Here is a 56,431-nt window from a genome sequence, read left to right on the forward strand (position 1 = left end):
GCCTGCCGCCCTCGAAGTCGTCGTCGGCCTCATCGGCACGCGGGCCCTGCTGACCACCCTGCTGGCCGCCCTGGCCGCCCTGACCGCCCTGGCGCTGCTGACGCTGGCCGCCCTGCTGGTCGTCGCCCTTGCCGCGACGGTCGCGCTGACGGTCACGGCGCTCGCCGCCGCGGTCGCCGCCGCGCTCACCACGCTCGCCGCGCTGGCCCCGGTCCTGGCGGTCGCGCCGGCCCTCGGCGGTGTCGGCGGCGGCCTCTGCCTTGGCATCCGGCTGAGCCTCCGTCTTGACGTCGACGGCCGTCTCGGTCCTGGCCTCGGCCTTGGCCTCGGTCTTGGTGTCCGGGCTGCCCGCCTGGGCGGTGGCCCGACGACGGCGGCGCTCACCGGCCGGCTGGTCGTCGCTGGCCGGCTGACCGGGAATGTCGATCTGCTGCTGGGCGACGGCCTTCTCGGCCTTGTCCGCCTTCACGGCAGCGGCCGTGGACTCGTCGCCCGTGCGCGCCTTGGAGGTGGCGCGCCGCTTCGGCTTGGTCTCGGCCTCGCCGGTGCCCGCCTCGGCGCTCTTCGGCGCGGACGAGCCCCCGCCCGCCTGCGCCTCCTTGATGACCTCGATCAGCTGGCTCTTGCGCATGCGCGCAGTGCCCCTGATCCCGAGGCCGGACGCGACCTGCTGCAGCTCGGCCAGGACCATGCCCTCGAGGCCGGTGCCGGAGCGGCGGCGCCGTGAGGTGGTGCCAGTGGCAGCACCTGCGGCGGGCGCGGCGGTGTCGACGTTGTTGTCGGCAGTCACGCCCATCAGATCGGTGGTGTCGCTCACGAAGGGTCCTTCCCTGGAGCGGACGTCGGCCTTCTGGCTCGGCGACCGGTTGTGCTGTCCGACGGCGGTCCTGGCTTGCGGACCGTGCCGGAGCGGTGGTCCCGCCGGCAATTAACGGCGGAGAGATATACGTGCAAAACCCGGCCCGAGGTTCCCCCTGCTCGGCCCACTCCTGGAAAAGCGAGGGGTTTCGTGCCGTTTCCGGAGCGTGCTCGAAGCTGCTCAGGCAGGCTGCTCAGGCAGTCGGGGAGGCTCCCGGAAGAATGTTGGTCCCGAATGGGGACGCTAAGCACCGCGCCACAAAAACGTCGGGTGCAGACTTGAGGTTAACACTACCGGCTCCAACAAACATTCCCCCTCTCCATCACCGGCAATCTTGGTGTCGCTACGGGGCGAGCGGCAGAACACTCGCTCCCGCGACGTCGAAGGTGAGCCGGTTGGCCGCCCACCCCTCGCCCGCCAGCCGTGCGACCTTGTCGGCCACACCGTCCTCGGTCAGCGCGAGCACCGTCGGGCCGGCGCCGGAGATGACTGCGGGGACGCCGTCGGCGCGCAGTCGGTTGACCAGTTCCACGCTCTGCGGCATCGCCGGGGCGCGGTACTCCTGGTGGAGCCGGTCCTCCGTAGCGGGCAGCAGCAGCTCGGGGCGCCTGGTCAGCGCCTCGACGAGCAGGGCGGCGCGGCCCGCGTTGGCGGCTGCGTCCACATGGGGGACGCTGCGCGGCAGCAGCCCGCGCGCCGTCTCGGTGAGCACCGGCTTGCCAGGGACGAAAACCACCGGAACGACGGAATCGGAAGGATCCATCCTGATGGCGCGCGCCGCTCCGCCGTCGGTCCAGGCGAGCGTGAAGCCGCCGAGCAGACACGCGGCGACATTGTCGGGATGCCCCTCGATCTCGGTGGCGAGCTCGAGCAGCGCCTCGTCGTCGAGCCTGGCGTCGCCGCCTATGGTCACCGCGCGGGCGGCGACGATGCCGGCGCAGATGGCTGCCGACGACGAGCCCAGACCGCGCCCGTGCGGGATGCGGTTGGCGCAGACGATCTCGAGGCCGCGCGGCTGCCCGCCGAGCAGGTCGAAGGCCGTACGCAGGGAACGTACGAGCAGATGGCTTTCGTCGCGGGGAAGCGTCGTGGCGCCCTCACCCGCGATGTCGATGTGCAGACCGGAGTCCGCGACCCGGACGACCACGTCGTCATACAGCCCAAGGGACAGCCCGAGGGCATCGAAGCCCGGGCCGAGATTGGCGCTGGTGGCGGGGACGCGCACTCGGACGGCGGCGGCGCGGAACGCTGGACCGGCCATCGCTCGATGACACTCCTTGGTTCTGACTGCGAGATTTTTCGAGAGTTACGAACACCCGTGGGCCGTAACGGCAACAACACCGCGGCATATGCGGCGGGGCGGGATCAGGTACAGCGTAGCGAAGGATGGCTGAGTGGCGACATAGGGCGCACGGGAGGCGCACGATGCGTGTCGTAAGCCTCCTGTGCCCCTACGTACACCGTTGTCCGGCTTGCCATGCTTTCTCAGGTGCGCCCCGGGAAGGCAGGGCGGGGCTCTGCGGCAAAGCCCTGTGCCAGACCTTTACCCAGAGCATTACCCGAGTACCCGGAGCTTTACCGCGACGTTCGCCCGGGGCTCCGGGCGGGGCTTCCCGCGCAGTGCCCACCACGCAGAGTCCTGCGCGGAGAACCCTGCGCGGAGGCCTTACGCAAGACCGAGCTGCTCCGCGGCCGCGGCCGCGTCGACCGGCACGGTGACCGGCTGGGGCGCTCCGGCGACCGCCCAGTCCGGGTCCTTGAGTCCGTTTCCGGTGACCGTGCAGACGATTCTCTGGCCCGGGTCGACCTTGCCCTGCTCGGTGGCCTTCAGCAGACCGGCCACCGAGGCGGCCGACGCGGGCTCCACGAAGACGCCCTCCTGCGAGGCCAACAGCCGGTAGGCGCGCAGGATCTCACGGTCCGTCACCTCGTCGATGAAACCGCCCGACTCGTCCCGCGCGGCGAGCGCGTACTGCCAGGAGGCCGGATTGCCGATCCGGATCGCGGTGGCGATGGTCGACGGGTCCTTGACGATCTCGCCGCGCACGATCGGCGCCGAACCGGAGGCCTGGAAGCCCCACATCCGGGGAGTGCGCGTGGACATCGTGTCCGCGGCGTACTCCTTGTACCCCTTCCAGTACGCGGTGATGTTGCCGGCGTTGCCGACGGGCAGCACGTGGATGTCCGGGGCGTCGCCGAGCGCGTCGACGATCTCGAACGACGCGGTCTTCTGGCCCTCGATACGGAATGGATTGACCGAATTGACCAACGCCACCGGGTAGTTCTCGGACAGGCCGCGCGCCAGGTTCAGGCAGTCGTCGAAGTTTCCGTCGACCTGCAGGATCCGCGAGCCGTAGACCAGCGCCTGCCCCATCTTGCCGAGGGCGATCTTGCCCTGGGGCACCAGGACGGCACAGACCATTCCGGCCCGTACGGCATAGGCGGCGGCCGAGGCGGAGGTGTTGCCGGTGGAGGCGCAGATGACCGCCTGCGCGCCCTCCTCCTTGGCCTTGGTGATGGCCATGGTCATACCGCGGTCCTTGAAGGACCCGGTGGGATTGGCGCCCTCGACCTTGAGGTACACCTCGCAGCCCGTGCGCTCGGAGAGGACCTGCGCCGGGACGAGCGGCGTGCCACCCTCGCCGAGCGTGACGACAGGCGTCGTGTCCGTCACCGGGAGACGCTCCCGGTACTCCTCGATGATGCCGCGCCACTGGTGGGTGCCGTTGGTCGTCATGGGTCCCTTACTCCCCTTCAACACGCATGATGCTGGCGACACCGCGCACGGTGTCGAGCTTGCGCAGCGCCTCGACGGTCCCCGAGAGGGCGGCGTCGGGCGCGCGGTGGGTGACGACGACGAGGTCGGCCTCGCCGTCCTTGCCCTGCTGACGGACCGTATCGATGGATACGCCGTGCTCGGCGAAGACCGTCGCCACCTGGGCGAGTACGCCAGGCTTGTCGGCCACGTCGAGGCTGATGTGGTACCGCGTCACCACCTCGCCCATGGGGCTCACGGGCAGCTGGGTGTACGCGGACTCGCCGGGACCGGTGGAGTCGGCGAGCTTGTTGCGGCAGACGGCAACGAGGTCGCCGAGCACCGCGGAGGCGGTCGGCGCGCCGCCGGCGCCCGGACCGTAGAACATCAGCTGCCCGGCCGCCTCGGCCTCGACGAAGACGGCGTTGTACGCCTCTCGGACGGAGGCGAGCGGGTGGCTGAGCGGAATCATCGCCGGGTGGACGCGGGCGGTGACGGACCGGCCGTCGGCCGCGCGCTCACAGATGGCGAGGAGCTTGACGGTGCAGCCCATCCGCTTGGCGGAGGCGATGTCGGCGGCGGTGACCTCGGTCAGGCCCTCGCGGTAGACGTCGTCGAGGCGTACGCGGGTGTGGAAGGCGATCCCGGCGAGGATGGCGGCCTTGGCGGCGGCGTCGAAGGCCTCGACGTCGGCGGTCGGGTCGGCCTCGGCGTACCCGAGGGCGGTGGCCTCGTCGAGCGCCTCGGAGTAGCCGGCGCCCGAGCTGTCCATCTTGTCGAGGATGAAGTTGGTCGTGCCGTTGACGATGCCGAGCACGCGGTTGACCTTGTCGCCCGCCAGGGACTCGCGCAGCGGCCTGATCAGCGGAATCGCACCCGCGACGGCGGCCTCGAAGTAGAGATCCCTGCCGTGCTCCTCGGCGGCGGCGTAGAGGGTCGCGCCGTCCTCGGCCAGCAGCGCCTTGTTGGCGGAGACGACGGACGCGCCGTGCTCGAACGCGGCCGTGATGAGGGAGCGCGCGGGCTCGATGCCGCCGATGACCTCGATGACGACGTCGATGTCTCCGCGTTTGACCAGGGCCGTCGCATCGGTGGTGATCAGCGCCGGGTCGATGCCCTCGCGCACTTTGGAGGGCCGGCGGACCGCCACACCCGCCAGTTCCACCGGAGCGCCGATGCGGGCCGCGAGGTCTTCGGCGTGCGTCGTCATGATGCGCGCCACCTCTGAGCCGACCACTCCGCAGCCCAGCAGCGCCACCTTCAGCGGACGCGTACGCATCATCCGACCTCGTTTCGTGTGCATCAACGGTGTGGACCAGTCTCACTCACCGGACGGGAGTTTCTATCCCCCGTCCGGCATGCGAGACATCTATCTCAACTAACCGACATCCAGACGCAGGAGATCTTCCTCCGTCTCACGCCGGACGATCACGCGCGCCTCGCCGTCCTTGACAGCGACGACGGGCGGGCGGAGTGCGTGGTTGTAGTTGCTGGCCATGGACCGGCAGTACGCGCCGGTGGCGGGCACGGCGATCAGATCACCGGGCGCGAGGTCGGCCGGGAGGAAGGCGTCCTTGACGACGATGTCGCCGCTCTCGCAGTGCTTGCCGACCACGCGGGCGAGCATCGGCTCCGCATCGGACGTCCTCGACACGAGCGCCACGCTGTACTCGGCGTCGTAGAGGGCCGTACGGATGTTGTCCGACATGCCGCCGTCGACGGAGACGTACGTGCGCAGCCCCTGGAGCGGCTTGACGGTGCCGACCTCGTACAGGGTGAAGGCGCTGGGCCCGACGATGGCGCGGCCCGGCTCGACGGAGATCCGGGGCGTGCGCAGCTTCGCCGCCTCGCACTCGCGGGTGACGATCTCGCTGAGGGCCTTGGCGATGTCGTGCGGCTCGCGCGGGTCGTCGTCGGACGTGTACGCGATGCCGAGACCGCCGCCGAGGTCGATCTCGGGCAGCTCGATGCCGTGCTCGTCCCGTACTTCGGCGAGCAGCCGCACGACGCGGCGCGCGGACACCTCGAAACCGGCCATGTCGAAGATCTGCGAGCCGATGTGCGAATGAATGCCGATGAGCTCGAGGCCGTCGAGCCTGAGGGCGCGCCGTACGGCTTCGGCGGCCTGCCCGTCGGCGAGGGCGATCCCGAACTTCTGGTCCTCGTGGGCGGTGGCGATGAACTCGTGCGTGTGCGCCTCGACGCCGACGGTGACACGGATCTGGACACGCTGGCGCTTGCCCTGGCGCTGCGCGATGTGCGCGACGCGGACGATCTCCTGGAAGGAGTCGAGGACGATGCGCCCGACACCGACGCGTACGGCCCTTTCGATCTCTTCCTCGGACTTGTTGTTGCCGTGGAAGGCGATGCGGTCGGCGGGCATGCCGGCGTCGAGGGCGGTGGTGAGCTCGCCGCCGGAGCAGACGTCGAGATTGAGGCCTTCCTCCGTGAGCCACCTGACGATGGCCCGTGACAGGAACGCCTTGCCCGCGTAGAACACATCGGCGTCCTTGCCGAAGGCGTCGGCCCAGGCACGGCAGCGGGCCCGGAAGTCGGACTCGTCGAGGAAGTAGGCGGGAGTACCGAACTCCTCGGCCAGCCGCGTCACTTCGATCCCGCCGACGGAGACGGCGCCGTCCTCGTTCCGGGTGACCGTCCTGGCCCAGACCTTCTCGTCGAGGACGTTGAGGTCGGTCGGCGGGGCGGTGTAGTGGCCCTCGGGGACGACATCCGCGTGGCGGGGCCCGGCGGGGTGTGCGGAACGGCTCATGGTGTCTCTTTCACAGATGTTCGGGTGCGCTGATGCCGAGCAGGGACAGGCCACCGGCGAGCACCGTCCCGGCGGCTTCGGCGAGCGCGAGCCGGGAACGGTGGGCGGCCAGGGGTTTTTCGTCGCCCATGGGCAGCACCGTGTGCTGGAAGGCGAGAAGGGCGTCGGCCGTGCCTTCCAGATACCGGGCGAGCCGGTCGGGGGCGCGGTGACGGGCGGCGCCGGCGAGTACGGCGGGGTAGTCGCCGATGGCGGTGGTGAGGGCGGCGGCGTCGACATGCGTTTCGGCGGCGCTGCCGAAGTCGAGTTGTGCGGCGTTACGGGTGAGGGCGCGGGCGCGGGAACAAGCGTACTGGATCTTGAACAGCGGGTTGCTCTCCTGCCGCGTCATCAGCTCGTCCCCGGCAAAGGGGTGATCGTGCCCGGCAGGTCGCAGCAGCGCCCAGCGCGCGGCATCCGGCCCGAGCCGCCGGAGGAGTTCACGGGCGCTCTCCCCGGCGGGCACGGGGGTCACATCCGTGGGCAGGTAGCGGAGTCCCCCCTGCGCCTCGACGCGCACGCCCAGCTCGGCCCAGACCGGGTCGGCCGCCCCTTCGCAGCTGGTACGGACGAGGGTGCCCTGCGACACCAGGATCCGGCGCAGGGCATCGGCGGTGACGGCAGCACGCACCTCGGCACGGTAGCCGGGTTGCGCGACCGCCCCGGTCGGCGCGATCCACCCGTACCTGCTCCCCCGCTCCAGCACCTCCCGTACGAGCGCCTGCTGCGCGCCCGCGTCCAGGGTGATGTTGAGGAAGCCGGGCCCGGTGATCTCGATCCCGGCGATCCCGGGGACCTCGGCGATCCGGTGCCGCAGCATTTCGGCAACCGCGCGGGGCCGCTGCCCGGCCGGCCCCGCCAGCCGTAGGGCGACATTGGTGGCGTAGTCCCCGCAGCCACCGGGCCGGGGCCGCTCGACACTGACGCTCTCGGGCACGGGCACCCGCAGCGCACCGTCCTCCACCGCGCGGCACACGGCGTGCAGCACGGTTCGGGAGAGCTCGGCGGGGGTCACGGGACAAGCGTATGGGAGGGAGGGGGGCCCTTCGCGAACCGGTTTCGCGATGCGGTCAGCCGCGTGCGCTTCCCGCCCGCCCGGCGCCATGCCTGCCGTCGACGGACGGCGGGCCCTCCCTGTGCATCAACTGCCGTACGAGACGGACCAGCTCGGACGGCTCGAAGGGCTTCGCGAGAAAGGCGTCCACACCGGCGGCGAGCCCGTTCTCCACCTCGTACTGCGTACAGGCACTGATGATCGCGACAGGCAGATGCCTGGTCCGTGGATCGGCCCGCAGCCGGGCGGCGGTGCGCAGCCCGTCGAGGCGGGGCATCACGACATCAAGCGTGATCACATCGGGGCAGACGCGATGGACGACATCCAGACACTCGGCACCATCGGCCGCGGTCACGACCTCGAAGCCCTCCAGCTCGAGATTGACCCTGATCAGCTGCCGTATGACCCTGTTGTCGTCGACAACGAGCACCCGGCCGGACGCGCCTGACACAACTCGAGAGTAGGTCGGGGGGCAGGGCCGCGTCCGGGTTTTGCCGACTTCCACCCTGGCCGCGCGCCACGAGCGGGGCGCGGGACGAGGGCGAGGGGGGCGGCGCGGGGGCTGCCGCTGGGGGCGGAAATACCTGTTCACGGCGACCCTGTGGGAGCTGGTAGGGTTCTACCCGTCGCCGCAGAAGTGCGGCGGAACGCCCCCGTAGCTCAGGGGATAGAGCAACGGCCTCCGGAGCCGTGTGCGCAGGTTCGAATCCTGCCGGGGGCACTCGCCAAGCAGCCAGCAAGAATCAAGCGCTGAGCTGGGCGGATGCCGACATGAGAGAGCGGAAGTCAGTCTCACTGACTCCCGCTCTTTCTCGTTGTCTCTCAGTGTTCGCGACACACCTCCGACACACCCTGTCGGAGGGGCCCGCGGCAACGCCGACTCGCTGTTCGCCGGTCGCAGCTCAGGCCACCGCAAGTACCTCGACCAGGTCGCGTCCGGGCGTGCCAGCCATCACTCAAGGCGGAACCATGCTTGGCACCCGCCTGGGCGCGTACTGCCGAGTCTCGGAGCGCAGCTTCGCATGGCTCAACGACTCATGAATCGACAGAGATGCGCTGTACACCACACGCGGCATCACGCTGACCTGTACGGTATACGCCTGTCTTTTGAGAATTAGGGGCCCACGGTGTCGCGACGCATGTTGCGGGATACACATCCATCGTTCTTCGGGGAAATCTGTGCGGTTGAGCCGGCATCCGTAGATCCAGACTCACTGAGTACAGGTAGCGGGCGAGTTGTCCTATGGCAGTGCCGTGACTGCAATCATCGGTGGCGTACCCGAGTTGTCGATCGGACAAAGGGTGGCGGCCACGGATGCCCGTGCTGTTCGAAGGCCTCCAGGCACCAGACATGGAGGACTCCACCTTCCGGGATGTCCCTTAACGATCTCTTCCCCGATGTGGCATATGAGCTCATAACAGTGAACGGAGAAGAAGGTCACACCGCGGCCGACTTGCACGCCAAATCGAACAAGACATGCCTCTGGCAGTGCCGCCACTGCGGTAACCAGTGGAGAACTACTCCGAATTCAAGAACCAATAAGGGAAGCGGGTGCCCACACTGCGCCCGAACTCGCCGGCGACTAAATCGGGAACTAGCGATTGAGGAGTCGAAATCTCTCGCTGCTCATTATCCGAATATTGCTCAAGAGCTAGTCACAGTCATTGATAATAGCGAGGTAGGCCCCACTACCCTGAACCCTTCTTCCTCAAGCGAGTGCAAGTGGAAATGTTCAGTATGCGCCCATGAGTGGAATTGCGCCGTCAAGAAGCGCGCCTCTGGTGGCGCAGGTAGCGGATGCCCGCTATGCGGGCGCCTGCGCACTATCAATGCTCGCCGGATAGCCCGCGCCGGCGAGTCAGTAGCGGATACCTACCCGGAAATCGCGGCAGAGTTTATCGAAAACCTGGACAATGATCTGTCGATATCGCAGCTGAAGCCCAATAGCAACTACCGGTGCAGGTGGCGATGTCGCACCTGCAGTAATGAGTGGGCGGCAACTCCAAATAATCGCACAAGGGGCCAGACTGGTTGTCCCGCTTGCTTCAACGCTAGACGTGGCGAGTGGAGACGTCGACCTGACGGTTTTTCGCAAACCGCCCATGAAGCGCTCGGACACATTGCTGCTGAGTTCGTAAGAAATATGACCTCCCCAGGATTCGACTTGACCATGCTCCGATCGGGATCAAGCGATAAATGCACTTGGAGATGCTCGACGTGCGGCAATACGTGGATCGCATCAGTTAACTCACGTGTTTACTCTCACCGAAACCGAAATGGTTCGGGTTGCCGCAAGTGCTACGACCGCCGCATTGCTACCCATCGCAGGCAGCCAAAAGAGGGGATGTCCCTCGAAGAGCGCCACCCTCGGATTAGTCAATCCTTCGTCGAGAATTTGACTACACCGGGGGCAGGACCCGATCAGCTTAAAGCGGGAAGTAACGATCGGTGCCGATGGCGGTGCCCCAACGGACACGAGTGGGAGGCATTGGTTCTGACGCGAAGCTCTGGGTCCGAATGCCCAAAATGTGCTGCAGCAGGGAGGTCCCGATTCGAGCTCGAAGTGCGGTCCCTCCTGGAAGCGTCCTGCGACACGGAAGTACTGTGCGATTACGAGATCGAGCACATAAATGGGCTCTCGGGACGGCCACTCCGGGTTGATATTTTCGTGCCAGCCATTCAGCTCTATATCGACCTCGACCCGCTGTACACTCACAAGTCAGATCGGAATATCGAGAAAGATTCGAGAAAAAGTCTACTCCTGCGCCCTTTGGACTACGTGCGAGTACGGGCGGAAGGTCTACCGCACGTCGTCGGTCAGTCAATTATTGTCACCGATTCCACAAGGAATGGGATCGACCCTTGGACCTGGACGACAGCCATTCGGCCGTTGATGATTGCGCGTGGCCTTCAATTCGAGTCGTTGACTGAACTTGAGCAACTTGCGGCTCTCCGGGAAGCCGCTGACACATGGGCACAAATTAAGGGACAGGTAAGGTACACGTCCGTCGCCGATAAACACCCACATCTAGTTGGCGAGTTCCGACGGAATCTGACCAACGAGGCATTTGGCCTTCATCTGCGATCGCCCTCCTCAAGCGACCTAGTGGAATGGCAATGCCGCAAGTGTGGGCACGTATGGGAAACCGTAATTCGCAACAGAGCTAGCGGGTCGGGTTGCCATGCCTGCTACCGGAATGAGGGAAATGCTCGAAACACCTCGCGCTCAATGGCTCCCCCTGGCGAATCTCTCGCGGAACTTCGCCCGGCCGTTGCCGCTCGGTTCATCCGCTGTCTAAAAGATCCGAGCCGTAATCCGCAGAATCTTCGTTTGAAGAGCAACCTAAGGTGCGAGTGGTATTGCCAGACTGGCCGCCATATCTTTATCTCCGCTGTGTTTGCCGTGGCAGACGTCGCTGAACGACGATGCTGTAAATGAATAACCCGCGACCGCAGAGTGGCAATGTCTCAGCCAATAGAATTGAGTTGCCGGTGGCCGACCATGGGGATTTCGGGCGTTTCGCGTTACCACCAGCGAAGGGGACTCCGAGGTGGGGCCGCCCCTGCAAAGGGAAGGCCCCACCCCGTACTGCGCGCTCCTTATATCGCGTCTCCGTCCTCCTCTAGAGACTTGGAGATTTTCGCGTTGGCGGCTTCCTCATGGCCGTCGATGCAGCCGTGGTAGCGGCGATGGATCACCTCCGGCGAGTTCCCAACCCGGCGTGCCACTTCAGCGATGGGCACCCCGGCATTCAGCCACCGCGTGATGCAGGCGTGCCGCAGGTCGTACGGCCGCCCGGCGAGCGGCGATTCGACACGGTCCGGGGGCAGCGCGTACAGCCTCGCTTCCTCCCAAGCACGCCAGTACGTGGATGAGCCGACTACTCCCCCGCGCTCATTCCCAAACACCCGCCCCTCCTTGGCGGTCCCGAACTCCTTCAGGTGAGCCCGGAGGATGGTGACCAACACAGGAGGGATGGGGACTGGCCGGTCGGTCGCTGCCTCGCGCGCCTTCAGGCCCCGGCGGTCGTGCCGCTCCCCAGAGTCCGTCCACTGCTTGCCGGAGACGGGACGCGTCTCTTGCAGCGTCAGCGTGCCCCAACCCGTCTCCGGCAGGTGGCAGTCGGACAGCCGGAGACCGACCGCCTCAGCGGGTCTGAGCCCTGCGTAGTAGAGCACCGCGTAGAACGCCACCAGGCGCCGCCCACGGTTGCGGTCCCATGACCCGACATAGGAGACCGCGGTGAGCAACTGCCGCCCCTGTACGGCGTTCACGAGTACACGCCGGTCCACTACGTCGACAGAGCCCACACGCTTCTTGCGGGCCCGCTGAAGCGGGTTCTCGGGGAGTTCCCCGATGTCCACCGCGTGTTCGAGGGCGGTGTTCAGGCAGCGTCGGCGCCGCTTGTACGTCTCGCCTGCTGCGCGGGTGCCATCGAGCCGGTAGCCGAGGCGGTATTGAACGTCTTCAAACACCGCCACGTCGGCCAGGTCGACAACCGGCCGGTCAGACGTCGTCAGCCAGACGTACGCGGCCTTCAACTCCGCCGGCGGTTTCTCCCCCACGTTCGCGGGCACGATGCCCCACCGAAACGCGAGCCGGAGATCCGTGTCCTCGGGGACGCCCTCCCCTCGCTGCACCATGGCGAGCGCCACAGCGGCAAGCCCGTCCGCCATGCTCTCGCGCGACTTCGCTGCGCTGGTGCGCCACCGCCCGACGACGTACCTCCGGCAGAACTCGAACCACCGCAACGGCGGCTTGGCTTCAACAGCTTCGGCCGCCGCACGGACTTCGGGCTCAGGCAAGCCCGAGGCGATCTCGAACGCGTCCCCGCGCCTCATGGCTTGCCACAGCTCCGAGCGTCGACTGTCGGCGAGCGCAGACGTGGCGAAGGTGTCGCCGTGTACGCGACCGGCAACCACCCAACGCAGGCGGTAGGGACGGGACTTCCGGCCTGTCTTCGTGACCTTCCACAGCCGAATGTCGAGGGAGTACCCCGGCCGGGCCGACCCCCGAGTGCGCCCAGCCGGAGTTTCCTCTGTCGTGCTCACGCAGCTTCCTCCCGCTCCGCAAGCCATCGCTCGTACTCGGATCGCCGAATGCGCACGTCACCGTTCGGCAGCTTGATCGAGCGGGGCGCTTTGCCAAGTTGGCGCCAGCGGTAGAAGGTTGCCGGGGCAACCTTGAGATCAGTGATCACCTCTGCAATGGTCAACTTCTCGTCCATCGCGCGGACGCTCATGCCGCCGTCCTTTCGGGTCCGGTCGGGATGTCAGGGGGTTTGACCCCCTCCTCAGAAGTCCGCTACATCCGCTTCGCCGCTACGTCGCAGGTCAGCGGCGGGTTTCATGTAGCGGGATGTCGGGTGTAGCGGCTACAACGCGTTCCGGGTCCGGCTCGCGCGGGGCGTGCCGGACCCGGAATTGGTGTGCGTGTAGCCGCTACATCGGTGTCTTCCGCTACGCGGCCGTGCCCTCTGAGCTGGGCAGTAGCGGCTGGAGCGCATGTAGCGGACTTCCAGGCAAGCCCTCCGGAGGGGGTGCGCAGTAGCGCTGCCAGGCGTCGTAGAGGTCGGTGCTGTAGTAGCCCTTGAGGACCCCACCGGCCGTGCGGATGTTGCGGGAGGCGATGGGCTCCCCCTCGGCCGTCACGTACTCCCCGAGCATCCGGGAGAGGCGGCGGGAGTCGAGTGGCTTGCCGTGCAGGTCCGCCCATGGGGCGTCGTCGAGGGCGTTGAGCCGGTCCAGGACGGCGACGGTGGGCAGACGGTCGATGCCGACCATGACGTGGTCGCGCAGGTCGGTCAGCAGGCGCACGCCCAAGCTGCCCTTGTCGTTGGCCTGAGCCGCTTTCACCAGGATCACGCAGGCTTCACGCGCCCGGCGGGGCCACTCCCCGCCGACCGCGTCGGCGACGGCGAGGAGCGGTTCCCAGACGTCGGCGGGCCGGTCGGTGACACCCTCAGGCATCTCCGGCCACGCCCCCATGACTCGCTCTCGGACCTGTTCGGCCCATGCCGCGAGCCGGTCGCGCAGGGCATTGCCCTGCTGCTCGTGCAACCGGGCGCGGAAGGGCTCGACCTTCTCGTTCCTGGCCCGTCGGCGCATGCGGACGATGACGGAGCGGGTCAGGATCGTGTCAGGCAGTGAGCCGAGTCCCGCGACCGCCACGGCGGTGTAGGAGGGGAATTCCTGCACGGTCTGGTTGCCGCCGTCGCCGATGCACCGGTAGGTGACTCCGGAGCGGCGGTGGCCTGCGTTGAGGAAGCCGCGGAGTTCTTCGTTGTCTCCGGCCTTGGGTCCGAAGACAGTGTCGATCTCGTCGAAGAGGATCGTGGGGCGTCCGGCGGGGTCGGAGACTGACCGGAACAGGGCTGCTGCCCGGGCGTTCACTGCGAGCATGGGGCGCGGTACGAGGGTTTCGACGACTTCCAGGGCCCGGGACTTCCCCGACCCCGGTTCCGGGGACAGGAACGCGATACGGGGGGTGGAGTCGAAGCAGTCGAGCAGGTGGGCGTGCGCATCCCACAGCGCGACGGCAGCGTAGGCGGCCTCGGTGGGGAAGACGTTGAACCGGCGGTGGAAGGCTTCCACCTCGTCGAGCAGGGCGGCCCCGTCGACGGTGGCCGGGGTGCTGGTCTCTGCGGTCATGCTGCGGCCCTCCCTTCCTGGCGGATGCGGAGCGGGCATTCGTCGCGGTGGGCGGTGTGGTCGTCGATGAGGACCAGGACGTTGTGCCGGCCGACTGCGCTGCGGTCGTGTCCGCACACGCATTTGGAGGTGGCGGTGGGGATCGCGCCCTTGGGTGCGGCGATGTGCAGCCAAGCAACGGGATACCGTCCGTCGCCCTGGTACGGGTCAGGACGAGGAGCTGAAGGGACGCCCTGTCGGGCGGCGACCTTCGGCGCACCACTACCGGTCGGGGCGGGCACCGGTACGGCGACCGGCGGCACAGTCGACGCTGCGGGGAGGCTTTTCAGTGTCGTGGGACGCGGCGGGGTGCTCATGCCGCCTCCCGGGGCCTGGCAGTGCGGATGGACCAGTTCAGAGCGCTGCGCAGGGTCGAGCGGCACTCGTACGGCTTGAGTCCGGCCGACTCCCCCGCCGACTGAAAAGCCTGCTCGACCACGTGACGGGGGATGTCGCCCCACGCCACGAAGCGCCCCATGGCGCGCGCGGCTGTGAACAGGACCCGCTCCCGGTCACCTTCCACCGCAGCCTCGATGGCGGCCCGTTCACGCTCCAGCGCCACATCGGCGCGCCGGGTGGCGTCGCGTACCACTGGAGCAATGCGGACCGGTCCAGCCGGGCGGGGCGGGGGCGCGAGGGCATCCAGCAGCCACCCGGGAAGCGGAGCGACCCGAGTATCACTCACGACCTCATACGCACCGTCCGGGGTGGTGCTGCCAGGCGCCACGACTTGCCCGCCCCACGCCCGGGTGTCGACCAGCGGGGCGAGAGTGCCTGCCGTGCTGGAAAGCCGGACGCCGGACGGTGCGGCGAAATAGAGATGCCGCCCGCCACCGCTCGCAGTCCGGATCGTGCGGGTGGTGGGCACGGGCTGCCCGGCGCGCTCGCAGAGCGCATGGAAGGTCGTCACGCCGCTAGGCGTGTCCGCACTGCTGTTGTGCTTGGGCATGTCGAGGTCGACGACGACCAGCCCCGAAGGGCCGGTGGCGATACCGACGTTGAACGCTCCCGTGGCCCAGCAGCGTTCGATGGTCTCAGGGTCGGTGGTGGCGCGCTGCTCCCACTTCCGGTGCCCGCTCGAGCACTCGCCCCGGCGGGTGCAGCGACGCTCACCGTGCAGCGCGGGCGGCTTGTCGCCGGGCCGCAACGGGATGACGAACCAGCCGCGCTCGGCTGCGTTGAGCGCTGCGCGGAGCAGCGCGGTTCGGGCTTTATGGGTCATGCTAGATGTCTCCAGTTCTCTACGGATGTGCTGGATTGCCGGGGCGGCCCCGCTTCATTGGCGTGAGAGGGGGCCGCCCCGGCGTCATTGCTTGGGGCGGGTGAGCTTGAACGTGAGACCGCCGACGCCGATCGGTCCGGCAGTGCTGGCGATGAGGGTTGCGGTGTGGATGGCGAACTCGAACAGGGCGAGGATCGCGGCGACCGTGCCCGCCACCCCGATGGCGGTAGCGAGTCCGATGCCGAGTGGCACCAGGTAGGCGCGCGCGGTCCGGGGAGCAGGGGCGGCCTGGTGGACGATGATGATCGGTCGTCCCTCGCGTTCGGCCTGCCGGTAGAGGTGGGCGGGTATGTGCGGGGCGATGCTTCCCTCCGGCTCGGGGCCGGGCGGTTGGTGGGTCATGGTGGTGCCTCCGTTCGTCTCGCGATGGGTGGTGCGGGAACGGGGCGGGCCGGTCTCCACAGGGTGTGGAAACCGGCCCGGGGTACAGACCATCGTGGTCACGTGGCGTGACCGTAGTGGCTAGTGCCTAGTGGCTACTGGCAAGCACAAATGGCCCGGTGAGGGACCCCGGTGGCCAGTAGCGGAGCGTTTTACTGGCTAGTGGCAAGTTGTCACTAGCCAGTAATCGGTAGCCCTGTGTGAGCCCTCAGAAGTGGTCGGGATGGACGTAGACGGAGTGCGGTCCGTTGTCCCGGTAGATCAACTCACCCCGTTCTGCAGCCGCTTTGAGGGCGTCGCGCACGGCCTGCCGGCTGCGGCCCACGAGGTCCGCGACCGCGGAGGGCTTCATGCCCATGGGGCCCGCGAACTTGATGGCGGCGATCGCGTCCGCCAGCCATGCGGGGCCCGAGTCGCTGTCCTTGTCCCCACGCAGCGCGGACAGGTTCAGCCCCTGCGAGGGTTCCGCGGGCGGTTCCTCCTCGGTCGCCGCAGTGGTGGGTTCGGCGGTAGTGCCGAACTGTTCGTCGATCTCTGCCATGAACTGTGCTGCCAACGCATCCTCGTCCGGCTCGGCGCTCTCGCCGCGCAGGGCCGACAGGTTCAGTCCGCCACCGGCCTTGGCCGGGGTGGTCGTGGACTCGGTTCCGGCGTCGTCACTGCTGGGGGTAGCGTGCGTCCAGGCGATGCGGTCGCTGTACCAGCGGCGTGCGTAGGCCGATCCGGCCGCGGTCGCGGACGGCTGGTCGAGGGCGGGGTGGCGCTCGGAGGTGGCGGCGACGATGTCGCGGATCTGGTTGGGCAGGATGCGCCAGTTCTTGAACACCGCCACCGGCGATTCCGGGGTGCCCATGAACCCCGCGCCTTTGTAGGGGGCTTGGTCCGTCCTGAGTCCGCGGCTGCCGGAGAACATCTTGCCCAGGTCCATGCCCTCCGTCTCACCACCGGTCAGCGCGACGCGGACCTTGGCCTCACGCCGGATCATCAGGTTCCCGAGCACCGAGCCGGTTGCTCCCAGTGCGGTGAGGACGGTGCGTACGCCCATGGCGCGGGCGATGCGGATGACTTCCAGGATCTTCCTGGCCAGCTCCCGCATGGTCTTGTCACTGCTGGTCAGGATCTCCGCGCCCTCGTCGATGACCAGCATGATCTGCGGAATCTTCGCGCTCACCGGCAACAGGTCGGTGTTCGCACGGGACATCAGGTCCTGGTAGGCCATCTTGCGGTGCTTCGCGACCCTGACTGCCGTATCGAGCATCAGGAGTGCCTCCTCGTAGGAGGCTGCCAGCCAGTCCACACCGGGACGCAACGGCGCCTGTCCTTCTACACGCTGCTGGTTGAGGGCGGGCAGGACCCACGGGAGGCCGGCCGATCCGGCGTTCAGGTCGATCACCCACGTGAGGACGTCCTCCGCGCGGGCGAATCCGGCGAGGATGACGTGGACCATGTTGGTCTTGCCCGAGCCGGTCGGGCCGACCACCAGCGCGCACTGCTCGCGCAGATAGGTCAGGATCTCCTCGGCGTTGGTGCGGTAGCCCCACGGCAGACCGGTGTGGATCGAGAGCGGCCCGTACTCGTTCGGATAGGTCGTCTCGGTGACCAGGACGTTGGCGGTGGTCACGTCGATCAGCACGCGGCCCTGGTCGATGCCGGGGCCGGCCGCGGCGGTGCAGCCGTGCGGCAGGCGCGCATCGGCGGACAGCCGTCCGGACTCTTTCGCGATCCTGTCGTAGGTGGCACCGCCGGCCGGGAGTTCGGCATCGATGGTGAATCCGGTTCCGGTGGGCCACATCTCGACAGCCAGCACCTTGAGCGTGATGCCGCACACCCGCTGGATGCGGTCGACCCATTCGGCAGCGATTGCCCGCCGCTCCGCGGAGAGTTCGGCGGCGACGTGGCGTTCGGCTGCGGCGATAGCCTCCTCCTCGCGTGCCTCCTCATACAGGCTCATCGAGTGCGCGGCGGCGCCGATGCCGATGCCGATGGTGGCGAGCGAGCCGAGCGCGGCCCAGGTCAGCGGCCCGGTGGCCATGGCCCAGGTGGTCCATCCGGCGCCCACCAGCCAGGAGGCGGCGCGGGTGGCGATGGTGCGGCCGGCGTTGCGGGCGCGCAGTCCGGCGATGGCATGGCCCAGCGCGCCGGCGGTGCCGGCCGCGAGTGCCCAGCCCGGTGGCATGGAGGTGGCTGCTCCGGTGGTGGCCAGGGCGAATGCTCCGGTGGTGGCGGACAGAGCGCCGGTTACGGGTCCGTGACCGGCGCTCCAGTCCCACACCGGCCCAGTGTTGGCCCGTGTGTTGGTGGTCATGTCAGACGTTCCAGCCCTTCTCTGCCTCGGGACCGTTGCGGGGGTCTTCGTGCCGTGCGATGTCCTGCTCGTGCACCTGCCTAAACAGCGGGCCCAGGTCTTCGGCGGCGGACACGGCGTACATCAGGGCGTTGTAGATGTCGGTCAGACCGCCCGCGACTTCCTTCTCCATCGGGAACTCGGAGTCGGAGCGCTCCGCGAGGATCTGCATCGTGCGGGCGACGCTCAGCAGGGCTGCGGGCAGGCCCTCGACCATGGCCAGGATCTCCATGCAGCCGTCCGGCTCGTAGGAGTGGGCCGCGGACTCCATCTCCGCTGCGGTCTCTTCGAAGTTGAACCCAGACACGTGCGTCGCCTCCTCAGCGAACGTCGGGGAAGGTGCGGTGGGCACCAGGTGCGTCGGACGCTCCACCCGGTCTTTGATCTCGTTGAGGTCGCTCTCGGCTTCCGCGTCCGCGGCGGCCTCTTCGGCGTCCTGGGTCTGCCGGATCGCCGCGTCACGCTCGGCCTTCTCCAGCCGGGCCTGACCGAGCAACCTGCGGTAGAGGCGTCGCCCGGGGTACTGGAGCCAGCGAATGCCGAGCTTGCGGCCCAAAGGCGTGGTGAACAGGCCGACGACACCCAGCGCCCCGCCCAGCAGCGCAGCCACCAGCCGTCGGCCCTGCATCCGGGCCGCCGAGCGCCACAGCGCCCCGCGGGCCCGCTTCCGGGCCGGTGCCTTGCGCACCGCGGACCGCTTGCCCGCAACATCCTGCCCAGTGCGCTGATCCTTGGCCGCGCGCGCCTTGGCGACCAGCGCGCTACGGCCCGACGCCACCTTGCCCACACCACGGGCAAGGGCACGGCCCACACGGCCCCTTGTGGGTGCGTGAGTGCTGCGAGCGGCGGATTTCGCGGCCCGGCGGGCGTCGGCGACACCGCGGCGTGCCGCAGTGGTCTGCGCACGATTCGCGGCCCGCGTCGGGGCTGCATTCTGCTTGTCGGCGCGCAGTGCCCGCACCTGACCCACCCGGCCGGTGCTGCCAGGGCGGGAAGTCCCCCGCCGCTTCGCCGTGCCCGCGTCGTGGGCGGCCTGCCGGTGCCTGCCATGGCCGACAGGGCCACCGGCGTGCATGCCCGTGCCGGTGCGGGACTTGCTCCGGCCACGGCCCCTACTGGTGTCGGCGTTCCCGTTACTGCGCTGCGACGGCACCCCGCCGCGACGCTGCGAACGTGTTCCGCCCACGGCCGCTGAGCGCGATGTCGTACGTCCCGCTTGCCGCTTCCGTGGTGTGCGCCGGTCGTCCCGGCGCTTCGTTCGGGCCGCGGCTGCCGTGCCGAGGACGACCGCACCGGTCATGGCGATCGCCGCGGCGCCCGGCCCACCGGCCAGCGCGGCGGTGGCGACCATGCCAATGGTGCTGTTGGCTCCGGTCGTTGCCAGCGGCACGACCGGCCAACCGCCCGGCGTGTGGTCCAACTCGGGAGCCTGGGAGCAGGGTGTGGGTTCGGGTGTGGGTGGCGGGGTGGCCGGTTCTACCGCTACCGGCTCCGTACTGACGTCAGTCATGCTGCGAGCACTCCTTTGGGAGAAGAGGCCCGGCCGGGACTGTGGAGGTGACGGCCGGGCCTCGGTCATCGGGACGGGTCAAGCGGCGCGCTGTTCGTCGGGAGTCATGCGAGGTCAGAGCTGGTTGGGTGCGATCTCGAAGAACTGCACCGCGAGCTGGTCGATGCTCAGGCCCATCTCCCGCGCGACGACGGCACGAATCTGCTCGAACGCCTCGGCCCGGGTGCCGCCCTGCGGCCCGGTGGGCAGGTCGGCCGTGCCGCTGAAGGTGGCGAAGCGCCGTGCATCGCCGCTCGCGTGGACGGTCATGACGTAGTGGAAGGTCGTGGTCGTGGCAGCGGTGCTCACGGCGGATCTCCTAGCCAGGTAAAGGTGTTCAGGCGGCTTGCTGTGCGACGGGATAGGCGCAGGACACGCACATCCCAAGCGAGAGCGGGATGCAGTAGCCCGCATCGGTACGGCACTTGGGGCAGGTCCGGCGGGCTGCCATCGCCTTGGCGTGCGCGGCCCACATCGCTTTCGTCATCGGCCGTACCGGCTTGGCCCGGCAGATCTCGTAGAGGTAGGCGACCTGAACCCCGCCGCAACGGCGGCGGGCCCGGCGCATCACCTGCGCGGCAACCGGCTGCCCGCCGGGCCGCAGTCCGCGGGCCCGTAACTGCCGACGCGTCGCGTATCCGTCCGGCGCGAACCGCCACGGAAACGTAGGGACCCCATGCGTGCTGCCGGTGGGGTCGTAGCACTTGCCGAAAGCGAGGGACATCAGCCCTCACCGCCCACGGCCGTCAGGTGCGGACGGCCCTTGTCCTGCTCGCCCTCAAGTCGCTTGTAGACCTTGTGGACGTACGTGGTGGACCGGGTGGACTTCACCGCGGCCTGAGCGATGGTGTCGCCCATGACCCAGCACGTCCGGATGACGTTCAGCGCCTCGCCGGCGGGCAGCTTCTCCCCCGCAGTGGCCTCTTCCCCGTCCGGAGTGGACGAAGGGGGGACAGCGAGGGGATACACCTGCTGTCCACCACAGATGACCAGCCGCTTTACCGCGGGAGCCGACTCCTGCGGGGCGACCGGCTGCGCGGCTGGGGCCGGGGTGAATGCCGGGGTGGACGCGGGGTGAACAGGGATGCTGTCCCCCTCGTTCACCAGGGGACGCAATTCCGCGATCCTCGCGAGGATCGCGCGCCGGTAATGCGTGATCGCCTCGGCGAGAACGATCAGCAGCACCGGGGGAATCGAGTGGAGCACCAGCCCAGCCGGGTCCACCTCCCGCGGCACCCCGAACGGGGAGCCGTCCGGCCACAGCGCGGCCCAGCAGTTCATCAGCCAAGTGCCAAGCCCGGCGAACCAGCGCAGCGCGGTGGCCCATCCCGAGGGGTGCACACCGTGCTGCGACAGCAGTCCGTCGACGATCAGTACGGTGCCGAGGGCGACCGCGACCATCGGATCGAGCAGCCACGCGATCCACACTGAGATGTGATGGGTGATCGCGAACAAGGTCACGTTCGTTGCGGTGAAGGCGAGCGCCACGACCGCGATTGCCACCAGCACCCGCGTCAGGCGCGACTGGAGCAGGAGCAGCGCGGCGATCTGCTCGTCCGGGGATGCGGGCCGCTTCATGGCGACACTCCGACCGTGACCGGTTCCGCGACGCCCGGTCGGTTCGTCGCGGACGAGGGCGGCGTCACCGGTGCGTAGCCCACGAGATGGACCGTGGCGCTCCCGTGCTCGATCTCCGCTTCCAGGCACAAGGTTGTACCGTCGCCCTGCACGTGGCCAGTCACGGCGTCCGGGCTGATCGCAAGCGCCGCACGCCAAGCCTCGAACCCGGCAATGTCGTTGTGGAGCGAGAGTTCCAGCCGGTGCGGGTAGATCGGCGACACATGCACGTGCACGGCCGGCAGTTCCGGGAAGTCGACTGCCAGCATGCGCAGCACGCGCAGCGGGGTAATCAGGTCGTTCAGTGTCAGGTCGTTCATGCCGCGGCCCTCTTGCCCGCACGCGGCTGACGGCGGCCCGCGGGACGCGTCAGCGGGACGACGTTGAACAGCTCCGGGGCGAACGCCTCGATCGCCTCCGCGGCAACTGCGCTCACCAGGTCCGGCAGCTCCGGGTAGGCGGTGAGGATGTCGCGGGCCGCATCCAGCCGGGCGGCCCGTTCCATCTCGCTCTCGCCCTCCACACCCAGCCACAGATCCAGCGGGGTACCGAGCGCGAGCTCAACGAACTCTGTGGCGGTAACAGCCACATGACCAGCAACGATGTTCTTCATGGGTCGTAGTTCCTTTCAGGTGGGAACGGCCCAAATCAGCGGCCCCGGTGTTCGAGCACCGGGGCCGCACGCCGTTGAAGCCGGGAAGGACTCCCAACGCTCCCCACCACCCCCGGACCGACTGGCTCAGGGATGCCTGGGCAGCACAGGGCTGCGTACGTGCACTGCGCGCGGACCAGAGCCGCGCCGACCGCCTTTCTGAGGAGGCGGTGACCTCGTTGTTGATTTGTCAAGGAACAGACGCTTCCTTCGGGCCCGTTTCACGGGGCCCTCCGGGCGATTCAGATTGACCTAGGTCAATCTTACTGTCAAGAGGTGCCGTCGGATCTGAGATTGACCTAGGTCCGGTTACGCTCGGTGCTATGGAATCGAGCCCTGACGCACCGAAGCCGACGGCCAAGGAGATCGCCGCGAAGTACCGCGGAGAAATCGCAGACGGCAAGCGGGAAGCTGGCTCCCAGCTGCCTGCAGCGCGGAAGCTCGCGAAGGATCTCGGCGTGCAGCTCATGACCGTGCAGAGCGCTTACGGTCAACTCCGGGATGAGGGCTTGGTACTCACCCAGCAGGGACGTGGGACGTTCGTTCGCGACCCTTCGGCACCCCTCGGCACCGAGCCGGGCAGCAGCCCTGCATTCGCCGCGTTGGCGGAAGAGCTCAGCTCGATTCATGACGCTCTCCGTCAACTCGGCGAGCGTCTCGACCGCCTTGAGCAATTGGCTGGCAACGACTCTCCAACCTCGCGGTGACTTCATCCGCGCGACTCAGCAGCCGCTCGACCGAGGAGCGCGCCTGGCGCAAACTCGCCCTGATCACTGCGAGTTCAGCGGGAGTGAGACACCCCTGCTCGTTCGCTTGCTCATTGATCCCTAGCATGCCAACGAGCATGTGGCCGGGAACAACAGAGGACCCTGACAGAATGTCCGGGTCCTCATTCCTTGCAGGTCAGGAAGGTTGACGATCCATCACTTGGTGACTTCGTCCACAGCATCGAGGACAGCCGACCAGGGCAGCTCTCGACCCGGTGGCGCATCGCGCGGCTCGTACAGCGGCCAGACGTCCGGCCCGTACACGAGGCGCACGCCTGCCTCTCGGAGCGTGTCGAGGTGTCGTTGCCACCCAGGATGCCGCGCGTGCGCGGCATTCACCCGCGGGAAAACGACGACAGGAAGTCCGAGCGTTCCGATGGCTTCGCCAACCTGAGTCAGCGCCTGGTTGTCCGCGATTCCCGTCGCGAGCTTGGCGACCATGTTGGAGCTTGCCGGGGCGACCACGTAGCAGTCCACGGGCGGGTGCGGCCTATCGTCTCCCGGAAGCCGCGGCTCAGCTCGCACCGGGAGGCCTGTCAGCTTCTCCAGCCGCTCCACTTCACCACTCATCCGCAGCCAGTTGCCCGCGGTCGGCGTCAGCGTCACGGCCACCTGCCAGCCTCGGTCCATTGCGGGCTCAACCAACCCGGTACGAAGCGCTTCAACTCCGCCGGCCGCAGAGCCAACGACTCCCAGAACCCCGCGCTTGCCCGTACTCACTGCACCGCCTTGCATCGTTGGGCCATCACGAACACCTCGGACGATGGGGAGCCCGCGGTCACCGGGGACTGCTTGGTCAGATCTCGCAGCGTTTCGCGGACCCTGGGATTGTTGCGTACGAGCTGAGGAGACGTTCGTTCGGCCTTGCGCAGCTCCTCGAAAGCGTCGTCACCATGTCCCGCAAGCGAAAGCGCGCGAGCGAAGTCGATGCGGTGCGAAACGCTACGCTCCTGAGGCATGTGATCCACGTTGATCCGGCCGTTCTCCACCACGTATGCGACGTTGTCGAGGTCCAGCTCAATGGAGAGCCGGTGCAGCAGCACGTTCGTCGGGCCGAACCCAGTCTGCCAGTAGTTCTCATCCGAGCCGAGATCGTCCGCAAGCTCTTCGGCGCGGTTCAAGAGGCGAGTAGCGGTGGGACGGTCCTGGTGTCGCGCTGCTGCGACGGCGGCCCGCAGGTGAATCATGCCGAGCAAGCTCAAGGCGGCAGGATCGCTCTCCGCTATGCGGGGAGACAGCCAGTTTGCGGTAGCGTCGCCCAGCTGCATCGCGGCCTCATAACGGCCGTTGGCGAGCAGGGCGTGCGTGCCGGAGCGCGCAGCCGAGGCCAGTACCAACGGATCGTCGGACGCATCGGCCGCCTGCATGGCTCGCTCGGCAGCGAGCCATGAAATGTCAGACTCCCCAATCTTCGCGAGCGTCGTGGCCGCAAGGTGGTGCGTACGGGCCGACACCGCCCAGCAGTCATGGCGGTCCTCTTCGCGACGTGCCGCACGATCCTCCAACTCTTGAGCGGTCTGGAGCAGCGCTGGAAGAGCAAAAATCACGCTGCCGAGCCGACCGCCCTGGTAGTCGTTCCAGACCTTCTCGACATGCACCGCGGCCGGAGCCGGGGTCGGAAGCTGCGCATCCATCTCCGGCCCGAACAGGAGACGCGAAAGCCGCCGTGGACTCATGAGCGCATCACGCACAGCGGGCACATCGTCCTGCTGCTTCTCGTCCTCCACGAGCATGGACTGACCCACGATGTCCCCGAGGGGAACTCGAAGGATGCGGGCGAGCTCGGCGAGCATGTCGATCCGCGGCGGCTTCCGTCGCCCGGACTCGGCCTTCGCCAACCAGTCAGTGCTGCGGCCGACCAGTCCGGCCAGCACCTCTTGCGTGTATCCACGGCGCTTCCTGTAGAACGCGATTCGTTCGCCGATGCTGAGGTGATCTCCGAGACCACGCATGGGGTGTTGCCTCCCGCTGCTGTGTAGGGGCGTCTCTCAAGGTACCGACGCGGTGGTGAACGAGTAGGGGATCTGAGCCCCATGCCACGGACAGCGTGTAGCTCGGAATGGGAGAGAACCCGGACGGAATGTCCGGGCTTGCTGGACCGCACGCGATGTGCCCGGGGCTGTCCGGTTACGGAGCGCATCAGGGTTGTTGCGACACGTTCTTGGGCGTGCGCCAAAAATCGAACGCATGCTTGAATTTCGGCCATGGCCCACACCGACTTTCCGACCGACCTGGTGCAGGCCCAACGACGGAGCTTGCCGAGCGCCAGGTTCCCTATACGGCGCTGCGGCGCCGTCTGGTGCAGCTGTCCTGCCGTCTTGCCGTGCATCCGTTCCGGGGCAGCCGGGACGGTCGTCGGCGGCACGGGTGGAGCTGCGGCGCCAGGCCGCGCACAGGAGGAAGGGGAGACCCATGCTCGATCACCTCACCGCGCGGCAGGTGAGCATCCTGCGCTGCATCACGGAATGGATCGCTGACCACGGGGAGGCCCCGTCGGTCCGGGAGATCGGTCAGCGCGTGGGCCTGTCGAGCACGTCGTCCGTGGCATATCAGCTCCGCCGGATGGAACAGGCCGGAGTGATCAGCCGGAGCGGGCGGCGCTGGCGCTCCTGCCGCATCGGCGGCTGACGGGAGCGCTGATCCCTCTGCGCATACTGCTATGTGGCGCCCGCTGCACTGATGGGCTAGCCCGCCGGACCACACTACTGCGGGCGGGCGGCCCGGCTACATCGGGTTTCACTCGTCGACCGCTGGTGCTTAGCTGCTTTGGCGGTCAGCGCACTACAGCCTGAAACCGTGAACCAAAAGGAATTACGTCCGCCAGCCGCGAATCATCGAATTCAGGTTCGCCCTCTGAACTGCTAATTCGCTGGGCCCATTCAGTGACCTGGCCACTAAGTAGCGTTTTCAAGAAGTCAACCCTCCACGAAAACACCTTATTCTCCAGGGTTTCGAGCGTTAGGTCTGCCCCGAAAGCCTTTTCGGCAACCATGGCGACTAGCTTAGGTCGTTCGGATTCCCGATCACGCCAGCCCGGCTCGCGAACACGCATGCGCTCACCAGACACAGGGTCTCGCCTGTTGGACATCTGCTTATACATGCTTGTCCGTTGGGTCCCAGAAAGGAGACCATTGCGATACCCGTGCTCGATTAGGGATGCCAGAGACATGCCCCAAGTCCTTTTGAGGGGAGCGAGAGAGCTTAGAGTAACAGCCCTCGGCCATTCGCTTTGTAGCACTTCCAATGGCAGCAGAAGCTCCGCTGCAAACGAATACGCCTCAGCTTCCAGGTCGCCCTCACGGCGCGATTGATGCATGGCCAAGTGGCCTAGCTCATGAGCGACGGACATTCTCGTTCGCTCCCATGAATCGTTAGCTCTAAGGCCGATCAACGGCCGGTCGAGCATAGGACCAATCCAGGTCGAGAATGCATCGTGATTTTTGGCGTGCAGATCGCCATCAAAATGAATCGTCGCGACGTAAACGCCGCCCCTCTCCAGGCTTCTTACGAGGTGAGGGATCGGCTCATCTTGGGAGAATCCGAGAGATTGGCGTACAGCGTGCGCCGCATCGACGGGTCCCATATCTACAGGAATCCGCGGTACTCGCAGCAGTGGGAGACGTAGACGTGGCTCCGCAGCATGGATCAGGTCCCCCACCAGGCGAGACCAAGATACAAGCTGGTCCTCTTCGGACTTGGACAAGCTCTTCTTTGCGCGGAATAGCAAGCTACCGCGCTGCACTGCTGTGACCGGCGGCGACGCGAGAAACGCGACGGAAAAGCCCAGAGCTAGGGCGATATCGTTTGCCTTCCGCCACTCCAGCGCGGTGCAAATTGCATGCTCTAGCTTTGAATACCAGGACTGCGAGATGCTCGCCTGGGCCGCGACCTCGCCAGAGCGCAAGCGCTGAATAAGGCGAGCATCTCGCAGTCGCTCTCCGTAAATCTCTACGTCAGGCTTGTCCCCCCACAGTGGAGTTGCCTTCGTCATCATCGCGGTTGTCCTCGTCGCGGGTGTCGGACACTTCCTGTTCCGACCGGATGTCCTCTTCGTCGCCCCATACACCGACGACACCCGCCAGGTCGTCGTCCTCGTTGCGCGACCCGATTGGAGCGCCGAACAGAGGATGCTCGACGGTACCAGCCGACATCGCCGGGATTCTGATCTCCTCCAGGATGTCGCAGGAGATACCCCAGCGCTGCATGGTCTTGACGCGACTCAAGGTCAGCGAGTAAAGGGAGCCGAAACCGTCCCAGTTCCAGAGCAGGACGACGGACCCCGCCGGCCCGAGGAGCGTGGCCTCGTCGAACAGATAGGGCTCCACATGCTTCGCTGAGGGCGGTCGCATGCGGAGACGCGGCTGGACTACTGCACCATCCAGCCTCACACGCACCCATGCTGTCCCAGCCTCGCGAATCTGCATGCGGGACCGCTGGACCGCCATTGACGAGCGCGCTGATGCGATCAGCTCCGTGCGAGCCAGAGCAGACATTGCTGGCCCGTTTGGTGGCTTCGCTGCGTCGCTGGTCATTGACGCTACCTTCTGCACACAGTCGTCCAGAAGATCCCGCAGCAAGGAGAGCTCGGTCTCGTACTCGCGCGCCATCAGTCGAAGCATGAGGGGTGATCCCATGAGGAATATTTGTACCCCAGATTTCACCCTTGGTCCAGCTTGCAGCGCTGTTCGATATATGTGAGCTCACGGGTGCATCCTAGCAGGATTAACCCATCTTGACCTGCGAAAATCCCAAACTCATCAATCGAACAGACTGCTGCTTCTCGACGCCCCGAGAGCCGAGTGAGTGTGACTAAGATCTCAGCACTTATGCGCGGGCGGGCGCCGGCGACCCCGCAGTTGTTGGAGGTACGAGCCCGCGGTTCGCTGACTACGGACCAGGTCCAAACCACGGCGCGTCTGGCCCGCAGAGTGGACGTGAGGGCACCCGCGCGGCGTAGGGGGCGGGGCCACCATGCGCTAACGGGTTAGGTCACACGCCAATCCCTATCCACTGCATGGCTGTTGTAGCTACGCTGGGCCCATGAAGCGGGCGAAGAGGGACAGCGACCCGGTAGCGAGCGTTGCCGCTACCGTCGCAAAGCTCCGCAAAAAACCTCTAGGCAATGCCACAGGAAAGGGCTCCAAGTCGGCCTCCGCGCTGACGGGTACGGCCCGTCGCAACCCACCAGCGGCTCCAATGAGTGGTCGTAGGGGAATGATGGTGCCCCTGCCTGGCATCCCAAGGCCTAAGGTCGCCAAACCAAAGACGATCAAGAGGCCAACGCCGCGCAGTGTGTCTGAGCAGATCATGACGCTCACCCGCACCGAGGCCGAAGCCATGGGCAAGGCCATGCGGGACCCCAACCGTCCGGTGCGGAAGCTGCCGCCTCGCCCGTGATCCCTGTCAAATGGCGCCAAGCTGAAGAGAATAGGGACTCGGCGGCGCTCGCCGCGTTTGTCTGCGGCATTCCGGCTCCGCCCAGCAGGAAGCCTCCCCAGTGGGAGCGGGAGGTACAGAGGTACTTCCAAGGCGAAGTCTGGAACGACATCAGTGCGTCGAATTACCCTGACCAGCGCTTTCTGATTGCAGAGGACGATAAGGGCATCGCGGCCGCATTTACCCATGCCCGCATCGAGTCGAGCGATCCGGCGCTCGCTGCTCCGGAGGGCGAGGCCACGCGGATGCTGATGATGCTCGGGGTAGCGAATCGCTACCGCCGACAGAACCAGCGGTTCGGTAACCAAGTACTCGACGAGGCGTTGCACGACGTCCTTGGCAGCGAACCTGACAGCCTCTATGTGAACGTGTGGGGCAAGGTGAGGCCTAGGAATCTTCCGAGCCAGAGGATGCTCGAGAGGGCAGGCTTTGAAAAGCGGGATGTTGCGAGCCTGGGCAACTTCACCCACTGGCATCTTGTCCTCAGCCGCTGATGTAGCACGCGGAACCGACGACCGCTAGTTCTTGCCCGGTGGGTTGGTGATGCCCTGTTCACGCATGGGCCCGGCTCGGGGATCAATGATCCGGGTGTAGGCGTTGTGCACTAACCCGTCAGCCACTTGGGAGAAATCTGGGAGAAGTTCCTCTCCCAACGCCGACCAGGCGCCAAACCGTACCAACGGATACCAACAGGCCCACCTGGGGAAACTCCTCCTCACCCTGGTACGCACCAAGATCGGATCTTATTCGGGACGAAGGGGTCGTGAGAAAGGCCCGCACTCTCAGGCTGCGCAGATCAGGTGCGCCTGCCGAGTGAAGGCAGACCGCCCGACACCGTGTGGACACTGCGCCCTCTACCAGCCTGCTGTGAAGCTCGCTTGGCGACAAGAACGCTACGCGCGAGCGTGTCCCATGCAGCTGCCGCATCTGGGCGGCCGTCCTCCTTGTGCGCCGCGGTGATGCTGAGAAGCGCTGTCCGTGCCTTCTTGAACAGCGTGTCTCTGACGTTGGTGACTGACCCATGCACGCGTACTGCGCCCGCAGTGCTCCGCAAACAAAGCACCAGCCGCTTGTCGTGGGCACGGGAGTTGAGGGGAGCCACGTACAGGCTGGCGCGGCTAGCGCCAACCCCGATGTGGCTGAGACGTACCAGGGCATCCGCGTCGCAGGGCAGGAGCGCGTACTCGACACGCCCTTCTCGCAACGGGGTCAGCGATGCAACGTCAAGCCTCCCGCTCTGCCGGCGCACCCACACTCGGACAGACGGCCACTTCCGCGCTCCAGCTAGGGCCGGGTGCTGCGGGAGTGGTTGTGGGCAGGGGAGTTCGGGGGTGTCAGTCATGCCGGCTGCCTCCTCCCTCACCGGGTGACCACGACCATCCTGCCGCCTGGTCCACTTCTTGTGACCGGCCTCGTCAGAAATATGGGCATCGAATGTCTTGGGAGAAGTCCGGGGGAAGATCTTCTCCTGAGGTCGTCCGCGCACCACGTCAGACCAACCCGCACGCTGGCGGGTGCGTTCGGGCAACCTGCGGCCATGGTTCAACTGTCGAAACCCGTCGAGGCTCGTACGTCCACGTCACAGCCGTGAAGGCACACTGCAGGGGCCGTTCTTGAAAACCGCCGCTATTCAGCTGTCCCTCCTTCGTCCGGGTTGGCCGGTTGTAGGAGGCTCCAACATCCCCCTGTGTTGCAGCTCGACGGACCAGCGCGACGCCTCCACTGCCCCGACTGCTAGCAGCCGCAGCAGCGGACAGCGGGATCACGACCGCAGACGCACTCACCCTCCTCAGTGACTCCCACATGGTGCCCTGTGGCATCCGACTGTGTCGCTCGTGGTGTCCGGAGGAGCTTCGCAAAAGAGCGTCGCTAGCCCCCGAGCCGTGCCAAGCTGGTCCTCCACTCAGGCACAGAACAGCACAACCGGGGGCGCACCATGCCGATGTGGGTCGCATGTTTATGGGGACTCGGTGGAGCAGCGGTAATCGAGGCCCTCGACCTGATCGCTGCCATCCGTCGGGTGAAGGACTTTCCGTGGCGCAGGCCCGGCGAACTTGGCCCCGCACCGTATGCACTAACCGTGTTCCTGCGCTTGGGTGCGGGCGTGGTGGCAGCGGCCGCCATAGGGGCGAGTGGCCAGATGGGTGCCGTAGCCAGCGCCATTGGGGCTGGAATCGCTGCTCCGAAACTCGTGGAACAGTTCGGACGACAAGCCGTCGAACAAATGGTCTCCCCGCCTGCGCCCGTCGTGGGCGGCGTGGCCTCTGACGGAACCGCGACGGGCAACTCGGCGTCCAATGACCAGACCAGCGAGGGGAGGGCTCATGCGGGCTGACTCCATGATCGGGCGCCTGCTGGCAGGCATCTCGAGAACCACTCCAGCCTTCGCCCCCCCGGTGCGCAGATCTCCTCAGAAGCTCAGGTCGCAGATACTGGTGGGCGTGGCGCGCACGACGCCGGCTTTCACCCCCGCCGGCCTTCCACCGCTGGGAGCTGACGGAGCGGCGCGCACCCATGGCGCCGCTGCCAAGGAGGAGCCGCCCGCCGTTCGCGGTCCGGCTGTAGAACAGAATGCGACCCAACGCCGCGCCCCCCGCCGATGGCGTGCCGCCCACTTACCAAGTTGGGTCATCCGTTCCCATTCACGCTCCGGGCTCATCGCGAGTGGGCTCGCCACCATGCTGGCATCAGTCCTCTTCGCAACCGTCTGGGCAGGCTCGCAGAAATCCGTACCCTCTGATCCACCCGCCCTTGGTTGGGAGCCGACCGCCCCAGGTTGGGGAGGTTGGGATCCGACAGAAGCCCCGGCCCCGTCCGGCGCCGCGCCTACGCCCCCGATTACAAAGCCCTCGGGAAAGCCGCACATATTCTATGTCCGAATTGAATATCCGGGAACATCGGGTAACTGGTGGGACTTCGACAGACCATCTCCCGAACTTGCTGATCTTAACGGAGGCGGCGACCTGGGCACCTACGGCATGGACATCGTTGTGGTCAGCGGGCGGGCTGTGCACGTGAGTGACTCGAACACGATCAACCAAGCCTTCTGTAAAGGCGAACTGGCAGAGCGACCGGGCGAGGAGCCGCTCCTTGTTCCCATGCATTTTGGAGCGACATACTGCTTCGCGACTGATGAGGGACACATCGGTACGTTCGAAGCCGTCCCTGTCGACTCAACGAGCGTCGGGCTCATCGTGGAACTGTGGACATAGCATCGCCTTGAATAAGCGGATCCGTAGGCGTGGCCGGACGCACGGGACTCGGGCAGCGTCGAGGAGATCCGCGAGGCGTTCGGGCCTCGCTGCTGGATCCAGTACATGCCACATGCCGGGGCCATCGAGGTGCGGGAGATCGGATGGGCTGGCTGATGACGCCCGACACATGCCCGACACAGTTCGTGCCGCCGCGCTGCCACCGGAGCCTCCCCTGCAGGTCAGATGGGGTGCGTGGCGTGATCGGCGCAATCTCTCAGGGTTCGTATCGCCAAAGGTAACTGGGTCTGGCCGCACGGCCCAAGCTCTGGGCTACGACGACTCTGCAACGGCAGCCCTTCAAGAAACTGGTCGATTCGTGCGCATGGCCTGGTCATCGCGTACAGGATGGTGGCCATGGTCAGTGGGGGGCGTGCGGTGCGGACCTTGGCAACGATGCTCAGCGGAGCGCTTTGCCTCGGCGGCATATGGTGGACCTTCTTCGCGCTGGGTGAGGTGAAGTTGGCCGATGCGGACACCGCCGGCGTGTTGTCTGTGGGGCCTGGCCTGGTCGGAGCAGTCCTTGGCGGCTGGGGGCTGTGGTTTTCGATGCGCGGACTGCATGCGCAGCGGACGGGCGAGGTGGTTGCTGATGAGCTGGCGCGGGCGGTGGTGCGAAGGGAGGGGGCGCAGTACCGGCAGCTCCTGGGTAGCGGACTTGCTGCACCGACCGGGCGGATTGATCTGACTTTCACCGCAACTGCAACCGGCGTCAGTGGCACGCAGCCCGCTGGGACACTGGAGGGTATAGCTGACTATTATCGGCGTCTGAGGCCAGGACGAGCCATCATTACCGGCGCGGCATCCGCCGCAGCCGGTGTCAGGGCCAGTGCCGGGGACGCGGGAGCAGGTAAGACCGTACTCGCGGTGACATTGCTCTTGGAGCTGGCTAAAAAGCGCGACACTGGCGATCCGGTACCGGTGCGGCTGACCGCCGCGTCTTGGCCTGGCAGCGAGATACGAAAGTGGGTGCGTGGGCACCTCGTTCAGGTCTACAACCTCAGCCCCCGTGATGCCTCCTCACTCGTCGACGCTGACCTAGTTCTTCCCGTCATCGACGGCCTGGATGAGATGGACGCGCAACCCAATCCGGGCTACAAATCCCGCGCCGCGTCTCTACTACGAGCTGTTGAACGCTTCGAGAGTGGCGGGGCGCACTGCCCAGTCGTTATCACCAGTCGCCATTCCTCATATCAGGCTTTGGTTGCTGCCGACTCCCAACCTCGGATCGTTGCTCACATCGCCGTTGCTCGTGTAGACCCACTGCGCGCCCGCGCCTACCTGGAACAACGCGTAGCCCTCACCGACCTGAATCGGGTCCGCTGGCAGCCGGCCCTCGATGCCCTGGACACAGCATCAACTGCTGGCACCACCGCCGTTTCAGCACCTGTGTTCCTGGCCCGCGCCTTGGATACCCCCTGGCGCTTGACTCTGGCCGCCACGGTCTTTCAGGAGCGCACCTCAAGCGGCGGCTACCTGCGGGACCCTGGTGACCTAATCTCCCTTGCTGCCAGTGGACAGCTCTATGGCTATCTCCTTGACCGGTTCATAGGCGCTGCCGTGGCAGCACCCAGACATGGGAGCGACGAAACTTCGGGCTCACGAGTCGGCGAAGGCCGCACCGGGCTGAGAGGACGGCCACCGTGGCTTGACTCAGACACCGCATGGCGCCACCTTGCGGTCCTTGCCCGCTACCTCAACGAGAATGCCGGTAACCCATCCAGACCCCAGCGTTCAGTTGCTGGCCGCATTCTCAGTAACACCGACCTCGTCCTTCACGAGCTGTGGCCGCTCGCCAATGCCCGCGTGGTCAGGCTGATCGATTACGCCCTGACTACGGCGTTGGCGGCGGCCGTGACTGTGATGCTGCTAGGGCAGTTCGACACGGCAGGCTCCGTGCAACTCCTAGGGTCTGGCGTGGTGCTTGCGCTCGGGACAGTAGTAATAGGGAGTCGGACGTGGCCCCACCCTCAGCGCCTAAATCCACACCGTCTACGCACGCGGGCAGGACGACGCCGCTTCGCTCGCCTGGTAGTGGGTGGAGTCGTTGGCGGCATCGCCACAGGTGTCGTAATCGCGCTCATCACGGCCTTCACGGACGGTCCCATCAGAGGGATCAGAGATGGACTCAAGTTCGGGCCTGCAATGGGCTTGGCCCTGGGCCTCTTCGAAGCCTTCAGAAACGAACTTATAGCCAGTGGTGATCAACCGTCGACCGATCCATGTGACGTCCTGCGCGGAGACCTCGTCACATTGATCACCTACGGGGTAGGGGCCGGACTCGTGACCGAACTAGCGGTCGCTTTGAATAACGGAACCTGGCTCGGCCTCGCATATGGGCTAGCTTATGGGCTCATACTTGGGCTTATGACCGGTGCAGGTCGGGCAACCCTGCGGTACTTCGCATTTCTTCTATGCAGCCACGGTCACCTGCCATGGCGGCTGGGCCGCTTTCTCAACTCCTGCTACCAACTAGGCATCCTTCGCGTGGCCGGGACAGCGTGGCAGTTCAGGCATCGGGAGCTCCAAGATCACCTCGCTAGCCGGCCAGTACCTACGCCCCGGCCCTGAGACATGCTCCCGCTGACGGCATACAGCCCATGCGGTGCCAGTCCGACACTGGATCCCCCACGTCGCTCCCCCTCGTACGCGTGGCACTGTCAGAGGCAACTTCCCAGCACGCGACAGTGGCTGACTATGTGAACGCCGCAAGAGCGCACCAGTGGAGCATCCGGCGAAGGTGGTTAAGCGCGAGACAGCTGATCGAGTCTCACGGTCTATTTGTGAACTGGTGGCTCCCGTAGGCGAAGTCCCGCCACTCTGACCAGCAGAGACGCGTAAGACTCAAGGGGCCTGTCGCATTGGATACACGCATCGAGCCAGAGCGCGCGGCCACCTACCATCCGCTCCGGACTGACTAGCACTCGGCCACCTCCGCGGCCCCAGATGCGTTTGCTCCTAACCGAGCGCTACTAGTTGCCGGAGTTTGCACTTGGTGACGACCTCCGGCTTCACCGCGAACGCGCGGAAGCTGGTTGAGGACATCGGCATCGTGCTGTGCGACGGCCGGCGGTTCGTCGTGTGGACCGAGGCTGGGATCCCGCCGTGGGAGGAGGAGAGGTATCAGGTCTTCCTCCAGACCCCGCAGAGCTTCCGCCGTCTGGTTGAACATCCGTATGGGCCGCTGGCGACTCGGTTCTCTGAATAGACGCCCGGTTCGACGCAGGGCCGCTGTGAGAGTGCTCGACACATACCCGACACAGTGAGCGTCACGGCGCGCCCTTGGCAGGCTTCGCCCCTGGTCAGAGGGGTTGTGAGGCTTGATCGGCGCAATCTCTCCGGAGCCGTGTGCGCAGGTTCGAATCCTGCCGGGGGCACTTCATCCGGACCAGCGTGATCAAACCGCTGACCCGCGGAAGTGCCAGACTTCAAGAGCCGGACCCAGTCCCACTGGGTCCGGCTCTTTGTCGTTCTCCATCACCGATCGCGAGTGAGTGGCGAGTGAGATACCGGCGCCTGAACACGCCACGACTCATGGCCGGCCGCCGTTGATTTTGTGAAGGCGGAGACTTCGTACTGGCTGCTGTACTGACCACCGCTCTGGGACTTCGCGCGGACGGGCCTTGAGGAGCACCTGACCGCCTGGGGCATGACCGCTCACGATCGCTCAACGCTGGCTCCGTCCGCTGTTGTTGATGTCACCTGGTGACGTCACCCGGTGATGTCAGGTTGGATGACCGTATGGAGCGTGTCGAGGCTGAGCTGTTCACAGACGGTGGCAACAACGCAGTGGTGCGCCTGCCTGGCCGCCGCTTCCCCGGTGTACTGGTCCAGGGTGATTTTCTCTCCATCCTTCGCCGCGACGTCGCTGCAGTGGTGGAGGCCTCCGACCGCGGCGACGACGCTGAGGCCCGCGACACCGCCGGCCTCCTCCTGGAGGACCTCGACGAGCTGCTCGCGCGCTTCTCCGCTGCGCTGGAAGCGCACGCGATCCCGCTGCCTTACCGGTCTGAGCTCTGAGCTTGGGAATCACGAGCCGTCCGCAGCCTGATGGCTACCGACCAGCAACAACGGTCGCTTTCGCCTGTCGGCTGCCCTCTTGTGTTGCCCCTGTTGCCCGCTGGTCCCCGCTCCTACCAGTGCGCATCCGGTGCGCTGTCAGTGGCTCCGCAAGGCCTGGCGCCGTCGGTGAGAGCCGTCCATTGCCCTCGTGCGATGCGGTGCTGAAGGTCACCAAGCCGCTTCGGCCAATTGGCGTAGGCCAGTGAGGACCGTCACGGGGCGCACGTCCAGGGCCCGGGCCGCCGGAGCGATGGCGTGCCTCAACGCGCCGAGGCAGTGCTTCTACGCTGTTGCCTGCAGTATGTGCAGGATGACGTCATGACGTCCCATTCCAACGGTCCAGCAGGCCGTCCGTGGCCGCGCTTGCTCATTCGCCTGCCACATGAGCAGGACCTCTTCGCGCGCCAGCGCGGCGTGCAGGACCACATCGCGGACGTGATCACCGCTTTCGCGGGATCTATGGCTTTCGTCTACGTGCATATGGCGTGGTTCGCTGGCTGGATTGTGGTGAACGAAGGCCTGTTCGGAGAGGATGCGGTCTTCGACCCCTTCCCTTTCGGGCTTCTCACCATGATTGTCAGCCTTGAGGCGATCTTCCTGTCGACGTTCGTCATGGTGAGTCAGAACCGTCAGGCCGCGCGTGACATGATCCGCGCCGATCTGAACTATGAGGCCAGTGTGCGTTCGGAGGTTTGGTCGACCAATCTAGGACGTGCCCTGGGCTTGGACCCGGAAGAGATCGAGAGGCAGACGCAGGCGCTCATCACACAGAGCCGGAAAAGGGTAGACGAGGAGACTGAGCATCCGGCGTGAATGCGGGACCGTCGAGTTCTCCGTAGGAGGTCGGTGGAGCGGCTTGGCCGGTGGCCTGGCCGGTTTGGGGTCGAGCATGGTCAGGGGGCCGTACGCTGGCCGGCCACTCGGGCAGGCCGTGCCCCTGCCCGGAATTTGAACGAGTGCCCCGCGACCGGCGCAGCCGGGACTGACGACGGAACTCATACCGAGTGGCTGCTGTAAGCGTCCTGCCCAACGTCAACTCTTCGGAGGTCCCAAAGGCCTCACCAGGGGGCGTGCTCCGCGTGAGTGGGGCGTGAGAATCACGCACACGTGACCTTTGAAGACTCGATTTCACAGGTCAGCGGCACGGCCGAGGCGGGGGCACCCTGTATGAGGTGCCCAAAGACCCCACCATCAGCGCTTTGGCTGAGGACGGGGTCTTGGCGTGTGTGCAGCCGTATGCCTCTCGCAGCGGCCGGATGTCGGAAACCGCGGCCTATGTGCAGGATGGATCATGAAGCGTTTGCCCAGATCAGTCGCCCGAATGCCGAGGGCCCAGAGGAATCCAGTGGGCGGAGGGCCTATCGCCGCTCACTCGTACTCACAAAGTGCTCAGCCAGTGGCTTTGGTGATGATGCGGTCCATCTCCTCCCGGCCGAAGGCCCGCAGGGTCGTGGTACGGACGTTGCCCAACCCGCCGACCTGTAGGAGCACCGCAGTGGCGGTCTCGTCGTCGGGTGCCTCTACGACGGTCACGAGGTCGTAAGGACCGACGGTCCAGTAGATGTTCAGGACCTTTGCCCCGAGCCTTTGTGCCGCTGCGGCGAAGGCCTCGGCGCGCTGCGAGGTGTCCTTGAAGCCGCGGGCCCCTTGATCGGTCCAGTTCAGCAACGTGACGTACGTCGGCATGGCCCTTCACCCCTAGGAAGGAGACACAACACATCGTGGGTCAATTCTGGGCATCACTCGCGTACTGCGCATGAGAAGCGCACCAGAACGGGTGATACGAGCGGTCAGCGATCGAACTCCTCAGGCGGTGGTCAGCTCGGCGGCACGAATGCAGGTGATGACGGCAGCGGCGGGGTGCGGACGGCGGCAGCAGTCGGCATCCCTCACGGTGGTGACGTCCTGCCGGTCGGGCCGGCGTCTGACGACGGCGCCCTGGTTGGGTACGGCGGTGGTGGTCCTGGGCGGGCGGCACGGCGAGGTCGGCGGCCCGGACCGTGCCGAGGCCGGGCACCAGGTACCGGTTGCCACCGGTGCGGCCACGGGGAATCCCACATTGCGCGCCCCGACGTGTTGGGTCATCCCGCGCGGCAGGACGTCGCGGTACACGCCTGCCTCACAGCCAGGCTCGTCGAAGGCGAACGCGGGTCTCATCCGGACGACCGTGAACGGGCCCGATTGAGGCGGGGCGGCTCGTGGTGGACTGGGCAACGCATGTGAGCGTCGGTGGGAGCGAGCCGTCGTGCCTGGGAGCGGGACGCTCAAGTCGCGGACCAGAGACGGCGGTAGAAGTCGGTCCGGTACGGGTCGGGGTCGATTCCGTAGGCGTCGAGGAGCGTGTGCTCCCAGCCGGGGCCGTAGTTCCACTCAGTACTCCAGGTGGCAACGGCCAGGTCGGCCCATCGGTCGGCGACACCGAGGGCACCCATGTCCACGTGACCGGACCAGGTGCCGTCCTCGTGGAGCAGCGTGTTCGGTGCGCAGGGGTCGCCGTGGCACACGACCAGGCGGTCGGTCGTCGGAGGCGCGGGCAGGTCAGCGGGCACCTGGATGCCCGCGAGCTGGGCTCGTTCCAGGCGGCCTTCGATGGACCAGCTGAAGGGGCAGTCGGCCACGGGCAGCCGCTCGTGCAGGGCCCGCAGTCCTGTTCCCAGCGCCCGCACGGCCGTTCCGGGATCTGCCTTCCACCGGGGAGTGACGGCGTTCTCGCCGGGAAGCTCATGGGTGACGAGCCAGGCCCCGGCCTGGTCTGCTCCGTGGTCCCGTACGCGGGGCACGGGCGTGAAACCGCCGGCCCATTTCAGGCGTACTGCCTCCGCGGTCAGGTCCAGCCCGGAGCCTGCCGGAGCCCACTTGGCGAACAGTCGGCCATCCCCTTTGCCGATCCGGAAGGTCAGGCCGCCCAACTCGTTCTGCCACACGGGCAGCAGTGGCCGGTCCCCGGCCAGGTCGGCGATGCGCGCAGGTACACGCACGGTGGACGGCGGCGGTCCGGAAAAGGCCATGAGCGCATGTTCTCCTTCGAGTCGAGCTCCGAGCGAGTGGTTTTCTCCCGCACACCCTGAGCTCGGGAATCACCGCGCTTCCGCGCTTCTACGGCCAGATCTGGCTCCTGACCAGGCGCAACGGTGCTGGAACCGGCCCTGGGAGTCTGGGCCGACATCCCCCATTGACCGAGCCGCGACCGTGGTCATGACGACAGGAAGCGGTACATGGCCCGGCCGTCGGCCTGAGCCTCGGAGTCGCGCAGTTCCGTCCAGGCCGCGTGGTTGGGATCTTGAAGAGCGCCCGCCAATGCCAGCTTCCTGCGATCACCCTTGGTCAACTCACTTTTGAGGACCAGCGGGTTGGCCGGCAGCGAGAGCAGGAAAGCCAGGTCACGGTAATGCTTCGCCTTTGGAGCAGTGGGGATGCTCAATGCGGCCGCTTTGCCGACGATCGCACCCAGCAGGCTGGGACGACGGATGACGCCACGTCGCTCGCCCAGTTGAACGCCGACGCTCTCGCTCCGCTGCATGGCCTGGCGCCCTCCAGGAACTTCCAGCGTTACGCCTGGAGGCGTGGTGGTGAGGTCAGCCCTTTTGCCAAGGTTGTCCGGGGCGAGCAAGTCGACAACGAGCTCTCCCACGTCCCCATCGCGCTTGTACCTGTGCGCCTTGCCCTGCGGCGACACACCGGCGGACCGGAAGCCCAACTCCTCCAGCGCAGCGACAAGCAGACGCAGGCTCTGCTGTTGAGACACCACATCGGCCAGCACATCAAGATCGAGGCTCGCGGCAGGCGGAGTTCTGTCGTGTTCCAGGCCGTGCATCAGCACCATCTGGCCACCGATCAACGTCCACGACTCCGTGACCTTCTCGGAAAGATCCAAGAGAGTGCCCCAAAGCCCCACGAGCGGCCCGGTGAGCAAGTCCGATTCGATACGAACCCGAGCTTGTGCCACTAACCGTCCGCCCCCCTCAGCTCGTGGGATGCCAGCAATGATTCAAGGATGCCTGCCGCCGCGGCACTTGCTCGGTCCTCGTGCGCGTCGAGCAGGTCGGCCGCAACCACGGGAGCCGGAGCATCCGTCCCTTCCTTTCCTTCCCGAGCAGCCGAAACAAGGAAGGGCCAAGCACTGGCAGGCGGCACGCGGACGACAAGGTTGCCGTGCCGGGCATCCAGCACCACGCCGAATGCCGCCTCCAGTTTCCCGAGCATGTCCGGGTGTACGTAGACCTCGGCTCGGCCTGGTGCAACGTAGTCGGCCCCGATGTGGGGAGCCGCACTGGCCCCGGCGCGCACCACGTCCGCGTCTTCGAGCAACGCCGGCAGCAAACCGCGGTGCACGCGGTAGCGCCTCACTTCAGCCCTCGCCGCGAGAAGCTTTCGGATGCGAGCCACCGGCAGATCTTCTTGAGCCGCCAGGTTCCGCAGGCGCGCGAGCAGACGGGAGCGCTCCGGATCCGACAGGCCGGACGGGCGGCTCCCGGCAAGCATGGCAAGTGCTCCCCACGCGTTACGCGCAGACAGAGGCCGCCCCGACTCAGGAGCAGCCACCTTGCGATCTTGCACACTCCGGGCGTCAACGAGCCATCGCCCGCCGACCATCGAACCTTGGAGCCTGCCCTCATGGAGTAGCTGGCGCACACGCGAGTCGTCCACGCCCAGGCTCTCCGCGGCCTGCCTCACGGACACGAAATCCACGTCACACCTCCTTGCGCATACCCTCACGAAATCAGGAGGGAACACGCAACCAGTGTCGGCCCTTCCAGCTATTGCGTCAAACCTCTCGCAATCGGGAGAGAACCCGCAAGGTCAGCATCCGGATCACATCGGAACGCCTGCCCGAAACGCGCCTTTCGTACTGACATGCGAACCTGATAGTGCGCATCGTCCCCGATCCGCTACAGGAGGCACGATCGTGAGCAAGAAGCAGAGCCGGCAGAACCGCGGTGCACGCACCGGCGGACATGAACGCAGCGGTGCGGTGGAGACGAAGGAGCAGGCGCAGAGATCCGCCGCACAGGAGACCGTGCACTCGATCTCGGATCAGGTATCCCACAAGAAGCAGAGGAAGTTCGGCCACAACTGATCTGCGGCGACCGACCCGCGTTGAAACGCAGCGGTGGCGCCCCGCGAGGGGGCCACAACAGAGGGCTGCCCCGACGAGTCTCCGCATGGGGCTCGCCGACTCCCGGAGCGAGGGGGCCCGGCGGACCGGCTCGCGCCGCTGCCGAGCGCGGAGGGTGCGGAGTGCGGGTGGTGAGTACGGGCGCGGAGTGCGGCGCGGCTACTGCGCGGGCAAGCCCCGGACGCACCGCACCGGCCGCCCCGAGGTCACTGGCTCCCCCACGGCCGGTGGGGTGGACGACTCGCGCCGCATTCATGACGAGCCAGACGGAGACTGCACGTGGGCTCGGAGCAGCGCGGCACCGCGAAACCGGGCCGCAGACATGCAGTCCCCGGCGGTCCTTGTCGATGTCGAGAGTCTCAGTCGTCGCTGCTGGCTCCCTCACCGACAGAATCTGCCGGGGGCCTGGCCAGAGCCGGGACAAGAGTCACTCTGCCTTTGGACGTCTCCACAGGGCCGTGTGGCTCTTTCCGGTTGTCCGGTGTATTGATGAGTTTCCTCCGTATTTCGAACTAGTCAAGGCCTTTGTTCGACTTTCTTGGGCCATGCCCGGCTCACCCCCGTACGTAGGCTGGAAGCAAGCCTCGTCGCGCTCGCAATGAGCCCGACGGAAGGTGCCGCCCATGACCGCACCGGCAATTCCACCCGGGCCGACTGCCACGACCCGGGCACCCGAGACCGTCACGGCCGACCCGTACAGCGCCCGGTCGGCCGCGACCGTCACACACCCGTGGGTGCCTTCCTCGTACGCGACGACGTCGGCGTACTCGACCACTTCGGCGTGCCCCGGACGACACGCCGGCGCACAGCGTCCGGGTGATCGTCGTACGAGCGCCTCACGAACAGCGAGCACAGCAGGGTGACGGAACATGAGCGAGATCGAGATCATGACCACGGCATCGCTCGGTGACACCAGCTATCTCCTCGTCAGCGGCGACGAGGCCGCGCTGGTCGACCCGCAGCGGGACAGCTGGGGACTGATCGAGTCCTGTACGTCCAGGGGGGTGCGGATCCATTACGTCCTGGAGACGCATGTGCACAACGACTACGTCTCGGGTGCGCTGGAGGTCCGCGCGGCGACCGGCGCCACCGTGGCCGGCCCGGCCCGCGCGCCGTATGCCTTCGAACATCTGCCGCTGGCGGAGGACGATGAGATCGTCGTCGGCGACGTGACCGTGCGGGCGATGGAGACGCCCGGGCATACGGCGGAGCACACGTCGTACCTCGTTCTCGACGACACCCGGCGGGCGCCGACGGCCGTCTTCACCGGAGGCAGTCTGCTCGTCGGCGGCGCGGGCCGTACGGACCTGTCCGGTGACGAGCCCACGGAGGAGCTGGCCAGGGCGCAGTTCCGTTCGCTGAGGCGGCTTTCGCTCCTGCCGGACGCCACCCGGGTGCTGCCGACGCACGGAGCGGGCAGTTCCTGCGCGGCCGGGCCGGTGTCGGGGGACAGGACCACCACCATGGGCGCCGAGCGGCGTACCAACCCCACGCTGACCGTTCAGGACGAGGAGAAGTTCGTCAGCCAACGGCTGTCGGGCCTGCCGCCGTATCCCGCCTACTACCACTACATGGCACCGCTCAACCGGTCCGGACCGGAGGTACTCGGCGGCCGTCCCACGCTCCGGCCGCTCACGCCGAGCGTGGTGGAGGGCCTGGTCGGGGGCGGCGCGCAGATCGTCGACGGCCGCGACCGCAGAACCTTCGCCGCGGCCCATCTGCCCGGGTCGCTCTGCGACGAGCTGGACGACCGCTACGCGAGCCTGGTCGGCGAGGTCGTGCCGTTCGGCACCCGCCTGGCGCTGGTGCTGCCGGAGCCTGCCGAGGAGGCGGCGGACGAGGCGGTGATCCAGCTGCTGCGGATCGGATACGAGAACGTCGCGGGCTATCTGGCGGGTGGTGTCGACGCCTGGCGGGCAGCCGGCCGCCCGCTGCGTTCCTTCCGTACTGCGGACGTGCTCGAACTGGCCGGGCACGTCGCCGAACGGCGGGTGCTCGACGTACGGCCGGAGCGCCCCGAGGGCGGAATCCCGGGCACGATCGCCGTGCCACTCGCCGAACTGCCCAGGCGGCTCGGCGAGATGCCCAGGGACCGCGAGATCTGGACGATCTGCGGGAGCGGACGCCGGGCGACCATCGCGGCGAGCCTGCTCGACCGGGCCGGGATCCCGGTGACGGCGGTGGTCAGCGGTGGCGCGGGGGACTTGGCGGCACACGCATCAGAACAGGCACGAGAACGGGCATGAGAACAGGCACGAGAACACGCCTCAGCGCGCCATACGCATGAGAGAGGTGAAGATCATGGGCCGCAACGGTTACGCCCACCCCGAGACACTGGTGGACACCGAGTGGCTGGCCGCCCGCCTCGACGACGGAACCGTGCGCGTCATCGACGTGGACGAGGACACCACCGCGTACGAAAAGGGCCACATCCCAGGCTCCGTCGGCTGGAACTGGACCAAGGACCTGCACACCGCCGTGGGCCGGGACTACCTGGACGTGGAAGCGCTCGGGCAACTGCTGGCCGCGGCCGGCGTGGAGGACGACACCACCGTGGTGCTGTACGGAGGCAACAACAACTGGTTCGCTGCGTACGCCTACTGGATCCTGCGACTGCGCGGCTTCAACAAGGTGAAGCTGCTCGACGGTGGCCGGAAGAAATGGGAGCTGGAAGGCCGCGGGGTGAGCCAGGAGGTCGTGAACCGTCGGCGCACCGGCTTCACGGTGACGGGACAGGAGAACCCGCAGTTCCGCGCGCTGCGCGGTGAAGTGCTGGAGAGTCTGGGGTCCGCCGCTCGCATGGTCGACGTACGGTCCCCCCAGGAGTACCGGGGCGAGCAGCTGGCGCCCCCGCACCTGCCGCAGGAACAGGCGCAGGTGCCCGGCCACATCCCCGGCGCGGCCAACATCCCCTGGTCACAGGCGGCCAACGATGACGGGACCTTCAAATCGGCCGACGAACTCAAGGAACTCTATGCCCGTAAAGGCATCACGCCGGATCACGAGATCATCGCCTACTGCCGTATCGGAGAACGCTCCTCGCACACCTGGTTCGCGCTCCACGAGCTGCTCGGCTACCCGGACGTCAAGAACTACGACGGGTCCTGGACGGAATACGGCTCGCTCGTGCGCGCTCCTGTCGAGATGGGGTGACGCAGGGGATCAGGCCCTGATCGGCGGCCTCGTCATCAAGGCGTGTTCCGGGAGCTCGTGACCCGACTGCCGAGCCCGGAGTTCGCCCTCGCGGGCCAACTGCCCTGATCCCAGGGGCCGATACCCACATGTGATCGTTCCATGTATCCGCGCGACACGTTGATCGTTATTATCCGGTTGATCTTGGACGGCTCACACAGCCGCCATGGTCGAGCAGTGGATGAAACGAAGAAGTGGAGCGCAGGAGTGAAGAAGCGGATCATAGGGACGCTCGCCGCCGCCGCATGCACCGTCCTCATGGCAACCCCCGCCCAGGCCGAGCCCAATTGGCCGTCCTGGCCCGGTGAGGTCAAGACCAGCGACGGGATGGGATACGGCTACTTCGCGTACGACGGCGACTACATCGGCGCCAACGACTTCAAGTTCGACGGGGCGAGCACGGTCACCCGCTGGGAGACCGACTACGGCCGCTCGGGCGAGTGCAAGGACACGAACGGCGCCCAGAACGGCGTGACGGCCTGCAACTACGACATGGCCGAGAGCGGATACGTCCGCGTCAAGGTGTGCCACCGGGACTACAGCAACGACATCGGCTGGATCAACTGTTCCTCGTGGAGCCAGTGGCTCTCGATCCGTGACGGTGTTCCACGCTAGCAGCGCCGCACGCCGCTGGTGCTGCTACCGCGGCTTGCCCATGAGTGTCGGGCAGCCTCGCAGGCTGCGGCAGTCGCGGGCTCCTGGCTGGTCCGGGCCGCTCCTGAGGCGCGGTGGGCGAGCGTGGGCGACCATGGAGGGGCGGGGCAGCGGCAAGACGCGGAGCGACGCTCCAGGCCCCTGCCGAGCCTTGTCGGGAGGCCCTATGGAGTACCCGGAAAGGTACGAGCTGATATTTCAGGCGTCCGCCGTGGAGGACGACGTCGTGATCGTCCGGCGCACCGAGAGAGCGGGAGCGGGCGGATATCCGATCTACGAGGACGAGACGGGGATCGTGCGCGCCGAGATCAGCGACCGAGGTGAGGTACGGATGGTGGCCAGTGGAGGACATCAGGCGCCCGGGACTCCGACGGCGCGGTCACTCGGCTGACACGGGCACTCGGTTGACGGCGCGTCCCCCCTGCTGACCGCGCGGTCGTTGACTGGCGCGGTCGTTGACGGCGCCGACACGACTCGTTCGACGGGGCGGCCGGCCGCCGGCCGTAGACCACTCCGGTCACGCCCGCCGGACTGCCCACGCGGGCGGTCCGGCGGGCGCGCGGACGGTGCAGGCCCCCTCTGGAGGTGAGCTCATGAACCCGCGCAAGGTACCGGCCCGGTGGGCGGAACCCCTGCAGCCCCCACCCGGCTACTTCGGAGCGGAAGAGAGCACGCCCGACGAGACGCGGCGGCGCCTCATCCTCGACTGGGCGGTGAATCAGCGGATCGCCAGCGGATGGCGTGTCGAATCCCGCTCGGAGACGCAGGCGGTCATGGTCCGTGGCGAGCCGGTGAACCATGTGCTGCACGCCATCCTCAGCCTCGTCACCTGTTTCCTGTGGGTCGTTGTGTGGGCCGTTCTCACCGTGGTGAACAAGGTCGAGCGGGTCGCACTCACGGTCGATGCGCAAGGCCACGTCGTCGCGGTGCACGCTCCGAGGTCCTGAGCCGTCCGGCACTCCATGTCAACTCGCCGCCGTCGTCCTCGCCGAGGCGGGCGGCGCCGGTGCCGTCCTTGCCGAGGCCGGCGGCGCCGAGAAGGCCAGGCGGCGGTGAACGCGGCGGAGCATCAGGCGGGACATGAACGGGTGGAAGCGACGGATCACCGCGAAGTAGAGCCTGCCGCGCCGGTTGTGGGTCTTCACCACCGTGGTGAGCGTGACCTTGTCGTCGGCGATCAGGACCGAGGCGCGAAAGTCCAGGTGGCTCGCGTCCTCGCCCAGCAGGAGTTCGTTCGACGCGGTCGCCCGGACCGCAAAGGGGAGAACTCCGCGCCAGGCCTCGGGGTCACGGGGCATGCCCGGGGCCAGGGGAAGCTGCCATGCGTCGGTGAAGTCCGGGGCGGCAAAGGCCTGATGAGCCAGTTCGGCCTCACGCGGCACATCCGTCGCGGTCGGACGGACCCAGATCATGCGGTGCATCAGACGTGCCCACCGGGACCAGCGGTACGGGCGGGGCAGGCCGGCCGGGGACGCGGCGCGCTCGATGTTGTCGATGAGCTCTTCGATCATCGTGTCGTGCAGCGGGCGGGTCACCAGGGTCCAGAGCAGCGATGACCTGAGTCCCTGCTCCTGTTCGAGCACATGCCGCACACGGCAGCGGTCCGCGTCCAGCGGTTCTACGGCGAGGGCGTGGAAGCCGTTGGACGGCGGGGCGAAGTCGCAGCGGACGCTACGGCCCGGGTCGTACGCGCTCACCGAGTAGCGGACGAAGCCGTGGCCGCCGCTCGCGCCGACGGCGAGCGGGCCGTCGAAGCGTATCGGCGGCCAGACGGGGCTCGGGCTGAGCGGGTCGTCCTGGGAGGAGACGCGGTCGAGCAGGGCGCCGACCACCCCCGGCGAGGCCTGAATTACGCGTTCATGGACGTTCCGGACCGTGCGCATCCCGCACCTCCGTACGGTGGCGTATGTTTCACCATACGGTAGCGTATGGACATGACGCAGGCAGAGCGGGCACGGCAGACGGGACCGGGACGCAAGAGACTCTCGGCGCGCGACTGGGCCGACGCGGCGCTCGCCGCCATCAGTGAGCGCGGGCTCGCGGCCGTCGCGGTGGAGCCGCTGGCCGCCCGGCTGGGGACGACCAAGGGCAGCTTCTACTGGCACTTCACCAACCGTGAAGCACTGGTCGAGGCCGCGCTCGGCCGGTGGGAGGAGATCTGCACCGAGGAGATCATCACCGCCATGGAGTCCGAACCGGACCCCGAGAAACGGCTGCGTACCCTCTTCGCCAGGGCCACCGCCTCGGCGGCCGAGGATCCCCTCGAGGTCTCCCTGCTCGCCACCGCAGCTCATCCCCAAGTCGCGCTCGTACTGCGGCGAGTGACGGAGCGCCGGGTCGGCTACGTGGCGCGCCTCTTCGAGGAGCTGGGCTTCCCGCCGGACCAGGCCCGGCAGCGCGGGCTGCTCGCGTACACCAGCTATCTCGGGCACACCCAGCTGAGCCACGCCGTGCCGCAGGCTCTCCCCGTGGGCGCCGAGCGCGGCGACTATCTGGAGTCCGTCATCGACAACCTGCTGCGTCGCGCATAGAACCGCCCGCGGCCCACTCCGCCCGCGCGGCCGGACCGGGATCAGGCCGTGGCGCGCTTCTTCGCGGTGGTCTTCTTGGCCGTGGACTTCTTCGCCGTGGACTTCTCCGCCGCCGACCCGGCCGCCGTGGACCTGGCGGTCGTCGACTTCGTGGCCGTGGACTTGGTGGCGGACGTCTTCTTCGCCGTGGACTTGGTGGCGGACGACTTCTCCGCCGTGGACTTGGCGGTCGTCGACTTGGTGGCCGTGGACTTGTCGGCACCGGACGCCGACTTCTTCGGCACCGTCTTCTTCGCCGCCGCCGTGGACTTCTTCGCGTCGGCACCCCCCGGCTTCGGCGCCGCCGCCCGCTTGCGCCCCTTGATCGGAGTAACCTCGGCGACCTCCCGGCCCTCCTCGCCCCGCGCCTCCTTCGCCACGCGCACGCTGTTCTCCAGCGCGGCCATCAGGTCGATGACCTTGCCGCCGCCGGACTCCGCCGGCACCTCCTCGGGCACCACGCCGCCCTCCGCCTTCGCCGCGATCATGGCCTCGACCGCCGCCCGGTAGTCGTCGTGCAGCGAGTCCAGGTCGACCTCGCCGAGAGTGTCCATCAACGCGTCGGCCAGGTCGAGTTCGGCCTCCCGGACGGTGACCCCCTGGTCCGGCGCGACATCCTCGGTGCCGCGGATCTCGTCCGGCCAGAGCAGGCCGTGCATGGCGATCACATCGTCGACGACGCGCAGCACGCCCAGGCGCTCCCGGCCGCGCAGCGCGAATTTGGCGACTGCGACCTTCTCGCTCCGCTTGAGTGCCTCGCGCAGAAGTGTGTACGGCTTGGCGGCCGGGACACCGTTGGCCGACAAGTAGTAGGCGGCGTCCATCTGGAGCGGGTCGATCGACGACGCCGGCACGAAGGCGACGATCTCGATCGTCTTCGCCGTGGGCAGCGGGAGCGAAGCCAGGTCCTCGTCGGTGATCGGGACGAGGGTTCCGTCCGCGGCCTCGTACGCCTTGCCGATCTCGGCGGCGGTCACTTCCTTCTCCTCCAGTTCGCAGACCTTGCGGTAGCGGATCCGGCCGCCGTCGGCGGTGTGGATCTGGCGGAACGAGATGGAGTGGTTCTCGGTGGCGTTGACCAGCTTGATACCGATGCTGACCAGGCCGAAGGAGATCGCGCCGTTCCATATGGATCGCACGTTTCATCCCTTTCATCCGAAATAGAGGGATTCATGGGATTCTCATCGTATGACGCCGATCACGGAAGTGGAGGGGCGACGCCTGGCGCTCAGCAACCTGGAGAAGGTCATCCACCCCGCCACCGGAACCACCAAGGGCGAGATCCTGCACTACTACGCCAGCACGGCGGACGCGATCCTCCCGCATCTCGCCAACCGTCCGGTGTCCTTCCTCCGCTACCCGGACGGACCGGAAGGGCAGCTGTTCTTCACCAAGAACCCGCCACCCGGTACGCCGTCCTGGGTGCGCACCACCGCCGTACCCCGCTCGGAGGACAAGGACGCACGGCAGGTCGTCATCCAGGACCTGCCATCACTGATGTGGGCGGCAAACCTCGTCGTGGAGTTCCATACGCCCCAGTGGCAGGCGGACGAGCCGGCGGTCGCCGACCGTATGGTCTTCGACCTCGACCCGGGCGCGCCCGCGACGATCGCCGAGTGCTGCGCGGTGGCACTGTGGCTGCGCGAGCGACTGGCGGCGGACGGCTTGCACGCGTACACCAAGACCTCGGGCTCCAAGGGTCTGCACGTCCTCGTGCCGGTGACGCCCACGCCTTCCGAGGAGGTTTCCGCGTACGCGAAGAGCCTGGCCGTCGAGGGCGAGGCCGCGCTGCCGGGGCTGGTCCTGCACCGGATGGCCCGCTCCCTGCGGCCCGGGAAGGTCTTCGTCGACCACAGCCAGAACGCCGCCGCGAAAACCACCGCGGCGCCCTACACGCTGCGCGCCCGCGTCGAGCCGACCGTCTCCGCGCCGGTGACCTGGGAAGAGGTAGAGGAACAGCAGAACCTCGTGTTCCGGATCGGCGACATCGCGCCACGGCTGGCGCGGTACGGAGATCTTCTCGGCCCGCTCGTCGATCCCCAGCAGGCCCGGCCGCTGCCATGAGCGGCGCGCCGACGCCCCCGCTGAAGGTGGCGCTCGCCGAATCGGTGAGCGTGCTGCCGCGCGGCCACGGCCTGGCGTACGAGCCCAAGTTCGACGGCCACCGGATGGTGATCTTCCGGACCGGCGGGAAGGTGGTGCTCCAGGCCCGGTCGGGCCGGATCATCACCTCCGCCTTCCCCGATCTCGAGGAGGCGGCCCGCCGGCTGCCGGACGGCACGGTCCTGGACGGCGAGGTGGTGGTGTGGACGGAGGGCCGTACGGACTTCGCCGCCGTACAGAAGCGGGCGACCGCCACACCCGGGCGCGCGCCCACGCTCGCGCGACGGCTGCCCGCCTCCTACGCGGCCTTCGATCTGCTCGCCGAGGGCGGCGAGGATCTGCGGCGGCTGGCGTACGAGAAACGGCGCGCGCGGCTGGTCGCGCTGCTCGCCCCGCTCGGTCCGCCACTGCAGGCCGTGCCGATGACCCTGGACGCCGAGGAGGCGGCCACCTGGTTCGAGACCCTGCCCGCGATCGGCGTCGAGGGGCTGGTGGTCAAGCGCCTCGACCAGACCTACAGGAGCGGCACGCGCGCGTGGCTGAAGGTCCGGCACACCTACGCGCGCGACGCGGCGGTCATCGGCTTCACCGGCCCTCCGGCGCGGCCGTCCGCGCTGGTGCTGGCCGTGGCCGACGACCTCGTCCCGGTGGTGTCGAGTCCGCTCGCTCCGGCACTGCGCGCCCAGGCGGCGGGCGCGCTGGAGGGGCGGGTGACTAGCGGGACCGGGACGGCGACGGCAACCGGCGTGGGCGAGGTCGCGTACCGGACCGTCGGGCCCGGAGTGACGGCCGAGGTGGAGCAAGGGACGACGCGGCACACAGTCACCACGGTGCTGCGGCTGCGGCTCCCCCAGGATCAAGATCGGGATCGGGATCGGGATCGGGATCCGAGCCAGGATCAGCAAGAGAATTAATCAAGTTTGACTAGTTGGCGACCTGGGGATACCGTCCTCGAGTAGTCAAACGTGAAGAGGAGACGGCGTGACCTTTCTGCCCGATACCGGATACACCGCTACCCCCGCAGAACTGGCGAGTATCGAGGCGTGGTTCGCCGCGTACGACGCACACAGCGCCAAGCGCGAGATCGAGCGCATGGCGGACCTGGCCGTTTTCCCGCTCAACCTGGTCAGCGACGACTCGGCGGGAGACGGCGCCTCCGCGCAGTGGGACCGGCAGCAGTTCATCGAGACGATGAGCCAGGTGATGGGTGACGGCAGCGACGACATCACCTTCGAGTCGACGCGTACGCCCGTCTTCCTCTCCCCCGCGATGGCCGTCGTCTTCACGGACTCCACCATGACCGCGGCCGGACAGACGCAGCAGCTGCGGTACGCCGACATTCTGATCAGGCGCGACGGAAAGTGGGCGTTCCAGACCATGCTCCAGAGCGGCTGGGGCGACAACCTCCGCTGACCGCTGACCGCTCACCACCGGCGGTCGGCCGACGGCCGTCGGCTGCTGATGGGCGGCCCTCGGCTGCTGATGCGACGCGGCGTCAGGCGCGCAGCCAGGTGCGACGGTCGCGCGCCGTCGCGTACAGCGCCTCGATGTCCGCGGGCTTCAGTACGCCGCCGAGCCTGGTCAGCGCGGGCACCTCGTCGTCCCGCAGAATCCTTACGTCCGGCGGCGCGGGCATCATGTCCAGCCGCGCCGCCGCGACCACGGCGAGCACCGGGCGCACCCCGGCCGTCAGCGCGAGCGCGGCACGCTCGGCCCGGCGGCGGGCCAGCCGAAGCCGGGGAACCGGTTCGCCACGGCCGACCCGGACCATGGGGTCGGCGATCCGCACCCGCAGCCGCCGGGCCTGGAGCGTGTGCACGGCCAGCACCCCGGCGGGCCCGATGGCCAGATGGTCGATGTGCTCGGTGCCGGGCAGCGGAACCGAGTGCAGGATCCGCCAGCCCGCGGCCTCCAGCCGGTCGAGCTCGCCGCCCAGCAGCTGGTACGCGGCGAGTTCCGCGCGGCGCGGATCCTGGCGGAAACGGTGGCCGGCGGGGAGTTGCTCCAGTTCGGCCTGCAGCGCCTCGCCGGGGCGGTTGGGGGCCAGATCGTCGTCGGGGTGCAGTGACAGCCTGGCGAGGTCGGCGGAGGTGGGGACGGGCGGCGGACCGACGGTGACATCGTCGGTGAGATACGGGGCGAGGGCTGCCAGCACATCGGCGCGGTGGCGGTCGGAGACCAGGCTCACCCGGCCGCTGTCCCGGTCGTACCAGGCGACGCTCCGGCCGTTCGGCAGGCTGACGTACAACCGGTCCCGGCCCTGCTCACGTGCCGGTGTGACGCGCAGTCCCGTCATGCCATCACCCCCCGACCATGGGAACAGCCCACAGCCTTCGGGGGCAATAACCGCGCGATGTCCGGGCAGTGGTGCACACTCTCCCCAAGCGCACAGTTCTTGGGAGGGGGCAAGCGTGTTCGGGGGGATCGACGAGGTCGAGTGGGCCGCACTGGGGCATGCTTACGGCCCGGCGGACGATGTGCCGGAAATGCTGCGCGGACTGGCTTCCGCGGACCCGGCGGAGCGCGAGACGGCGCTCGACGGGATGTACGGGGCGGTGCACCACCAGGGCGATGTGTACGACTCGACGCTCGCCTGCATCCCGTTCCTTCTGGAGCTCGTCACGAATCCGGCGGTCCAGGACCGGGGCGGCATCGTAGAGCTGCTGACCAGCATCGGCGGCATCGATCTGGACGGCGACGACGAACTCGACCCGGACGACGACGAGTTCGAGTACGCCGCGAACTACGCGATGGCCGCGTCGGCCGTGACCGCGGGCGCGGACGCCTTCCTCGGACTGGTCGACGCCGACGACCGCGGGGTGCGGCTCGCCGCGCCGCTCGCGCTCGCCACGCTGCACGACGATCCGGAGCTGGTGCTCGGTCTGCTGCGCGACCGGCTGGGCGTGGAGCCGGACGCCGAGGTGCGGTTCGCCTGCGTCGAAGCCGCGGGCCGGATAGCCCTGCGGCACGAGTATCTGGTGCCCGAGGTGGTGGAGTGGCTCTCCGGCCTGACCCGGGTGTCGTACGGCCCGGGACTGCGGCTTGCCGCGCTCGCGCAGCTCGCCCGCTCCGCGCCGGGGGAGCTGCCGTCCGATGTCGTACCGGGCGTGGCAGGCCTGCTGCGCGAGCTGCGCGCCGAGCCGGTGGTGACGGCTCAGGCCGCCGAACGGCCGTCGACGCCGACACTCGTCGGGCAGCTGCGCGAGCGCCACGAGGCGGATACGGCCGGCCGCCACGCCCCCTGGACCGCGGATCTGCTCCGTACGCTGCACTCCGGTCTCGGCGATCGCGTCGAGGACCGGACAGCGCTGCTGACCGATCAGCTGTGCAGCCCCGACTGGGGGCAGCGGATCGACGCCGTGCGGATGAGCAGCGGACTGCTGCGGACCTGGCGCGGCGCGTACGAGGAGCTGGTCGGCCTGATCGGGGAGCAACTCGCCGACCCGGAGCCACGGCTGGCCGAGGCGGCCGCCGACGCGCTGGAGGAGTTGTTCTCGCTCGCCGGGCCCGCCACGGACGCGCTTGCGGACCGGGTCGCCGCGGACCCCGCGGCCTGGGTGCGGGAGTGGGCGGGCGGTCCGCCGTCGCTCGGCAGCGCGGTCAAGGCGCTGGCACGGGCGGGCGACCGGCGTGCGGTGCCGGTGCTCGCGCGGGCGCTGGAGCTGCCCGAGGCGCCGCACGATCTGGGGTACGCGCTCGACCATCTGGGGGCGGCGGCCGCACCGCTCGCACCCGTGCTGCGCCGCCGCCTCGGCGAGTTGGAGCTGGACGACCGGCTGCACGACCGGGCTGGACCGTTGCTGTACGGACTGACCGCGCTGCGGGCCCCCGACGCGGTGCCCGAGGTGCTGCGCATCCTGCGGGGCGCGCCGGAGTACCGCAAGGAGTGGCTGACCGAGTCGGTGCTGCGGGCGCTCACCGCGTTCGGGCCGGCGGCGGGCGAAGCCGTGCCGGATCTGCGCGCGATGCTGGGCTGTGGCAGCTGCTCGGCGCCCCTTGCGGCGCGGACCGCAGGCGCGCTCTGGGCGATCGAGGGTGACGCGGGGGCCGTACTGCCGGTGCTGCGAGCGGCGCTGTCGGAGGCGGACTCCGCGTCCCGGCGCTCGGGGGCGACGGTGCTCGGCACGCTGGGCGCGGCGGGCGCGGAGGCCGCTCCGGCGCTCGGTGAACTGCTGGGGGCGGCGGATCCGTGGACCCGGGTGGACGCGGCGATCGCGCTGTGGCGTGTGACGCGAAACCCGGAGCGGCCCTGGCCGGTGCTCCTGGCGGCCTGGGAGGGACAGGCGAACACCCGCGTGCCGACGGCCGAATGCCTGGCGGAGCTGACGGCCGACGGGGTGGAGGGCGCCGAGCGGATACTCCGCCGCGAGCTGGGATCCGTACGACGTCATAACGCGATCGACGGCGGATACAGCAGCCATGACATCTTTACGGACGAGAAGCTGCTGGCCCTGTGCCGGCAGGCACTTACCAGGGAGGGACCAACAGCATGATCATCTTTGGCACTCGGGGATACCTCTACCAGCTGGCGATACTGACGCTGGTATGCGGACACTGCGGCAATCCCTCCGCGCACACGCTCAGGAAGCGCGTCACGAAGTTCACGCTGTTCTTCGTGCCACTGTTCCCGTTCTCCACGAAGTACGCGACTCAGTGCACGTTTTGCGGCGCGGAGGCGAGCGTGAGCAAGGAGAGTGCGGAGCAGCTGCAGATCCAGAGCGCGGGCGCACAGGGCGGTCAGGCGCACGGGCAGCCGTCGCAGCAGCAGCCCGGACAGCAGCCGTACCAGCACTGACGGCAGGCCGGAAGGCAGGCGGGGCCGGGGCGGACCGGGGGCGGCGGCATCATCATCTTCACCGGTCCGGTGGAGCAGAGCCGTACCCCGGGCGCCCGCCCGCCGGGGACCTTCGCGGGCGGCGCGGTCGTCCGGCTCACGCCGCCCGAGTGCGCACCGGTCCGTGAGCGACAGGGAAGCCCACCGCCCAGCCGCACGCGGAGTGACGCGTCACCAACATCGGCCGCGCGCCAGGCACCGGTAGCGAACTGACGCTCCGTCGACTCTCCCACCCACTCTTCGTCGACGCCCTATGACATAAAGGGACATAAGGCTTGCGTCTTGCTACGTTGCGTGGCATGACCGCAACGACGGCGGACGCTCCCCCGCCCGATCTACGCCTCCCCAAGCGGCGGGGTGTCGAGCTCTCGCTCCTCGTCTGCGCCGTCCTCATCTCCGTCTACGGCTATGTCGAGGTCGGCCTGGCAAAGGGCGGCGCCGTACCGCCGGACGCCGCGCGCTACGGAGCGGGCCTCGGCGTGCTGGCCCTCCTCGCCCATCTCGCCGTCCGCTGCCGCGCCCCGTACGCCGACCCGCTGTTCCTGCCCATCGCGGTTCTCCTCAACGGCCTCGGCCTTGCGCTCATCTACCGTCTCGACCTGGAGACCCCGGACAACGCGGCCGCGCCGGCCCAGCTGATCTGGTCCACGCTCGGCGTCGCCCTCTTCATCGGCGTCGTGGTCTTCCTGCGCGACCACCGGATTCTGCGGCGGTACGCGTATCTCTCGGTCGTCGCGGCCCTGGTGCTGATGCTCGTACCGATCCTCTTTCCCGCCGTGAACGGCGCCAAGATCTGGATCCGGATCGGCGGACTGTCCTTCCAGCCGGGCGAGTTCGCCAAGATCCTGCTCGCCGTCTTCTTCGCCGCGTATCTCGCCGCCAACCACAACGCCCTTGCGTACACCGGCCGCAGAATCTGGAAGCTCCAGCTGCCCACCGGCCGTGTGCTCGGCCCCATCGTCGCGATCTGGCTGCTCAGCGTCGGCGTGCTGGTGCTCGAGCGGGACCTCGGCACCTCGCTGCTCTTCTTCGGGCTTTTCGTGATCATGCTGTACGTGGCGACGGGCCGCACCGGCTGGATCGCCGTCGGGCTGCTGCTCGCCGCGGCCGGCGCGGTCGCCGTCAGTTCCCTGGAACCGCATGTCCACAGCCGGGTCCAGGACTGGCTCAACCCCTTCGCCACCATCGACGCCGGTGAGGGCCCCGGCCAGCTCGCCCAGTCACTCTTCGCCTTCGCCGCCGGCGGGACGCTCGGCGCCGGACTGGGACTCGGCCACTCCATCCTCATCGGCTTCGCCGCCAAGTCCGACTTCATCCTCGCCACCGCGGGCGAGGAGCTCGGCCTGGCCGGCCTGACCGCGGTCTTCATGCTGTACGCGCTGATGGTGGCCCGCGGCTACCGCGCCGGACTGTCCCTGCGCGACCTCTTCGGACGGCTGCTCGCCATCGGCCTCGCCTCGATCCTCGCGCTCCAGGTCTTCGTCATCGCGGGCGGCGTGATGGGTCTGATCCCCCTCACCGGGATGGCGATGCCCTTCCTCGCGCAGGGCGGTTCGTCCGTGGTCACCAACTGGGTCATCGTGGCGCTGCTGATCCGGGTCAGCGACTCAGCCCGCGCGCCGCAGCCCGAGCCGGTCGAACCCGGGATCGTCGCACCGGTCCTGGAGGGCGAGCGGTGATCCGCTACATCCGGCGGGCCGCCGTCCTGTGTCTGCTGCTCCTGGCCGCGTTGCTGGTCAACGCGGCTCGTGTGCAGGTCTTCGAGGCCGGATCGCTCAACAGCAATCCGGCCAATCGCCGCCTCATCATCGACCGTTACGACGAGCCGCGTGGCGACATCCTGGCCGGCGGCGGAGCGGTCACCAGCTCGAACGACACCGGCGAGCAGCTGCGCTACGAACGCTCCTACACGCAAGGGCCGTTGTACGCACCCGTCACCGGTTACGCCTCGCAGACCTACGGCACCACACTCCTCGAGAACGCCGAGGACTCCATCCTCTCCGGTGCGTCCCTGCTGCTCACCCGGATCCCGTACTGGAACAACCTCAGCCGCACCCAGCAGCCCGGCGGCAATGTCGTCACCACCATCAAGCCCTCGATGCAGCAGGCCGCGTTCAGCGGCCTCAACAACAGAAGGGGCGCGGTCGCGGCGATCGAGCCGTCGACCGGCAAGATCCTGGCACTGGTCAGCAGCCCTTCGTACGACCCCGGTCTGCTCTCGGGAACCGGGAAGCAGGTCACCGACGCCTGGAGCAGGCTGAACGGTTCGAGCGTCCAGCCGATGCTGAACCGGGCCATTCGGCAGACCTATCCGCCGGGGTCCGCCTTCAAGATTGTCACGGCCGCGGCCGCGCTGGAGGCCGGCGTGGTCACCGACGTCGAGGCGCCGACGGGCACTCCCGATCCGTACGTTCTGCCCGGCACCTCGACCACGCTCCCCAATGAGGCGACGG

At 67.7% G+C, this 56,431-nt stretch carries 53 protein-coding genes, 1 tRNA gene and 2 pseudogenes (2 of these 56 cut by a window edge); 23 read left to right on the top strand and 33 right to left on the bottom strand.

Going from position 1 to position 56,431, the window contains the following annotated elements:
• The 7 genes from rho to ACWDZ6_RS09375 all read right to left on the bottom strand — a co-directional run.
• Window positions 1-817: the beginning of a transcription termination factor Rho gene (rho, locus tag ACWDZ6_RS09345; RefSeq protein ID WP_451502379.1), read on the bottom strand. It extends 1,229 nt beyond the left edge of the window; only the first 817 of its 2,046 coding nucleotides appear in the window; it begins with the start codon at window positions 815-817; the stop codon falls past the left edge of the window.
• A 385-nt stretch (window positions 818-1,202) separates the two neighbouring features.
• Entirely contained in the window at window positions 1,203-2,120 is a 918-nt protein-coding gene (gene thrB, locus ACWDZ6_RS09350; protein ID WP_451502380.1) for a homoserine kinase, read from the bottom strand.
• A 405-nt stretch (window positions 2,121-2,525) separates the two neighbouring features.
• Entirely contained in the window at window positions 2,526-3,596 is a 1,071-nt protein-coding gene (gene thrC, locus ACWDZ6_RS09355) for a threonine synthase (protein WP_366733233.1), read from the bottom strand.
• Window positions 3,597-3,603: 7 nt separating this feature from the next.
• Window positions 3,604-4,893 carry a homoserine dehydrogenase gene (locus ACWDZ6_RS09360; RefSeq protein ID WP_326655400.1) on the bottom strand — a complete coding sequence of 430 codons (1,290 nt, stop codon included), beginning with the start codon at window positions 4,891-4,893 and terminating at the stop codon, window positions 3,604-3,606.
• A 99-nt stretch (window positions 4,894-4,992) separates the two neighbouring features.
• Window positions 4,993-6,384, bottom strand: coding sequence for a diaminopimelate decarboxylase (gene lysA / locus ACWDZ6_RS09365; protein ID WP_451502381.1), 1,392 nt, complete (start codon window positions 6,382-6,384; stop codon window positions 4,993-4,995).
• 10 nt (window positions 6,385-6,394) lie between these two features.
• Window positions 6,395-7,438: an ArgS-related anticodon-binding protein NrtL gene (gene nrtL, locus ACWDZ6_RS09370; RefSeq protein ID WP_451502382.1), complete on the bottom strand. Its 1,044-nt coding sequence runs from the start codon at window positions 7,436-7,438 to the stop codon at window positions 6,395-6,397.
• 55 nt (window positions 7,439-7,493) lie between these two features.
• A complete protein-coding gene (locus tag ACWDZ6_RS09375) occupies window positions 7,494-7,928 on the bottom strand; it encodes a response regulator (RefSeq protein ID WP_351455668.1) in 435 nt (144 codons plus the stop codon).
• Window positions 7,929-8,126: 198 nt separating this feature from the next.
• On the opposite strand from ACWDZ6_RS09375, the gene ACWDZ6_RS09380 reads away from it, so the two are divergent.
• Both ACWDZ6_RS09380 and ACWDZ6_RS09385 read left to right on the top strand, forming a co-directional pair.
• Window positions 8,127-8,198, top strand: a tRNA-Arg gene (locus ACWDZ6_RS09380).
• 418 nt (window positions 8,199-8,616) lie between these two features.
• On the top strand, window positions 8,617-10,917 hold the full coding sequence (locus ACWDZ6_RS09385) for a zinc-ribbon domain-containing protein (RefSeq protein ID WP_451502679.1): 2,301 nt from the start codon (window positions 8,617-8,619) through the stop codon (window positions 10,915-10,917).
• Window positions 10,918-11,078: 161 nt separating this feature from the next.
• Here the strand turns inward: ACWDZ6_RS09385 and ACWDZ6_RS09390 are convergent, their stop codons facing one another.
• The 13 genes from ACWDZ6_RS09390 to ACWDZ6_RS09450 all read right to left on the bottom strand — a co-directional run bounded on the left by ACWDZ6_RS09390 (window position 11,079) and on the right by ACWDZ6_RS09450 (window position 21,954).
• Window positions 11,079-12,401 carry a tyrosine-type recombinase/integrase gene (locus tag ACWDZ6_RS09390; protein WP_451502383.1) on the bottom strand — a complete coding sequence of 441 codons (1,323 nt, stop codon included), beginning with the start codon at window positions 12,399-12,401 and terminating at the stop codon, window positions 11,079-11,081.
• A gap of 125 nt (window positions 12,402-12,526) precedes the next feature.
• The gene (locus ACWDZ6_RS09395) at window positions 12,527-12,721 is read right to left on the bottom strand and encodes a helix-turn-helix transcriptional regulator (RefSeq protein ID WP_451502384.1); all 195 of its coding nucleotides are present in this window, start codon (window positions 12,719-12,721) and stop codon (window positions 12,527-12,529) included.
• 217 nt (window positions 12,722-12,938) lie between these two features.
• Window positions 12,939-14,129, bottom strand: a complete 1,191-nt coding sequence (locus ACWDZ6_RS09400; protein WP_451502385.1) for a DUF3631 domain-containing protein — start codon at window positions 14,127-14,129, stop codon at window positions 12,939-12,941.
• Complete coding sequence (locus ACWDZ6_RS09405; protein ID WP_451502386.1) at window positions 14,126-14,485, bottom strand: hypothetical protein; 360 nt, start codon at window positions 14,483-14,485, stop codon at window positions 14,126-14,128. The genes ACWDZ6_RS09400 and ACWDZ6_RS09405 overlap by 4 nt, the downstream gene beginning before the upstream one ends.
• Window positions 14,482-15,390, bottom strand: a complete 909-nt coding sequence (locus ACWDZ6_RS09410) for a bifunctional DNA primase/polymerase (protein ID WP_451502387.1) — start codon at window positions 15,388-15,390, stop codon at window positions 14,482-14,484. The genes ACWDZ6_RS09405 and ACWDZ6_RS09410 overlap by 4 nt, the downstream gene beginning before the upstream one ends.
• A gap of 84 nt (window positions 15,391-15,474) precedes the next feature.
• A complete protein-coding gene (locus ACWDZ6_RS09415; protein ID WP_451502388.1) occupies window positions 15,475-15,792 on the bottom strand; it encodes a hypothetical protein in 318 nt (105 codons plus the stop codon).
• 247 nt (window positions 15,793-16,039) lie between these two features.
• On the bottom strand, window positions 16,040-18,136 hold the full coding sequence (locus ACWDZ6_RS09420) for a hypothetical protein (RefSeq protein ID WP_451502389.1): 2,097 nt from the start codon (window positions 18,134-18,136) through the stop codon (window positions 16,040-16,042).
• 1 nt (window position 18,137) lies between these two features.
• Window positions 18,138-19,685, bottom strand: coding sequence for a hypothetical protein (locus tag ACWDZ6_RS09425; protein WP_451502390.1), 1,548 nt, complete (start codon window positions 19,683-19,685; stop codon window positions 18,138-18,140).
• 114 nt (window positions 19,686-19,799) lie between these two features.
• Complete coding sequence (locus ACWDZ6_RS09430; protein WP_451502391.1) at window positions 19,800-20,033, bottom strand: hypothetical protein; 234 nt, start codon at window positions 20,031-20,033, stop codon at window positions 19,800-19,802.
• A gap of 28 nt (window positions 20,034-20,061) precedes the next feature.
• The gene (locus ACWDZ6_RS09435) at window positions 20,062-20,448 is read right to left on the bottom strand and encodes an RRQRL motif-containing zinc-binding protein (protein WP_451502392.1); all 387 of its coding nucleotides are present in this window, start codon (window positions 20,446-20,448) and stop codon (window positions 20,062-20,064) included.
• Window positions 20,448-21,302, bottom strand: coding sequence for a hypothetical protein (locus tag ACWDZ6_RS09440; protein ID WP_451502393.1), 855 nt, complete (start codon window positions 21,300-21,302; stop codon window positions 20,448-20,450). The genes ACWDZ6_RS09435 and ACWDZ6_RS09440 overlap by 1 nt, the downstream gene beginning before the upstream one ends.
• Window positions 21,299-21,661: a hypothetical protein gene (locus ACWDZ6_RS09445; RefSeq protein ID WP_451502394.1), complete on the bottom strand. Its 363-nt coding sequence runs from the start codon at window positions 21,659-21,661 to the stop codon at window positions 21,299-21,301. Before ACWDZ6_RS09445 ends, ACWDZ6_RS09440 begins: the two co-directional genes overlap by 4 nt.
• Window positions 21,658-21,954, bottom strand: coding sequence for a hypothetical protein (locus tag ACWDZ6_RS09450; protein ID WP_451502395.1), 297 nt, complete (start codon window positions 21,952-21,954; stop codon window positions 21,658-21,660). The genes ACWDZ6_RS09445 and ACWDZ6_RS09450 overlap by 4 nt, the downstream gene beginning before the upstream one ends.
• A 362-nt stretch (window positions 21,955-22,316) precedes the next feature.
• Between ACWDZ6_RS09450 and ACWDZ6_RS09455 the strand changes: the two genes are divergently transcribed.
• Complete coding sequence (locus tag ACWDZ6_RS09455) at window positions 22,317-22,700, top strand: GntR family transcriptional regulator (RefSeq protein WP_451502396.1); 384 nt, start codon at window positions 22,317-22,319, stop codon at window positions 22,698-22,700.
• A 216-nt stretch (window positions 22,701-22,916) separates the two neighbouring features.
• On the opposite strand, the gene ACWDZ6_RS09460 is transcribed toward ACWDZ6_RS09455, so the two are convergent.
• Window positions 22,917-23,495 (bottom strand): flavoprotein, encoded by a 579-nt coding sequence (locus ACWDZ6_RS09460; RefSeq protein WP_451502397.1) that lies wholly within the window; start codon window positions 23,493-23,495, stop codon window positions 22,917-22,919.
• Complete coding sequence (locus ACWDZ6_RS09465; protein WP_451502398.1) at window positions 23,477-24,712, bottom strand: helix-turn-helix domain-containing protein; 1,236 nt, start codon at window positions 24,710-24,712, stop codon at window positions 23,477-23,479. The genes ACWDZ6_RS09460 and ACWDZ6_RS09465 overlap by 19 nt, the downstream gene beginning before the upstream one ends.
• Window positions 24,713-25,172: 460 nt before the next feature.
• Here ACWDZ6_RS09465 and ACWDZ6_RS09470 point away from each other — a divergent pair, with 460 nt between their 5' ends.
• Window positions 25,173-25,388 carry a LexA family protein gene (locus tag ACWDZ6_RS09470; protein ID WP_451502399.1) on the top strand — a complete coding sequence of 72 codons (216 nt, stop codon included), beginning with the start codon at window positions 25,173-25,175 and terminating at the stop codon, window positions 25,386-25,388.
• A 145-nt stretch (window positions 25,389-25,533) separates the two neighbouring features.
• Here ACWDZ6_RS09470 and ACWDZ6_RS09475 read toward each other — a convergent pair whose 3' ends face one another.
• The gene (locus ACWDZ6_RS09475) at window positions 25,534-26,754 is read right to left on the bottom strand and encodes a helix-turn-helix domain-containing protein (protein ID WP_451502400.1); all 1,221 of its coding nucleotides are present in this window, start codon (window positions 26,752-26,754) and stop codon (window positions 25,534-25,536) included.
• Window positions 26,714-27,367: a hypothetical protein gene (locus tag ACWDZ6_RS09480; protein ID WP_451502401.1), complete on the bottom strand. Its 654-nt coding sequence runs from the start codon at window positions 27,365-27,367 to the stop codon at window positions 26,714-26,716. Before ACWDZ6_RS09480 ends, ACWDZ6_RS09475 begins: the two co-directional genes overlap by 41 nt.
• Window positions 27,368-28,153: 786 nt before the next feature.
• Between ACWDZ6_RS09480 and ACWDZ6_RS09485 the strand changes: the two genes are divergently transcribed.
• From ACWDZ6_RS09485 to ACWDZ6_RS09505, 5 genes are all read left to right on the top strand, one after another.
• Window positions 28,154-28,690 (top strand): hypothetical protein, encoded by a 537-nt coding sequence (locus ACWDZ6_RS09485; RefSeq protein WP_451502402.1) that lies wholly within the window; start codon window positions 28,154-28,156, stop codon window positions 28,688-28,690.
• A gap of 3,153 nt (window positions 28,691-31,843) precedes the next feature.
• The gene (locus ACWDZ6_RS09490) at window positions 31,844-34,018 is read left to right on the top strand and encodes an NACHT domain-containing protein (protein ID WP_451502680.1); all 2,175 of its coding nucleotides are present in this window, start codon (window positions 31,844-31,846) and stop codon (window positions 34,016-34,018) included.
• Between the two features lie 421 nt (window positions 34,019-34,439).
• The gene (locus tag ACWDZ6_RS09495; protein ID WP_451502403.1) at window positions 34,440-34,655 is read left to right on the top strand and encodes a hypothetical protein; all 216 of its coding nucleotides are present in this window, start codon (window positions 34,440-34,442) and stop codon (window positions 34,653-34,655) included.
• Between the two features lie 533 nt (window positions 34,656-35,188).
• The gene (locus ACWDZ6_RS09500) at window positions 35,189-35,467 is read left to right on the top strand and encodes a DUF6959 family protein (RefSeq protein ID WP_451502404.1); all 279 of its coding nucleotides are present in this window, start codon (window positions 35,189-35,191) and stop codon (window positions 35,465-35,467) included.
• A gap of 360 nt (window positions 35,468-35,827) precedes the next feature.
• Entirely contained in the window at window positions 35,828-36,322 is a 495-nt protein-coding gene (locus ACWDZ6_RS09505) for a DUF1003 domain-containing protein (RefSeq protein ID WP_451502405.1), read from the top strand.
• Between the two features lie 576 nt (window positions 36,323-36,898).
• Here ACWDZ6_RS09505 and ACWDZ6_RS09510 read toward each other — a convergent pair.
• From ACWDZ6_RS09510 to ACWDZ6_RS09535, 6 genes and pseudogenes are all read right to left on the bottom strand, one after another.
• Window positions 36,899-37,195 (bottom strand): GYD domain-containing protein, encoded by a 297-nt coding sequence (locus tag ACWDZ6_RS09510; RefSeq protein WP_451502406.1) that lies wholly within the window; start codon window positions 37,193-37,195, stop codon window positions 36,899-36,901.
• A gap of 274 nt (window positions 37,196-37,469) precedes the next feature.
• Window positions 37,470-37,657, bottom strand: a pseudogene (locus ACWDZ6_RS09515) (YciI family protein); the annotation flags it as partial.
• Between the two features lie 116 nt (window positions 37,658-37,773).
• Entirely contained in the window at window positions 37,774-38,517 is a 744-nt protein-coding gene (locus tag ACWDZ6_RS09520) for a phosphotransferase (protein ID WP_451502407.1), read from the bottom strand.
• Between the two features lie 185 nt (window positions 38,518-38,702).
• Window positions 38,703-39,383, bottom strand: a complete 681-nt coding sequence (locus ACWDZ6_RS09525; protein ID WP_451502408.1) for a nucleotidyl transferase AbiEii/AbiGii toxin family protein — start codon at window positions 39,381-39,383, stop codon at window positions 38,703-38,705.
• Window positions 39,384-39,454: 71 nt separating this feature from the next.
• Entirely contained in the window at window positions 39,455-39,991 is a 537-nt protein-coding gene (locus ACWDZ6_RS09530) for a type IV toxin-antitoxin system AbiEi family antitoxin (protein ID WP_451502681.1), read from the bottom strand.
• 84 nt (window positions 39,992-40,075) lie between these two features.
• Window positions 40,076-40,243, bottom strand: a pseudogene (locus ACWDZ6_RS09535) (excisionase family DNA-binding protein); the annotation flags it as partial.
• A 172-nt stretch (window positions 40,244-40,415) separates the two neighbouring features.
• On the opposite strand from ACWDZ6_RS09535, the gene ACWDZ6_RS09540 reads away from it, so the two are divergent.
• The 6 genes from ACWDZ6_RS09540 to ACWDZ6_RS09565 all read left to right on the top strand — a co-directional run bounded on the left by ACWDZ6_RS09540 (window position 40,416) and on the right by ACWDZ6_RS09565 (window position 45,418).
• Complete coding sequence (locus ACWDZ6_RS09540) at window positions 40,416-40,586, top strand: hypothetical protein (RefSeq protein WP_366733545.1); 171 nt, start codon at window positions 40,416-40,418, stop codon at window positions 40,584-40,586.
• A 908-nt stretch (window positions 40,587-41,494) separates the two neighbouring features.
• Window positions 41,495-42,871 carry an MBL fold metallo-hydrolase gene (locus ACWDZ6_RS09545; protein WP_451502409.1) on the top strand — a complete coding sequence of 459 codons (1,377 nt, stop codon included), beginning with the start codon at window positions 41,495-41,497 and terminating at the stop codon, window positions 42,869-42,871.
• A gap of 55 nt (window positions 42,872-42,926) precedes the next feature.
• Window positions 42,927-43,778, top strand: a complete 852-nt coding sequence (locus ACWDZ6_RS09550) for a sulfurtransferase (protein ID WP_451502410.1) — start codon at window positions 42,927-42,929, stop codon at window positions 43,776-43,778.
• A gap of 216 nt (window positions 43,779-43,994) precedes the next feature.
• Entirely contained in the window at window positions 43,995-44,432 is a 438-nt protein-coding gene (locus tag ACWDZ6_RS09555; protein ID WP_451502411.1) for a hypothetical protein, read from the top strand.
• Window positions 44,433-44,637: 205 nt separating this feature from the next.
• Complete coding sequence (locus ACWDZ6_RS09560) at window positions 44,638-44,862, top strand: DUF6296 family protein (protein ID WP_451502412.1); 225 nt, start codon at window positions 44,638-44,640, stop codon at window positions 44,860-44,862.
• Window positions 44,863-45,064: 202 nt separating this feature from the next.
• Window positions 45,065-45,418, top strand: a complete 354-nt coding sequence (locus ACWDZ6_RS09565) for a hypothetical protein (protein WP_451502413.1) — start codon at window positions 45,065-45,067, stop codon at window positions 45,416-45,418.
• Between the two features lie 18 nt (window positions 45,419-45,436).
• On the opposite strand, the gene ACWDZ6_RS09570 is transcribed toward ACWDZ6_RS09565, so the two are convergent.
• The gene (locus ACWDZ6_RS09570; RefSeq protein WP_451502414.1) at window positions 45,437-46,354 is read right to left on the bottom strand and encodes a DUF2867 domain-containing protein; all 918 of its coding nucleotides are present in this window, start codon (window positions 46,352-46,354) and stop codon (window positions 45,437-45,439) included.
• A 51-nt stretch (window positions 46,355-46,405) separates the two neighbouring features.
• Here ACWDZ6_RS09570 and ACWDZ6_RS09575 point away from each other — a divergent pair, with 51 nt between their 5' ends.
• Window positions 46,406-47,002 carry a TetR/AcrR family transcriptional regulator gene (locus ACWDZ6_RS09575; RefSeq protein WP_451502415.1) on the top strand — a complete coding sequence of 199 codons (597 nt, stop codon included), beginning with the start codon at window positions 46,406-46,408 and terminating at the stop codon, window positions 47,000-47,002.
• A 41-nt stretch (window positions 47,003-47,043) separates the two neighbouring features.
• Here ACWDZ6_RS09575 and ku read toward each other — a convergent pair whose 3' ends face one another.
• Window positions 47,044-48,180, bottom strand: a complete 1,137-nt coding sequence (gene ku, locus ACWDZ6_RS09580; RefSeq protein ID WP_451502416.1) for a non-homologous end joining protein Ku — start codon at window positions 48,178-48,180, stop codon at window positions 47,044-47,046.
• A 49-nt stretch (window positions 48,181-48,229) separates the two neighbouring features.
• On the opposite strand from ku, the gene ligD reads away from it, so the two are divergent.
• The 3 genes from ligD to ACWDZ6_RS09595 all read left to right on the top strand — a co-directional run bounded on the left by ligD (window position 48,230) and on the right by ACWDZ6_RS09595 (window position 50,557).
• Window positions 48,230-49,105 (top strand): non-homologous end-joining DNA ligase, encoded by an 876-nt coding sequence (gene ligD, locus ACWDZ6_RS09585; protein WP_451502417.1) that lies wholly within the window; start codon window positions 48,230-48,232, stop codon window positions 49,103-49,105.
• Complete coding sequence (locus ACWDZ6_RS09590; RefSeq protein ID WP_451502418.1) at window positions 49,102-50,058, top strand: ATP-dependent DNA ligase; 957 nt, start codon at window positions 49,102-49,104, stop codon at window positions 50,056-50,058. Before ligD ends, ACWDZ6_RS09590 begins: the two co-directional genes overlap by 4 nt.
• Before the next feature lie 67 nt (window positions 50,059-50,125).
• Window positions 50,126-50,557 (top strand): DUF4440 domain-containing protein, encoded by a 432-nt coding sequence (locus ACWDZ6_RS09595; RefSeq protein WP_326652572.1) that lies wholly within the window; start codon window positions 50,126-50,128, stop codon window positions 50,555-50,557.
• A gap of 82 nt (window positions 50,558-50,639) precedes the next feature.
• On the opposite strand, the gene ACWDZ6_RS09600 is transcribed toward ACWDZ6_RS09595, so the two are convergent.
• Window positions 50,640-51,440, bottom strand: coding sequence for a nuclease-related domain-containing protein (locus ACWDZ6_RS09600; RefSeq protein ID WP_451502419.1), 801 nt, complete (start codon window positions 51,438-51,440; stop codon window positions 50,640-50,642).
• 115 nt (window positions 51,441-51,555) lie between these two features.
• Here ACWDZ6_RS09600 and ACWDZ6_RS09605 point away from each other — a divergent pair, with 115 nt between their 5' ends.
• From ACWDZ6_RS09605 to ACWDZ6_RS09620, 4 genes are all read left to right on the top strand, one after another.
• Window positions 51,556-53,637, top strand: coding sequence for a PBS lyase (locus ACWDZ6_RS09605; RefSeq protein ID WP_451502420.1), 2,082 nt, complete (start codon window positions 51,556-51,558; stop codon window positions 53,635-53,637).
• Window positions 53,634-53,939, top strand: a complete 306-nt coding sequence (locus ACWDZ6_RS09610; protein WP_451502421.1) for a zinc-ribbon domain-containing protein — start codon at window positions 53,634-53,636, stop codon at window positions 53,937-53,939. The genes ACWDZ6_RS09605 and ACWDZ6_RS09610 overlap by 4 nt, the downstream gene beginning before the upstream one ends.
• 338 nt (window positions 53,940-54,277) lie before the next feature.
• Window positions 54,278-55,657, top strand: coding sequence for an FtsW/RodA/SpoVE family cell cycle protein (locus ACWDZ6_RS09615; RefSeq protein WP_451502422.1), 1,380 nt, complete (start codon window positions 54,278-54,280; stop codon window positions 55,655-55,657).
• Window positions 55,654-56,431 carry the 5' portion of a penicillin-binding transpeptidase domain-containing protein gene (locus tag ACWDZ6_RS09620; protein ID WP_451502423.1) on the top strand. It continues 680 nt past the right edge of the window, so 778 of the gene's 1,458 nt are visible here — the first part of the coding sequence; its start codon is at window positions 55,654-55,656; its stop codon lies off the right edge, out of view. The genes ACWDZ6_RS09615 and ACWDZ6_RS09620 overlap by 4 nt, the downstream gene beginning before the upstream one ends.

The organism is Streptomyces sp. NPDC002926 (genome assembly GCF_053591755.1).

Coding starts and splice junctions, on each gene's coding strand:
- thrB (WP_451502380.1), bottom strand. CDS start 2,120: ATGGCCGGTCCAGCGTTCCGCGCCGCCGCCGTCCGAGTGCGCGTCCCC.
- thrC (WP_366733233.1), bottom strand. CDS start 3,596: ATGACGACCAACGGCACCCACCAGTGGCGCGGCATCATCGAGGAGTAC.
- ACWDZ6_RS09360 (WP_326655400.1), bottom strand. CDS start 4,893: ATGCGTACGCGTCCGCTGAAGGTGGCGCTGCTGGGCTGCGGAGTGGTC.
- lysA (WP_451502381.1), bottom strand. CDS start 6,384: ATGAGCCGTTCCGCACACCCCGCCGGGCCCCGCCACGCGGATGTCGTC.
- ACWDZ6_RS09385 (WP_451502679.1), top strand. CDS start 8,617: ATGTTGCGGGATACACATCCATCGTTCTTCGGGGAAATCTGTGCGGTT.
- ACWDZ6_RS09395 (WP_451502384.1), bottom strand. CDS start 12,721: ATGAGCGTCCGCGCGATGGACGAGAAGTTGACCATTGCAGAGGTGATC.
- ACWDZ6_RS09400 (WP_451502385.1), bottom strand. CDS start 14,129: ATGACCGCAGAGACCAGCACCCCGGCCACCGTCGACGGGGCCGCCCTG.
- ACWDZ6_RS09405 (WP_451502386.1), bottom strand. CDS start 14,485: ATGAGCACCCCGCCGCGTCCCACGACACTGAAAAGCCTCCCCGCAGCG.
- ACWDZ6_RS09410 (WP_451502387.1), bottom strand. CDS start 15,390: ATGACCCATAAAGCCCGAACCGCGCTGCTCCGCGCAGCGCTCAACGCA.
- ACWDZ6_RS09415 (WP_451502388.1), bottom strand. CDS start 15,792: ATGACCCACCAACCGCCCGGCCCCGAGCCGGAGGGAAGCATCGCCCCG.
- ACWDZ6_RS09420 (WP_451502389.1), bottom strand. CDS start 18,136: ATGACCACCAACACACGGGCCAACACTGGGCCGGTGTGGGACTGGAGC.
- ACWDZ6_RS09425 (WP_451502390.1), bottom strand. CDS start 19,685: ATGACTGACGTCAGTACGGAGCCGGTAGCGGTAGAACCGGCCACCCCG.
- ACWDZ6_RS09435 (WP_451502392.1), bottom strand. CDS start 20,448: ATGTCCCTCGCTTTCGGCAAGTGCTACGACCCCACCGGCAGCACGCAT.
- ACWDZ6_RS09440 (WP_451502393.1), bottom strand. CDS start 21,302: ATGAAGCGGCCCGCATCCCCGGACGAGCAGATCGCCGCGCTGCTCCTG.
- ACWDZ6_RS09445 (WP_451502394.1), bottom strand. CDS start 21,661: ATGAACGACCTGACACTGAACGACCTGATTACCCCGCTGCGCGTGCTG.
- ACWDZ6_RS09450 (WP_451502395.1), bottom strand. CDS start 21,954: ATGAAGAACATCGTTGCTGGTCATGTGGCTGTTACCGCCACAGAGTTC.
- ACWDZ6_RS09455 (WP_451502396.1), top strand. CDS start 22,317: ATGGAATCGAGCCCTGACGCACCGAAGCCGACGGCCAAGGAGATCGCC.
- ACWDZ6_RS09460 (WP_451502397.1), bottom strand. CDS start 23,495: ATGCAAGGCGGTGCAGTGAGTACGGGCAAGCGCGGGGTTCTGGGAGTC.
- ACWDZ6_RS09465 (WP_451502398.1), bottom strand. CDS start 24,712: ATGCGTGGTCTCGGAGATCACCTCAGCATCGGCGAACGAATCGCGTTC.
- ACWDZ6_RS09470 (WP_451502399.1), top strand. CDS start 25,173: ATGCTCGATCACCTCACCGCGCGGCAGGTGAGCATCCTGCGCTGCATC.
- ACWDZ6_RS09475 (WP_451502400.1), bottom strand. CDS start 26,754: ATGATGACGAAGGCAACTCCACTGTGGGGGGACAAGCCTGACGTAGAG.
- ACWDZ6_RS09480 (WP_451502401.1), bottom strand. CDS start 27,367: ATGGCGCGCGAGTACGAGACCGAGCTCTCCTTGCTGCGGGATCTTCTG.
- ACWDZ6_RS09490 (WP_451502680.1), top strand. CDS start 31,844: ATGCTCAGCGGAGCGCTTTGCCTCGGCGGCATATGGTGGACCTTCTTC.
- ACWDZ6_RS09500 (WP_451502404.1), top strand. CDS start 35,189: ATGGAGCGTGTCGAGGCTGAGCTGTTCACAGACGGTGGCAACAACGCA.
- ACWDZ6_RS09505 (WP_451502405.1), top strand. CDS start 35,828: ATGACGTCCCATTCCAACGGTCCAGCAGGCCGTCCGTGGCCGCGCTTG.
- ACWDZ6_RS09510 (WP_451502406.1), bottom strand. CDS start 37,195: ATGCCGACGTACGTCACGTTGCTGAACTGGACCGATCAAGGGGCCCGC.
- ACWDZ6_RS09520 (WP_451502407.1), bottom strand. CDS start 38,517: ATGGCCTTTTCCGGACCGCCGCCGTCCACCGTGCGTGTACCTGCGCGC.
- ACWDZ6_RS09530 (WP_451502681.1), bottom strand. CDS start 39,991: ATGCTTGCCGGGAGCCGCCCGTCCGGCCTGTCGGATCCGGAGCGCTCC.
- ACWDZ6_RS09545 (WP_451502409.1), top strand. CDS start 41,495: ATGAGCGAGATCGAGATCATGACCACGGCATCGCTCGGTGACACCAGC.
- ACWDZ6_RS09550 (WP_451502410.1), top strand. CDS start 42,927: ATGGGCCGCAACGGTTACGCCCACCCCGAGACACTGGTGGACACCGAG.
- ACWDZ6_RS09560 (WP_451502412.1), top strand. CDS start 44,638: ATGGAGTACCCGGAAAGGTACGAGCTGATATTTCAGGCGTCCGCCGTG.
- ACWDZ6_RS09565 (WP_451502413.1), top strand. CDS start 45,065: ATGAACCCGCGCAAGGTACCGGCCCGGTGGGCGGAACCCCTGCAGCCC.
- ACWDZ6_RS09570 (WP_451502414.1), bottom strand. CDS start 46,354: ATGCGCACGGTCCGGAACGTCCATGAACGCGTAATTCAGGCCTCGCCG.
- ACWDZ6_RS09575 (WP_451502415.1), top strand. CDS start 46,406: ATGACGCAGGCAGAGCGGGCACGGCAGACGGGACCGGGACGCAAGAGA.
- ligD (WP_451502417.1), top strand. CDS start 48,230: ATGACGCCGATCACGGAAGTGGAGGGGCGACGCCTGGCGCTCAGCAAC.
- ACWDZ6_RS09590 (WP_451502418.1), top strand. CDS start 49,102: ATGAGCGGCGCGCCGACGCCCCCGCTGAAGGTGGCGCTCGCCGAATCG.
- ACWDZ6_RS09600 (WP_451502419.1), bottom strand. CDS start 51,440: ATGACGGGACTGCGCGTCACACCGGCACGTGAGCAGGGCCGGGACCGG.
- ACWDZ6_RS09610 (WP_451502421.1), top strand. CDS start 53,634: ATGATCATCTTTGGCACTCGGGGATACCTCTACCAGCTGGCGATACTG.
- ACWDZ6_RS09615 (WP_451502422.1), top strand. CDS start 54,278: ATGACCGCAACGACGGCGGACGCTCCCCCGCCCGATCTACGCCTCCCC.